We start from the raw sequence: 54540 nt of genomic DNA on the forward strand, positions 1-54540 counted from the left end.
CCTGGGAGGCGTTACCACGCAGAGCGTGGGAACGAGCATGTGCCTGCTGCCGGAAAGATCGTTCCCGCGCTCCGCGTGGGAATGCAGCCCGTGACGCTCCGCGTCACCCCTCAACTGCGGCGGGACGCGGAGCGTCCTGGGAGGCGTTACCACGCAGCGCGTGGGAACGAGCATGTGCCTGCTGCCGGAAAGATCGTTCCCGCGCTCCGCGTGGGAATGCAGCCCAGGACGCTCCGCGTCACCCTTCAGTTGCGACGGGACGCGGAGCGTCCTGGGAGGCGTTACCACGCAGAGCGTGGGAACGAGCAGATCAGAACTCGATGCGTACATCACCCTTCGGCACACTGCAGCACGACAGGATATAGCCTTCGGCTTCGTCCTCTTCGGTAATCCCGCCGTTGTGCTCCATCTCTACTTCGCCGCCCAGCTTCATGACCTTGCACGTACCGCAGATGCCCATGCCGCAGGCCTTGGGGATCAGCAGGCCGAGCTTGGCCGCCGCAGCATGCACCGTTTCCCCCGGCGCCACGCGAATGCTCTTGCCGGACGCGATAAATTCCACTTGATGCAGGTCTGCCAGGTCGATCTCCGGCGCATCCGCCGCTTGCTCGGCCTGCTCCACCGCATCGGCACGGGCTTCGGGCGGTGTCGCGCCAAAGGATTCTTCGTGATAACGCGTCATGTCGAAACCGGCAACTTCCAGCAAACGCTTCACCGCGTTCATGTACGGCGTAGGGCCGCAGCAGAACACTTCGCGCTCCAGGAAGTCCGGCACCATCAGCTCCAGCATCTTGTGATTCAGATAGCCGCGATACCCGGCCCAAGGCTCGCCTAGGCCGTGTTTTTCGCAAATCAGGTGCAGGCTGAAGTTGTCGATCCGCGACGCCATGTGCTCCAGCTCGCGGTGATAGATGATGTCCTTGGGCGAGCGGGCGCTGTGGATAAAGGTCATGTCGACGTTCGCATTGGTGTCGTAGAACCAGCGCGCCATGGACATCACCGGCGTGATCCCAACGCCGCCGCTGAGGTAAAGCACTTTCGGGCTCGGGAAGTCGATGGCATTGAACAGCCCGACCGGCCCGTGCACCGCCAGCTCCTGGCCTTCGTGCAAAGTGTCGTGCAGCCAATTGGAGACACGGCCGCCCGGCACACGCTTGATGGTCACCGAAAAGCTGTAAGGCACCGACGGTGAGCTGGAAATCGTGTACGAACGCATGATCGGCTGGCCTTCGATTTCCAGCTCCAGGGTGACGAATTGCCCTGGCTTGAAAAAGAACAGGATCGGCTGATCGGCCATGAAGCAGAAGGTGCGCACATCCCAGGTTTCCTGGATGACTTTGACGCAGCGGACGATGTGCCGACCATTGGCCCAGGTCTGGGTGGTTACCGGATTCAGGAAATTATTGGACATGTTGTTCTCCACCGCCGACGTCGGCCTTGTGGTGGCGATTCTGCGTAACGCGAGAACCACCCATTTACCTATCTGCGACATTCACATACTTACGGCGACCAGCCCCCAAAGACAGGGGCTTGCGCGTCGGGATCAGATTGGGCCATGTCGCCCATGGATAAGGTTCGACGTTACGCCGGGCCCACACTCGCTCCCAACAAAGACGCGTTCTTTACGCCTTGCACAGCACCAACCGTAGCCACTATTCGCCGGCCACACAGAATGGCCATGAGGACACACACGATGGACGTCACCGCAACCTTAAGCTTGGGCGATCCGCTGGAACCCGCACGCAAGGCCACCGCGCAAATGCTGCAAGAGCGCGAGCGCACTTTTTCGCTGCCGCAGCCGTTCTACTCTGATGAGCGGTTGTTTGATATCGACATGCAGGAGATCTTCCAGAAAGAGTGGTTGATCGCCGGCATGACCTGCGAAATCCCCACCAAGGGCAACTACCTGACCCTGCAAGTGGGCAAGAACCCAATCATCGTGATCCGGGGTGCCGACGGCGTGGTGCATGCGTTCCACAACGTCTGCCGCCACCGTGGCTCGCGCTTGTGCACCAGCGACAAGGGCAAGGTTGCCAAATTGGTGTGCCACTACCACCAGTGGACCTACGAGCTGGACGGCCGCCTGCTGTTCGCCGGCACCGAGATGGGCGCCGATTTCGACATGAAGCAGTACGGCCTCAAACCAGTGAACGTGAAGACCGCTGGCGGCTACATCTTTATCAGCCTGGCCGAAAACCCACCGGCCATCGATGACTTCCTGTCCACGCTCAGCCATTACATGGAGCCCTACGACATGGAGAACACCAAGGTGGCGATCCAGACCACCTTGTTCGAAAAAGCCAACTGGAAGCTGGTGCTGGAAAACAACCGCGAGTGCTACCACTGCAACGCCTCGCACCCGGAACTGCTGAAAACCCTGCTGGAGTGGGACGACGTTACCGACCCGCGCGCCGACCAGGCGTTCAAGGATCACGTAGCCGCGTCCGCCGCCGCTTGGGATGCCGAAAAAATCCCTTACGCCCACGCCAGCTTCGGCCTGCGTAACCGCATCGTGCGCATGCCACTGCTCAAGGGCACTGTGTCGATGACCCTGGACGGCAAGCAGGGCTGCGCCAAACTGATGGGCCGCATCAAGAACCCGGACCTGGGTTCGATGCGCATCCTGCACCTGCCGCACTCCTGGAACCACTGCATGGGCGACCACATCATTGTGTTCACCGTGTGGCCGATCAGCGCCCAGGAAACCATGGTCACCACCAAGTGGATCGTGCATAAGGACGCGGTGGAAGGCGTGGACTACGACGTGGAGCGCATGCGCCAGGTGTGGGATGCCACCAACGACCAGGATCGCCGCCTGGCCGAAGAGAACCAGCGCGGCATCAACTCCACCGCCTACCAGCCAGGCCCTTACTCCAAGACCTATGAGTTTGGCGTGGTGAATTTTGTGGATTGGTACAGCGAGCGGATGCTCAACAACCTGGGCGCGGCGCCAGCGCCTTATCTCAAAGGCGTAGCTGCTCACGAATAACGCTTGTGTGGGAGCGGGCTTGCCCGCGATGGCATTGTGTCTGTCAAAGCCTGTATTGGCTGACAGACCGCTATCGCAGGCAAGCCAGCTCCCACATTTGGGCAGGTTAACTGTTCAAAATTCGATCAGTTCCGATGCAGCCCTTTACCACCCTGCCCTCCAGCCTTTCCCCAACAACTTATCCACAAAGCCACCCACAGCAATTGTGGGCAAGTGCGCCGTGCTCACAAATTAAATCAAGAAAATCCGTGACTTATTTAAACTTGCGGGTTTTATCTTGAGCTGTTCATTTATTGACCAAACCTCCAAGAGCCTTGTTTGGCGTGGCTTGCAGCGGTAAGCGAACACCTTATCCACAGATGCGCCAACAGAATTCGGGGGCAACTTTGTTCGAGTTGTGGAAAAGCCCTTGAAACCCTCATGAATCGGGGATATCCAGCCGTTTAAACGGCGAATATGTGAGATTTGATCAATTATTGACCAACCCCTCGAAAGCCACGTTTTATAAGGCTTGTAGCGGATAGCGAACATCTTATCCACAAAAGCGCCAACAGACTTTGGGGGCAAGTCGAGGCCTCAACCCGGTGAAAACCCGAGCAAAAACCGCGAGTTAGGCTGGTTGTTTTTCGTACAGAGGGCTGCAGAGCTTGATATGCCGGGCTTGTGGACACCCGCGAACAGGTTATCCACAGGCGGATCAACAGGCATTGTGGGTAAGCCCAAGATAAAGCAGGAAAATGTGGAAGCGGGCTTGCCCGCGATTGCAATACGTCAACGGATGCATGGGTTGCTGACCTACCGCTATCGCAGGCAAGCCAGCTACCACAAGGTTTGGTGGTGGTCAGGGTTCAGCGTACGACGCCCTCTTCTACCAGAAGCTTGAGAATCGCTTGCGCGCCCTCTTCAGCGCTCACGCCCTTGAGCACCTGCCCACCGCCGCCACTGGACTTGGCCGTTGCGGCCTTCATACGGTCGGCACCACTCTTGGCCTTGATCACCTTGAGGCGCTTTGGCCGTGGCTTGGCCGGTTGCAACAGTGCGCCTGTGAATAACTCGTCGTGTTCAATCTCAACGTCATGGGCGGCCAGTTCACCCCGTTGCGCCGGGCCGTAGGCGCTCTGACGTGGCTTGGGCGCGGCGTTATCCACAGTGGCGAGAAACGGCAGGCGCACCTTCAAGCGCCGTCGCTGGCCGCGAGGCAGCGCCTGCAGCACCAGGGCTACGCCGGCGTCGATGGACTCCACCTGGGCCAGCCCCACAATCAGCGGCCAGCCCAGTTGCTCGGCCAAGAGGAACGGCAGCATTCCCGAACCTTCGCCGGTTTCTGCCTGGCTCCCGGTCAGTACCACCTGAGCACCGGCGTCGCGCAGATACTCACTGAGCACCGGCAAGGCATCCGAGCCGGCCGGTTGTTCCAGTACCTGCAGTTGCGGCAGGCCCATGCCCAGGTAGCTGCGCAGGGTCGGCTCGCTGACATCACCAGCGTGCAGCACCTGCAACTTATCCCCAGCCAGTTGCAGCCCCAGCTCAACCGCGCGCGCATCCTGCTCGGCGCGGCGTGGACGCCCGGAGGTGGGGTGAGCACCGATGGACACCAGGCTGAATACAGTGTTAGTCATGGTCATATCCTCAGGCTGCATCGCGCTTGGCGCCGTTGCGGTAGGTCTCGACCGCCGCGATCAAGGCGTGCAGTATCGCGGCGCTTTCGCCGATCACCGACAGGTCGGCACGCTTGATCATGTCGCACCCTGGGTCGAGGTTGATCGCCACCACCTTGTCGCAGGCACCGATGCCTTGCAGGTGCTGGATCGCCCCGGAAATGCCCACCGCCACGTACACCCGCGCAGTCACCCAGGTGCCGCTGGCGCCGACCTGGCGATCACGCGCCATGAAGCCATCGTCCACTGCCACCCGCGAGGCGCCTTCAGTAGCGCCCAGGGCCGCGGCGGTCTGGTGGAACAGCGCCCAATCCTTCACGCCGTTGCCACCGGAGAAAATGAACTCTGCCTCGGCCATCGGAATCGCTGCCGGATCGACCGCCACCGCGCCGAGGTCTTCGATACGAGGCAAACTGCGCGCCAGGCTTGTGGATAACTCCACGGGCAAGACTTCGTGGCGGGTCTCGCTGACCGGATCGGCACATTCGGCGGCAGCGAGGATCAGACGGGGCAACGGCCGCGCCAGGTCTTCCTGGCCGGCACCGGCACGGCCGATGCATTCCTCGCCCTTGATCTGCCACACCCGCGTCGCCGGGCGTTCCTTGAGGCTGGCGGCAAAGCGTCGCCCCAGCTCACCACCACCGCTGCGGCTGTCTGGCAGCAACCAGTGCCGCGGGCTGAATTGGTTATCCACAGCGCGCAGGCCCTGCACGCGTTGCTCCGGTGCATAACCCTCGAACTCATGCCCCTCCAGCACCAGCAGACGGTCGACGCCGGCCGTGGCAAACGCGCTTTCCTTGTGTTCACCGAACACCACCGCCAACACCGCGCCGTCATTGCCGGCCAGTTGGCGCGCCAGGCCAAGCAGGTCACGGTCGTGGCTGCTCAGGCGGCCACCGACCATGTCCGGCACCACGTTGATGTAGAACGCCGGGGTCGGCACTTGATGCAGCGGCAATTGCACTTCCACTGCCGCGGTGCGCTTGGCCGCGCCGCCCTGCTGGGCACCGCTGCGGTCGATACGCTTGATGCCGTTGGGCCCGATAAAACCGACACCATGCACGTTTTTGCGAATGATGCCGTTGGGCCCCATCCAGCTGTGTTGCACCGGCTGCATCGCCGCGTGCAACGGGTGCAGGCGGTTACGGGCGATCCATTCGGCCCGGGGGTCGCGGCGGATAATATCGCTCATTAGTGCACCTCCGCAGGTTCACGCTTGACGGGGGCTTTGGCCGGCGCGGCGTCTTCAAGCAACGCGTCGGCTACCAGTTCGGCGATGTCCTTGATCAACGGGCGCGGTTCGACCACGCCTTCAAGCATCGCCGTGCATTGCGGGCAACCCACGGCCACCAGTTCGGCGCCGGTCTCGCGGATGTCGTCCATGCGCATATCGGGGATACGTTGCTTGCCGGGGATGTCGGTGATCGGCGCACCGCCACCGCCACCGCAGCAGCGTGAACGGAAGCCCGAGCGTTGCATTTCCTTGACCTCGATACCCAACGCCTTTAGCACTTGGCGCGGCGCCTCGTATTCACCGTTGTAGCGGCCCAGGTAGCAAGGGTCATGGTAGGTCACGCTGTTGCCTTTGTGCTGGCCCAGATTCAGCGCGCCCTCGCCGATCAGCTCGGCCATGAAGGTGCTGTGGTGCTGCACGCGGTAGTTGCCGTTGAAGGCGCCGTATTCGTTTTTCAGCACATGGAAGCTGTGCGGATCGCAGGTGACGATGCGCTTGAAGCTGTACTTGGCCAGGGTCTGGATATTGCGCGTGGCCAGCAACTGGAATGTCGCTTCGTCACCGAGGCGCCGCGCCACGTCACCGCTGTCGCGTTCTTCCAGGCCGAGCACGGCGAAATCGACCTTGGCGGCCTTGAGCACTTTGACGAAAGCGCGCAGGGTACGCTGGTTACGCATGTCGAAGGCGCCATCGCCGACCCAGAACAGCACATCGCAACTGCCTTTGTCGCTGAGCAACGGCAGGTTCAGGTCTGCCGCCCAGTTCAGGCGCCCACCGGGGGCAAACCCGCCGGGGTTGTCGGTAGCGATCAGGTTTTCCAGGACTTCAGCGCCCTTGTTCGGCGTGGCGCCTTTCTCCAGGGTGAGGTGGCGACGCATGTCGACAATGGCGTCCACGTGCTCGATCATCATCGGGCACTCTTCCACGCAGGCGCGGCAGGTGGTGCACGACCACAGGGTCTCGGCGTCCACCAGGCCGTTGACGATCGGCTGGTGCGGGTTGCCGCCGTGTTCGCCCACCGGTTTGCCGGGGTACGGGCTGCCGGCGAACTTGGCATCGGTGCCACCGGCCAAACCGACCACCATGTCCTGGATGAGTTTTTTCGGGTTCAGTGGCTGGCCGGCGGCAAACGCCGGGCACGCCGCTTCGCACTTGCCGCACTGCACGCAGGCGTCGAAGCCGAGCAGTTGGTTCCAGGTGAAGTCCTTGGGTTTTTCCACGCCCAGTGGCGCGGTTTTATCGCTCAGGTCCAAGGGTTTCAAACCGGTGGAGCGGCCACCGCCAAAGCGTTCGGCGCGACGGTGCCAGGCCAGGTGCAGGGCTCCGGCAAACGCGTGTTTCATCGGCCCACCCCAGGTCATGCCGAAGAACATTTCGGACACGCCCCACAACACGCCCACGCTCAGCAATGCCGCGAGCAGCCAGCCGCCGAAGTCGACGGGCAGAATCCCGGCCACCGGCAAGGTCACCAGGAAGAAGCTCACCGAGAAGGCCATCAGGCTTTTCGGCAGGCGCATCCACGGGCCTTTGGACAGGCGGGCAGGCGGATTGCGGCGGCGCAGGTACATGAAGATCGCGCCGACAAACATCAATGTCGACGCCAGCAGCAGGGCATAACCAAGAATGCGGCTCTGCAGGCCGAAACCGTGCACCACAATCGCCAGCAGCGCCGACAGCACAAAGCCCAGCGCCGTCGCTACGTGGGTGTTGGCGATGTATTTGTCACGGGCGACCACGTGGTGCAGGTCGACCATGTAACGCTTGGGCATGGCCAAGAGGCCACCCAGCAGGTCGACTTTGGATGAGCGGCCACGGCGCCACATGTTCACCCGGCGCAAGGCGCCGAGGACGGCGAGGCCCAGGGCGGCAAAAAGCAGGATGGGAAGAAGGGTATTCAGCATGGTGAAGCTCCCACTAAGATCGTTCCCACGCTCTGCGTGGGCATGCATCCTGTGACGCTCTGCGTCACGACCTTAAAAGCAGACGCGGAGCGTCCAGGGCGGCATTCCCACGCAGAGCGTGGGAACGATCAGGTGCGTCAGAAATCCTTGCACAAGCGCAGGGCGTCATAGATGGCGGCGTGGGTATTGCGCTGGGCCACACAGTCACCAATGCGGAACAGCAAGTACCCCTCGCCCGCCTCGCTCAGGCATGGCTGCGGCTTGATCGCAAACAGCGCTTCAACGTCGATCTGGCCCTTGTTGCGCGAACCTTCCTTGAGCCCGTAGTAAATGGCCTCGTCCGGACGCACGCCGTTCTCCACCACGACCTGGTCGACCACCCGCTCCTCTTTGGCGCCGGTGTATTCGTTCTCCAGCACGGCCACCAGCTTGTCGCCCTCGCGGTAGACCTTTTCCAGCATCATGTCGCCGGTCATGATCACTTCCTTGGGGTACATGCTGCGGTAGTACGTGGGGAACGACGTACCGCCGATTGCCACGCCTGGCTTGATGTCGTCGGTGACGATCTCCACCTGGCTGCCTTTGTCGGCCAGGAAGTCGGCCACCGACATCCCGGTGAATTCACAGATGGTGTCGTACACCAGCACGTTCTTGCCAGGCAGCACCTTGCCGTCGAGCACGTCCCAACTGCTCACTACCAAGCCTTCGGCGGCGCCCCAGTGTTCGTTCTGCTCGATGAACGGGTGCCCGCCCACCGCCAGCACCACCACGTCCGGACGCACGTCCAGGATGGTCTCGGCATCGGCTGCAACACCCAGGCGCAGGTCGACTTTCAAACGCGCCAGCTCCAGTTGATACCAACGGGTGATACCGGCGATCTGGTCACGCTGCGGCGCTTTCGATGCCGTGGTGATTTGCCCGCCGATAAACTCCTTTTTCTCGAACAGCGTCACGTCGTGGCCACGTTCAGCCGCCACGCGCGCGGCTTCCATCCCGGCCGGGCCGGCCCCCACCACAACCACCTTGCGCTTGGGCCCGGTGGACTTCTCGATGATGTGCGGCACGCCCATGTATTCACGGGAGGTCGCAGCGTTCTGGATGCACAACACATCCAGGCCCTGGTACTGGCGGTCGATGCAGTAGTTGGCGCCCACGCACTGCTTGATCTGGTCGATCTGGCCCATCTTGATCTTGGCGATCAGGTGCGGGTCGGCGATGTGCGCACGGGTCATGCCGACCATGTCCACATAGCCGCCTTCCAGAATGCGCGTGGCCTGGTTCGGGTCCTTGATGTTCTGCGCGTGCAGCACCGGAACCTTGACCACTTCCTTGATGCCGGCCGCCAGGTGCAGGAACGGCTCCGGCGGGTAGCTCATGTTCGGGATGACGTTGGCCAGGGTGTTGTGGGTGTCGCAACCCGAGCCCACCACGCCGATGAAATCGAGCATGCCGGTGTCATCGTAGTACTTGGCGATTTGCTTCATGTCCTCGTGGGACAAGCCGTCCGGGTGGAATTCGTCACCGCACAGGCGCATGCCCACACAGAAGTCATCCCCCACTTCGGCACGCACGGCCTTCAACACTTCCAGGCCGAACTTCATGCGGCCCTCGAAGCTGCCGCCCCACTCGTCGGTACGCTTGTTGACCCGCGGGCTCCAGAACTGGTCGATCATGTGCTGGTGCACGGCCGACAATTCCACCCCGTCCAGGCCACCGGCCTTGGCCCGACGCGCAGCCTGGGCGTAGTTGCCGATCACACGCCAGATTTCTTCTGGCTCGATGGTCTTGCAGGTGGCACGGTGCACCGGCTCACGCACGCCGGACGGCGACATCAGGGTCGGCCAGTTGAAGCCGTCCCAACGCGAGCGCCGGCCCATGTGGGTAATCTGGATCATGATCTTGGCGCCATGCTTGTGCATGGCATCGGCCAGATTCTGGAAGTGCGGGATGATGCGGTCGGTGGACAGGTTCACCGACGCCCACCATTCCTGCGGGCTGTCGATGGCCACCACGGAGGAGCCACCGCAGATCGCCAGGCCAATACCGCCCTTGGCTTTCTCTTCGTAGTACTTCACATAGCGGTCGGTGGTCATGCCGCCGTCGGTGGCATACACCTCGGCATGCGCAGTGCTGAGCACCCGGTTGCGGATGGTCAGTTTGCCGATCTGGATCGGCTGGAACATTGCTTCGAAAGCCATGGCACGGTCCTCGGCTTACAACGGTTTGACGGTGAACAAACCATCATCGTGGCCCTCTTCGGAGCCTCCGTAGACTTGTTCGGCGACAGTGCGGATCTTGCTGCCACGCGCTTGAAGGATCTGGTCCATGGCGCCGGCAAACCAGCCGGTGAACATGTAGTCCACTTTGCGTCCGACCTTGCCGTAGACATACACAAAAGCTGAATGCTCAAGCCTGACGCTGGCGGTGCCTTTATCGAGGTCGATGTCCTGGATCTTGAACAGGCCCCAGCCGCGTTGCGACAGGCGCTTCATGTAGTGCTCGAACACCGCGACGCCTTCCAGGCCGTGGCATTCAGCTTCTTTTTCACACCAGTGCCAGGCGGATTTGTAGCCGGCCTTGTAGAGGATCTCGGCGTAGGCGTCGGCCCCCAGTACTTCTTCGATACCCATGTGGTTGTTGACGAAGAAATGACGCGGCACGTACAGCATCGGCAGGGCGTCGGAGGTCCAGACACCGGTTTCGCTGTCGACTTCAATTGGCAATTGCGGGGCGATCTTGGCCATGGAAACTCAACTCCAGAAAATTCGTTTTGATGCCCGCCGCGCGGATGGCGGCGGGTGAAGGATTAAGCGAGCAGTGGCTTATTCGCCCCAGACGTCCTTGAGCACGTTGACCCAGTTCTCGCCCATGATCTTGCGCACCACGCGCTCGCTGTGGCCGCGCTTGAGCAGGGTCTCGGTGAGGTTGGGGAACTCACCCACGGTGCGGATGCCCAGCGGGTTGATGATCTTGCCGAAGCTGGTCAGGCGGCGGGCGTAGCCCTTGTCATGGGTGAGCATTTCGAAGAAATCCTGACCATGGCCCTGGGTGAAGTCGGTGCCGATGCCGATGGCGTCTTCGCCGACGATGTTCATGGTGTATTCGATGGCTTCGGCGTAGTCGTCGATGGTCGAGTCGATGCCCTTGGCCAGGAACGGCGCAAACATGGTCACGCCGACAAAACCGCCATGGTCGGCGATGAACTTCAGCTCTTCATCGGACTTGTTGCGCGGGTGCTCTTTAAGCCCGGACGGTAGGCAGTGGGAGTAGCACACCGGCTTTTTCGATTCGAGGATGACCTCTTCGCTGGTCTTGGAGCCCACGTGGGACAGGTCGCACATAATGCCGACGCGGTTCATCTCGGCGACGATCTCACGCCCGAAACCCGACAGGCCGCCATCACGCTCGTAGCAGCCGGTGCCCACCAGGTTCTGGGTGTTGTAGCACATCTGCACCACCCCCACGCCGAGCTGCTTGAAGATCTCGACATAGCCGAGCTGGTCCTCAAAGGCATGGGCATTCTGGAAGCCGAAGATGATGCCGGTCTTGCCCTGCTCCTTGGCGCGGCGGATGTCGGCGGTGGTTTTCACCGGGATCACCAGGTCGCTGTTCTCACGGATCAGGGTCTGGCTGGCGACAATGTTATTGATCGTGGCCTGGAAGCCTTCCCACACCGACACCGTGCAGTTGGCGGCGGTGAGGCCACCTTTGCGCATGTCTTCGAACAGGTCGCGGTTCCACTTGGCAATAATCAGACCGTCGATAACGATGCTGTCGGCGTGCAACTCGGCTGGGCTCATCAGGCGTCCCCTTATTGGCGATTCATGCGCCGAATCGTCTGCCGGCGCTTTGGGGCCAGCATATGCCCAGGGACCGACGGAGCCGGGTGCAAAAACGACAGGGGAATTGCCGAAAGCGTCAATCCGCGACAAAGCCTGCGAAGACAGGCCCCACGGTCGGCTGTTCTTTGTCTTACGCTTGAGCCAGAATTGCGCATCACGTGATATGAGACGGCGCAATGAAATCGATTTTCCTGGCTTTGGCACTCATCGCAACCACCGCCCACGCGGCCGAAGACACCGACAGCACGCCGTGCGACGGTATCGAGAACGACCAGCAAACCTTGGAATGCGCCACCTACAACAAGACCACCGCCGAGCAATTGCTCAAAGATAACTATCAGGGGTTGCTGGAGCGCATGGGTTCGACCTACGGCAGCGACAAGACCAAACTGGCGGACATTACCGCCCGTCTGAAGGATGCGCAGCAGAAGTGGGAAAAACTGCGCGACGCCGATTGTGCAGTGGACACCTTCCCGGCAGTGACCGGCACCAAGGCCTATGCGATTGCGCACAACGACTGCCTGGCGCGCATGAGTGATGAGCGGTCGGAGTTTCTGGAGTCGATTGGCCAAGAATAGTAACTATATTCCTACAATAGAAGCGTCCCACTGTCGCTTTTCGCTACCTGACGCTGATTTAAGGAATTTTCGGCATGCAATGGCTTCCATCCCCACCCACCGACAATATTTATAAGTTGCTTGCTGTATTTGGTTTATGGCTAATTGCAGGTGCGCTGACACTGGTGTCTATTTTTTCTTATCTGGACTACAGATTCCAAAAAGAAACACGCGAGGAAAGCCACCATTCGCAAACGGAGCAAATGGTAAACGACTTCACCAAACGCATTGAAGCGCTTGAGAAAGGCACACCGGAACTGCATAAAATCGCAGATCTGCCGGATTCATTCAACAACGACGTCACCTTCCTGAAGAACAGCCTCGTTATACAAGAAAGAAAACTTTCTACATACAAAGAACGAGAGAAAGATAACCTCGACACGTTCATGGACTATCTGCTCGTCCACGAAAAAGAGTTTTATATTTTCATAGGTCTGTACGCGACGCTCACGTCACTGTGCACGGTGATAGGTTTTAGCCGCTGGTTTCAGAAAATACAAAAGCCCGGCGAAGTACTGAATGAGCTAGATATTAAAATCAAAGAAGCAAGCTTATTGAAACTTAAGATAGAAATTTCCCAACTTCAACCAATGAGCAAGACAATAGAGCAGCTCTTTGAATTGCATTTCAATAAGCCCTTTCCTGAAGCCTCTCCCTCGCAAAGGACCCGCTCATGACCATCTGCGGCATCGAAATCAAAGGCAGCGAAGCCATCATCGCCGTCGCCTCCCTGGACAACCAGGCGCTGACCCACGTCGCCCTGGCCACCAAGAAAATCGCCCTCGACGATGACGACGAAGCGGCCAACGTAAAAGCTTTCGCCGCCCAGGTGAAGGCGTTCGTTCAAGCCAACGGCATCACGCGCATTGCCATCAAGAAACGCAGTAAAAAAGGCGAGTTCGCCGGTGGCCCGACGACGTTCAAGATCGAAGGGGTGTTTCAGTTGCTGGATGGGGTGGAGGTGACGCTGCTGTCGCCGCAGACCATCAATGCGCAAAACAAGAAGCACAGCTTTGATCTGCCGACGACGTTGAACAAGTATCAGCATGAAGCTTATAAAACAGCCTGCTCAACCCTGATGAAAAAGTAATTACCCATCAGCTTTTGACGCAGTGTTCCAAGCCGTGACCACCGCCTTCGTATTCAGGCGTGTAGTAGTACTTAACGAAAGACACTTTGCCCTCCGGGGTTGACGTCATTTGTGCGACCCCCACGCCGAAGTCTTTCAAGACAGGGTCGGTGTGAGCAAAATAAACGCCCAGCGCGTCCGAAGTCCCGGCGGCCATTCCGTCATAACGGGACTTGTCTTCCAAGGTCAAGGTGAAGGTGTAGGCGGCGTACTTGCCAGTACTTTGCTTGGCGTCGAGTGCCATATCAACAACACCCTTATAGCTGCCTATATGTTTATCCTGGCCGGTACATTCATAGCGCCCGCTGTAGTCGGCTCCGGTGAAAGGTGCAGACGCCTGGGCTGCCCACGCCGGGGTGGTCGCGAACGCGATGACAGTAACTAGTTTTCTAAGCATGCCAACCTCTTCTGGTTAAGTAGTGACTTCCTGGCCTGCGTGCTTCATTTCAAAAGCATTTGGTCAAGAGCCACTTCTAAGACCCATAGGACGTTAGCAGTCCTTGGCTATAAGTCTCCGTTAGCGATGAAAAAAAAGAAACTTCCTACACCTTCCATGATTCCCTTATAAACTGCGCTACATCGGGTTTCACTCGTTAGTCGGTATGCGGGTTTTGTACAGCAGCCAATCCCCGAACGACTTGTCTTCCAGGGCATACCCTCCCCGGCTCGACTTCCATACCAATTCCTTGTCGCGCAGGGCATCGATACAGGCCTGAATGGTCTGGGTCCCGGGCACCACATCGCTGCGCATAACCTCCAATGCCTTGCTGACTGCGGTAATCGTGCTGTCGGTAAACGGCGCAAATGGCTCATTGCTTTGCGAACGCACCACCATCACCTGCAACACCGCACGCTGCGGGATGGTCAGGGCGTTCCAGGCGCTTTCGAACTCGGTCCATACACCCGCGCGCAGCAGTTCTGCGCGACTGTGCAGCAGTTGGCCAAGATTGCTCGCCTCGCCCAGCTCCAATGCGACTTCACCGATGATCGTGCGCAACATCTCGGGACGCCGACCTACCAGCTCAAACGCCTCATCAATGTCAGCCGCGTTGAATTGGTTGTTCTTGGCCAGGTGCGCGTTGAGGTGCACGGTGTAGGCCTGGGTGAACGCTTTGCCCAGCAGCGGAAACGGCGTGATGCTGGAACCGAAGAATGGCTGGCTTTTACCCAATACCAAATGGGCGAGTTTGTCGCGATTGGAGCCGGTAAACACCAGGCGCAAACCGCTGCCCTCCTCGTCACGGCCTTGGTTGAGCTGATCCCGGGCAGCCTTCAACGCGAACATCGCATTGATACCTGACTCGGTGGTTAATGCGTGCTGTGCTTCGTCAATCACCAGTACAACGGGTTTTTCTGCAGCCCTATGGAGCAATTCCAACGCTTGGGTCAGCGTCGCACCGACCGGCAATCGTGGCTTGGTAAAGTCCCAGGAAAGCGTACGCAGAAAGCTTAGTTTCTCGATGCCAATGCTCTTTGCCAGTTTGCGAATGCCCTTTTCAAACGGCACCAACGCCCCCGCAATGGCACCTGCGATCAGCTCGGCGGGGTCTTTTTCCTTGTCGGCCCACAGGTCGACATACACCGCCAGCCAGCCCCGCAGCTGACATTCCGGAATCAGGTCTTCGCGCAAAAAAGTGCTTTTGCCCGTGCGTCGGGGCGCCGCGAGAAACAGGCCGGAGGTGAAATCCTGAATACCGGCCCCCACCAGGCCATCGGCAATACTGCTTGCCAGGGTGGGGCGGCGAAACACAAAGCCGCTGTGCTTGGACATGGTTTTATACTCAATTATGGAAAGGACTATAAATTATAGCGAGGAGTATAATTGACTATAATTGTCCGTCAAACCACCTCCCGCCGCCGATCCTCCCGCGGGCATTTGGCAAACCTTGCGCGATAGCTCCTGGTGAAATACGACGGTGACTCAAACCCGCACGCAATACTCACTTCCAGTACGCTCATGTCGCTCTGGCGCAGCAGTTTGCGGGCTTTTTCCAGGCGCAGGCCCAGGTAGAAATTGCTCGGCGTATCGTTCAGGTGCAGGCGAAACAGCCGCTCCAGTTGGCGTCGGGTGACCTTGATCGTTTCGGCCAGGGCCAAGGTGCTCAGGGGCGGTTCGGTGTGCTGTTCCATTTCGCCGATCACGTGCACCAGTTTCTTGTTATTGATGCCGTAGCGCGTGGCGATCTGCATGCGCTGGTGGTCCTTGCGGGGGCGGATGCGGCCAAGTACGAATTGCTCGGAAACCTGGATCGCCAGCTCCGGGCCGTGGGCCTGAGCGATGAGATCGAGCATCAAGTCGATGGACGCGGTGCCGCCGGCACAGGTGATGCGGCGCCGGTCGATTTCGAACAGTTCCTGGGTCACGCTCAGGTGCGGATAGGCCTCCTTGAAGGCGTCGATGGCTTCCCAGTGCAAGGTCAGGCGGTGGCCGTCAAGCAGGCCCGCCTCGGCCAGCACGCAGGCGCCGGTGTCGATGGCACCGAGGGTCACACCCTCATGGTCGAGGCGGCGCAGCCAATGCTCCAGGGCGGGCGTGGCGAACTGCAGGGGTTCGAAGCCGGCCACCACCAGTAAGGTAGCGCCTTTTTTCAACGGTTCCAGCGCGGCATCGGCGTTGACCGACATGCCGTTGCTCGCCAGTACCGCGCCGCCATCGGCACTCAAGATGTGCCAGCGGTACAGCTCGCCGCGAAAGCGATTGGCCACGCGTAACGGTTCCAGCGCGGAGATAAAACCGAGGGCCGAGAACCCCGGCATCAGCAAGAAATAGACATCCTGGGACATGGTGGCGCTCTCGTCGTACGGGCAGCGTGCTCACTGTGATACGCCAGTTCAACCGGCCATTCAAGAGCCCAGGTCGCTGCAGTGCAAGAGTGGGTCGCCGCCGTGCGCTTTGCGGGGCGCCAAGCTGCGTAACGTGATCCCACGGCGCACAAAGACGCCGGCTCCCACAATAACGACTGCCGAGGGCTCCACCCATGAACCGACTGATCAGCCGCTGCGTACTTGCACTCAGCGCCAGCGCCATTTTGAGCACTAACGCCCTGGCAGCGGATGCCGCTTCATGCCAGAACGTACGCATGGGCGTGGTCAACTGGACCGACGTCATCGCCACCAGCGCCATGGCCCAGGTGCTGCTCGATGGCCTCGGCTACAAGACCAAACAAACCAGCGCCTCGCAGCAAATCATCTTTGCCGGCATCCGCGACCAGCGCCTGGACCTGTTTCTGGGTTACTGGAACCCGCTGATGACCCAGACCATCACGCCGTTCGTCGACGCCAAGCAAGTCAAGGTCCTCGAAAAACCCAGCCTGGAAGACGCCCGCGCCACCCTGGCGGTGCCGACTTATCTGGCCGACAAGGGCCTGAAAACCTTTGCCGACATTGCCAGGTTCGAGAAAGAGCTGGGCGGCAAGATTTATGGCATCGAGCCGGGCTCGGGGGCCAATACGCAGATCAAGGCGATGATCGCCAACAACCAGTTCGGCCTGGGCAAGTTCCAGTTGGTGGAGTCCAGCGAAGCCGGCATGTTGGCGGCCGTAGACCGTGCCGTGCGCCGCAAGGAAGCCGTGGTGTTCTTTGGTTGGGCACCGCACCCGATGAACGTCAATGTGGCGATGACTTACCTCACCGGCAGCGAAGACGCCCTGGGCCCGAACGAAGGCATGGCCACCGTGTGGACCGTGACCGCGCCGGCCTACGCCGAGCAGTGCCCCAACGTGCATAAGCTGCTGACCAACCTGACGTTCACCGCCGCCGACGAAAGCCGCATGATGCAACCGCTGCTGGACCACAAGGATGCCATCGAATCCGCCAAGCAGTGGCTCAAGGATCACCCGCAAGACCAGGCGCGCTGGCTGGAGGGTGTCACCACCTTCGACGGCAAACCGGCTGCCGCCAACCTGCAATTGACCACGAAATAACCCATCCAGATCACCGCTTCGCAACCCCTGAAAGTTGCGAACGGCGCCCTGCGCCTTGAAATCACCCGCCTGTAAGGAACCGCCCCATGAACCACGACGTCATCATCACCTGCGCACTCACCGGTGCTGGCGACACGACCGCCAGAAGCCCCCACGTGCCGGTCACTCCCAAGCAAATCGCCGCCGCTGCCGTGGAGGCCGCCAAGGCCGGCGCCACGGTCGTGCATTGCCACGTACGCGACCCCGAGACCGGCAAGTTCAGTCGCGACGTCGCGCTGTACCGCGAAGTGATGGAGCGCATCCGCGAGGCCGACATCGACATCATCGTCAACCTCACCGCCGGCATGGGTGGCGACCTGGAGATCGGTGGCGGCGAGAATCCCATGGAGTTCGGGCCCAATACCGACCTGGTGGGCCCGCTGACCCGCCTGGCCCACGTCGAAGAACTGCTGCCGGAAATCTGCACCCTGGACTGCGGCACGCTGAACTTCGGCGATGGCGACACCATTTACGTGTCCACCCCGGCGCAGCTGCGTGCCGGCGCCAAACGTATCCAGGAACTGGGCGTAAAGGCCGAGCTGGAAATTTTCGACACCGGCCACCTGTGGTTCGCCAAGCAGATGATCAAGGAAGGGCTGCTGGATAACCCGCTGTTCCAACTGTGCCTGGGCATTCCCTGGGGGGCACCGGCCGACACCACCACCATGAAAGCCATGGTCGATAACCTGCCCGCCGACGCGGTGTGGGCCGGCTTCGGCATTGGCCGCATGCAAATGCCAATGGCCGCGCAGGCGGTGCTGCTGGGCGGCAACGTACGGGTGGGCCTGGAAGACAACCTGTGGCTGGACAAAGGCGTGCTCGCCACCAATGGGCAGTTGGTGGAGCGCGCCAGTGAAATTCTCAGCCGGTTAGGCGCGAGGGTCCTGACCCCAGCCGAAGGCCGCATCAAGATGGGCCTGACCCAACGCGGCTAACACAGACACCACCACTCCTGTGGGAGCCGGGCTTGCCCGCGATGAGGCCAGTAAATCTGCCACATCTTTGTAGCCTGCAATGCCGCCATCGCGGGCAAGCCCGGCTCCCACAAAGGATCATCGAACACTTTAGGAATATGCCATGCGCTTTATCACCGAAATCAAAACCTTCGCCGCGTTGGGCAGCGGTGTCATCGGCAGCGGCTGGGTGTCCCGTGCCCTTGCCCATGGTCTGGATGTGGTGGCCTGGGACCCCGCGCCCGGCGCCGAGGCGGCCTTGCGCAAACGCGTCGCCAACGCCTGGCCCGCCCTTGAACAACAGGGCCTGGCGGCAGGTGCCTCCCAGGACCGCCTGCGCTTTGTCACTACCATCGAAGACTGCGTAAAAGACGCCGACTTCATCCAGGAAAGCGCCCCGGAACGCCTGGAGCTGAAGCTGCAATTGCACCGCCAGATCAGCGCCGCGGCCAAGCCGAACGCATTGATCGGCTCCAGCACCTCAGGGCTATTGCCCAGCGAATTCTATGAAAGCTCTACCCACCCGGAACGCTGCGTGGTCGGCCACCCCTTCAACCCGGTCTACCTGTTGCCACTGGTAGAAGTGGTGGGCGGCAAAAACACCGCGCCAGAGGCAATCCAGGCGGCGATCTCGGTGTATGAATCCCTGGGCATGCGTCCTTTGCATGTGCGCAAGGAAGTGCCGGGGTTTATTGCCGACCGCCTACTGGAAGCGCTGTGGCGTGAGGCGCTGCACCTGGTCAATGACGGGGTGGCGACCACCGGCGAAATCGACGACGCCATTCGTTTTGGTGCCGGGTTGCGCTGGTCGTTCATGGGCACTTTCCTCACTTACACACTGGCGGGCGGCGATGCCGGCATGCGCCACTTCATGGCACAGTTCGGCCCGGCGTTGCAGCTGCCGTGGACTTATCTACCGGCGCCTGAATTGACTGAAAAGCTGATTGATGATGTGGTCGATGGCACCGCTGAGCAGTTGGGTAACCACAGCATCTCGGCGCTGGAGCGCTATCGTGATGACTGCCTGCTGGCGGTGCTGGAAGCCGTAAAAACAACCAAGGCCAAGCACGGCATGAACTTCGCCGAATAACCCTGTGGGAGCTGGCTTGCCTGCGATGGCGGTGTTGGCCTCACCATTGCTATCGCAGGCCGGCCAGCACATTTGACCGCACACTGAATTGGATTCATGCCATGCCCGCACTGACCACCTACACCACGAAAATCCTGCCCGACTGGGTCGACTACAACGGCCATCTGCGTGACGCGTTCTATCTGCTGATCTTCAGCTACGCCACCGATGCGCTGATGGACGCGCTGGGGCTGGACAGCGAAAACCGCGAAGCCAGTGGCCACTCGCTGTTCACCCTGGAGCTGCACCTGAACTACCTGCATGAGGTCAAGCTCGGGGCCGAGGTTGAGGTGCATACCCAACTGATCGCCCATGACGCCAAGCGCCTGCACCTTTATCACAGCCTGCACCGGGTGGGAGACGACGAGGAACTGGCCGGCAATGAACAGATGCTGTTGCACGTCGACCTGGCCGGGCCGCAGGCCACGCTGTTCACCGAGGCCACGCTGCAACGGCTTGCCGCGATCGGCGCTGCCCAGGCCGAGCTGCCAAGGCCTGCCCTGCTTGGCCGTGTCATCGGTTTACCGGCAAAAAAAGCCCCGAGCCAGCCGTGACTGGATCGGGGCAGAGGGGCCTTGTGTGAGCTGTGCATCTGGAGGGTGACCAAACCGTCAAGCTGCGTGCCTGGGTTCAGTGTGCCTATTAACCGTATTGCCAAGTGACCCGAAAACGACCTGTTCATAGCCATCCAAGCCATCGCTCGATTCTGCTCTTGCCCACCCAGCAAGGGCCTACCAGAATCCAGGTCAATCCCTGTTCCCTACACCAGGATAAACGTCATGATGCACGCGGATTTGATTGATCAGGATGACCTGCTGAGCCAACTGCGCTCACTGGGTTTTGAAGTGTCCAGCGGCGCCAGCGCCGAGCAGGCGTGTGAATGTGCAGTGCGCGGTTTGAGCGAAGCGCGGGCCAAGGCGCTCAAGGGAATGGTGGAGCAAATGTACACCGGCAAGGCGACCATTTTGCCGGCCGTGCGCCAGGCGATCGACAAGCAGTTGTTGCCGGCGCTGATGCAATTCAAACAGAACTCCGGCGCCTGAAAATACCGCTATCGCAGGCAAGCCAGCTCCCACAGGAGAACGCATTCCAAGGTGGCAGCTGGCTTGCCTGCGATGCAGACGACTCGGTTTAGAGCCTTACACTGGCAAACGTCGACTCGTTCCTGGCCTGGCTCAACGCCGACATCGGCCCCGACAACGGTGACAACACCAGTGCCGGCGGAATCGGCATCATCGCCACTTGCTGGGTGGTGTTGGAGCCTACGCGTTCATCCCGCGGCGGAATGCCGAAGTATTCGCGGTAGCACTTGGAAAAGTGCGGCGTAGACACAAACCCGCACACCGACGCGACCTCGATGATCGACATGGGGGTCTGCTTGAGCAGTTGCCGCGCACGAATCAGGCGCAGCTTGAGGTAGTAGCGCGACGGCGAGCAGTGCAGGTATTTCTGGAACAGCCGCTCCAACTGCCGGCGCGACACGGCGACATACACCGCCAGTTCGTCCAGGTCGATTGGCTCTTCGAGGTTGGCTTCCATCAGCGCGACGATTTCCTGCAGCTTCGGCTGGTTGGTGCCAAGCATGTGCTTGAGCGGCACACGCTGGTGATCCTGTTCGTTGCGGATGCGTTCGTACACGAACATCTCGGAGATGGCGGCCGACAATTCACGGCCGTGGTCGCGGCTGATCAGGTGCAACATCATGTCCAGGGGCGCGGTACCACCGGAGCTGGTGAAGCGGTTGCGGTCGAGGGTGAACAGGCGCGTGCTCATGGCCACCCGCGGGAAGGCTTCCTGCATCGACGCCAGGCATTCCCAGTGCACGCTGCAATCAAAGCCGTCGAGCAAGCCGGCGCAGGCCAGGGCCCAGCTGCCGGTGCACACTGCGCCGAGGCGACGAGACTGGCGTGCCTGGCTTTGCAGCCACGACACATGTTCACGGGTGACGGTGCGCTGGATACCCACGCCGCCACACACGATGACCGTGTCCAGCACGGGTGCTTTGTGCATGGAGGCATCGGGTGTGATTTGCAGGCCATCGCTGGCCCACACCTGGTTGCCGTCGACACTCAGGGTTGTCCAGCGATACAGCTCGCGGCCGGACAGCTGGTTGGCCATGCGCAGTGGCTCCACGGCTGACGCCAGGGAAATCAGCGTGAAATTGTCCAGCAGCAAAAAGCCGATGGATTGAGGCGCACGGTTCTGGGGTTGGGCCCCGGAGTTGGTCGACGTCATCGCGGTATCTCCTCACATCACACAAAGCGGGTGGCGGCCTCAGGCGAGGCTCTTGTTATTGCGCTCGTCCTGAAAAGGAGAGGCTTTGTAATTGATAGAGCAAATGCCATGCCTAAAATTGAATGGCTATTCAAGAACTCCTGAAAACGACCTGTTTATGCGTCTATATGAGCCCACGCGTGAAGTGCGGGATATGACGCATAACGGGCGGGGTTCAAGGGGGGTGAGCAGATCGGTAGCACTTGTGGGAAGGCGCTTTGCGGGCGTAGGAGGAGTCTGTCACCCAAAGCACATCAGGCGTGTGATCGTGTAGGAATTCGTTCGGAAGCTACTTATCTATTTGCGACGCGCTAAAAGGTGGCGATTTTGGCTGGGGTGTTCACTTTGTGAGCAATGATGCTCCTCTGTTCAGCTCGTTCCCACGCTCTGCGTGGGCATGCATCCTGTGACGCTCTGCGTCACCCATGGGCGGAGCGTCCGGGGCGGCATTCCCACGCGGAGCGTGGGAACGATCATGTCACTGACTCAACATTCAACCGCACTCACCGCCAACCCACCGCGTGATGTCTCTTTGTACTTGTCATGCATATCGGCCCCGGTATCACGCATGGTGCGGATCACCCGGTCCAACGAGATGAAGTGCTGGCCATCGCCCCGCAACGCCATTTGCGCCGCGTTGATCGCCTTCACCGCCGCAATTGCATTGCGCTCGATACACGGCACTTGCACCAGGCCGCCCACCGGGTCGCAGGTCAGGCCGAGGTTGTGTTCCAAGCCGATTTCGGCAGCGTTGCACAGTTGCTCCGGCGTGGCACCAAGGATCTCCGCCAGCCCGGCTGCGGCCATGGCACACGCGGAACCGACCTCGCCCTGGCAACCGACTTCGGCACCGGAGATCGAGGCGTTCTTTTTACACAGGATGCCCACCGCCGCCGCGCCCAACAGGTAGTCAACCACGTTGGCTTCGGTGACTTCTTCACTGAACTTCATGAAGTAGTGCAACACCGCCGGGATGATTCCCGCCGCGCCGTTGGTGGGCGCCGTGACCATGCGCCCACCGGCGGCGTTTTCTTCGTTGACCGCCAGGGCGAACAGGTTGACCCATTCCATGGCGCTCAAGGTCGAGCCGATCACATTGGGCTTGTTCAGCTCCTGCAAGCTGCGGTGCAACTTGGCAGCGCGACGGCGCACGTTCAAGCCGCCGGGCAGGATGCCTTCGTGCTTGAGGCCCTGCTCCACGCAATCTTGCATGGCGCGCCAGAGCTTCATCAGGCCGCTGCGGATTTCTTCTTCGCTGCGCCAGGTTTTTTCATTCGCCAGCATCAGTTCGGCAACGCGCAGGTTGTGGGTCTTGCACAACTGCAACAGCTCCACGGCACTGGAAAAGTCATAAGGCAGCTCGGTGCGGTCCATGTCCGCCACACCGCTTTGGGCCTGGGCTTCATCCACCACAAAACCGCCGCCCACCGAGTAATAGGTGTCGCGGTGCAACTCGCCGTTTTCGCCAAACACCACCAGGGTCATGGCATTGGGATGGAACGGCAGGTTCTCATCGAGCAGGCGCATATCCCGCGCCCATACAAAGGGCACCGGCAAACGCCCGTCCAGCAGCAGCGTGTCGGTTTCGCGCAGGGTGTGGATACGGGCGCCGATTTGCGTGGGGTCGATTGCGTCTGGCCACTCGCCCATCAGGCCCATGATGGTGGCGGTGTCGCTGCCGTGGCCGATGCCGGTGGCCGACAACGAGCCGTACAGTTGCACTTCGACACGCTGCACCTGTTCCAGCCACCCACGCTCACGCAACCCTTGAACGAACAACGCCGCGGCGCGCATGGGCCCCACGGTGTGGGAACTCGAAGGCCCGATGCCGATCTTGAACAGGTCGAAAACGCTGATAGCCATTAACGTGGAACTCCTCGATAAGCACGGGCCGGGCTTGAACGAGGTGCTACGCTCAGATCGCCCAGATGGCGGCATCATCAAGCTTTTATTCGTCATCACGGCGTCTCACACCGACGCACTCATGCTCACCAGCGGCGCTCGCGTGCGAACGCCAGTTTTGGCCGTTTTTTGCGGTGCAGAAGGGTAAAAACAGCAGTTTTACCTTCGGAAAAACCTGTAAGCGACGTCATCGGTACTGGATGCGACCCTCCCTGTACTGGATACGACGCCCCCTGTAGGCGTCAGATTTTCACTGGTACATGATCAGTCTCGACTCGTTTGCAAGGCACCGCGCCAGAGCTGTTGTCGCACGCTCCAACCGCAACACTTATAAAGCGCGGCGAATGCCGCCAGAAAAGACACAGGAGTCTACCCACATGAAAGGTTCACCCTCGTTGTTGTTGGCCGCCATGCTGAGTCTGCCAGTCGTGGCACACGCCGCAGAACCGGAACAGTGCAAGACCGTCAACTTCTCCGATGTCGGCTGGACCGACATCACCGTCACCACCGCGACCACCAGCGAGATCCTCAAGGGCCTGGGCTACAAGCCGCGCACCACGATGATTTCGGTACCTGTGACTTACAAGTCCCTGGCCGACGGCAAGAACATGGACATTTTCCTCGGCAACTGGATGCCGACCATGGAAAACGACATCAAGCAGTACCGTGATGCCGGCACCGTGGAAACCGTGCGCGCCAACCTGGAGAACGCCAAGTACACCCTGGCGGTCCCAGAGGCGCTGTATGAGAAGGGCCTGAAAGACTTCGCCGACATCGCCAAATTCAAGGATGAGCTGGGCGGCAAGATCTACGGCATCGAGCCGGGCAACGATGGCAATCGCACCATCCAGACGCTGATCGACAAAGATGCCTTCGGCCTGAAAACCGCCGGTTTCAAGGTGGTCGAATCCAGCGAAGCCGGCATGCTCTCCCAGGTCGAACGCGCCTCCAAGCGCAACCAGGCCATCGTGTTTCTCGGCTGGGAACCACACCCGATGAACACCCGCTTCAAGATGAAGTACCTGACCGGTGGTGACGACTCGTTCGGCCCCAACTACGGCCAGGCCACCATCTACACCAACACCCGCAAAGGCTACACCCAGGAATGCAGCAACGTTGGCCAGTTGCTGAAAAACCTGGTGTTCACGCTCGACATGGAAAGCACCCTGATGGGTAACGTCCTGGACGACAAGATGAAGGCCGATGCTGCCGCCAAGGCCTGGCTGCAGAAGAACCCGCAAGTGCTCGACACCTGGCTCGCCGGTGTCACCACCGTTGATGGCAAACCAGGGCTCGATGCCGTTAAAGCTTACCTCGCCAAATAGCACCCGCTGACCCCAGGCCGGTGCGCTGGCCTGGGATGTTTTCCCCTTCGCATGTGGACATTCACTACCATGCTGACTGAACAGAAAATCCCACTAGGCCAGTACATCGCTGCCTTCGTCGACTGGTTGACCCAACACGGTGCCAACTACTTCGACGCAATCGCATCGACACTGGAAACGATGATCCACGGCGTGACGTTTGCGCTGACCTGGTTCAATCCACTGGCATTGATCGGTCTGATTGCGCTGCTGGCTCACTTTATTCAACGTAAATGGGGACTGACTGTTTTTGTCATCGCCTCCTTCCTGCTGATCCTCAACCTGGGGTACTGGCAGGAAACCATGGAAACCCTCGCGCAGGTGCTGTTCGCCACCCTGGTCTGCGTGGTCATCGGTGTGCCGCTGGGCATTGTTGCCGCGCATAAGCCGATGTTCTACACCATGATGCGGCCGGTACTCGATCTGATGCAGACCGTGCCGACCTTCGTCTACCTCATCCCTACCCTGACCCTCTTCGGGCTGGGTGTGGTGCCTGGGCTGATTTCCACGGTGGTGTTCGCGATTGCCGCGCCGATCCGCCTGACCTACCTGGGTATCCGCGATGTGCCGCAAGAGCTGATGGACGCCGGCAAGGCCTTTGGCTGCTCGCGCCGCCAGTTGCTCTCACGCATTGAACTGCCCCACGCCATGCCGAGCATCGCCGCCGGCATTACCCAATGCATCATGCTGTCGCTGTCGATGGTGGTGATCGCCGCCCTGGTAGGCGCCGACGGCCTCGGCAAGCCAGTGGTCAACGCACTCAACACTGCCGATATTGCGCTGGGCTTTGAAGCGGGCCTGGCCATTGTGTTGCTCGCCATCATGCTCGACCGTATCTGCAAACAACCCGACGCTAAAGTAGGGGGTGATGCATGAGCATTATCCGATTCGACAAAGTCGACGTTATCTTTTCCAAAGACCCACGCGAAGCGCTCAAGCTGCTGGACCAGGGCATGAGCCGTAACGAAATCCTGAAGAAGACCGGGCAGATCGTCGGCGTCGAGAACGCCAGCCTGGATATCGAGAAAGGCGAGATCTGTGTGCTGATGGGCCTCTCGGGCTCAGGCAAATCCAGTTTGCTGCGCTGCATCAACGGCCTCAATACCGTCAGCCGTGGCCAGCTGTTTGTGGAGCATGAAGGGCGTCAGATCGACATCGCCTCCTGCACCCCCGCCGAGCTGAAAATGATGCGCACCAAACGCATCGCCATGGTGTTCCAGAAGTTTGCCCTGATGCCTTGGCTGACGGTGCGCGAGAACATCAGCTTCGGCCTGGAGATGCAGGGCCGCCCAGAGAAAGAACGACGCACACTGGTGGACGAGAAACTCGAACTGGTGGGCCTGAGCCAATGGCGCAACAAGAAGCCCGACGAGTTGTCCGGTGGCATGCAGCAACGCGTCGGCCTGGCTCGCGCCCTGGCGATGGACGCCGATATCCTGCTGATGGACGAACCCTTTTCGGCCCTCGACCCGCTGATCCGCCAAGGCTTGCAAGATGAGCTACTGGAACTGCAACGCAAATTGAGCAAGACCATCGTGTTCGTCAGCCACGACCTGGATGAAGCACTCAAGCTCGGCAGCCGTATCGCGATCATGAAAGACGGCAAGATCATCCAGTACAGCGTGCCGGAAGAGATCGTGCTGAACCCGGCGGACGACTATGTGCGCACCTTCGTCGCCCATACCAACCCGTTGAACGTGCTGTGCGGGCGCAGCCTGATGCGCACCCTGGATAACTGCACGCGTGTGAATGGTTCGGTATGCCTTGATCCGGGTGGCGACTCTTGGCTGGACCTGGCTGAAGGCAACACCATCCAGGGCGCACGCCAGAATGGCGTGACGATGAACCTGCAGAATTGGGCGCCAGGGCAAGCCGTGGAAGGATTGGGCCGCGTACCGACGCTGGTGGACTCGAACATCGGCATGCGCGATGCGTTGCAGATTCGCTACCAGACAGGCAACAAGCTGGTGCTGCATGACAACAACAAGGTGGTAGGGATTTTGGGAGACAGTGAGCTCTACCACGCCCTGCTGGGCAAAAACCTGGGTTAAGGCAACCCTGGATCGTTCCCACGCTCTGCGTGGGAATGCACCCTGTGACGCTCCGCGTCACGACTTCAAGAGCGGGACGCGGAGCGTCCATGGCGGTGTTCCCACGCAGAGCGTGGGAACGATCATGTCAGGGAAGACACCACCAGGCTTCAACTATCAGCTATAGACCCGGCCAAGGAGCTGCCGATGGCTTTCAAACTGATCGAGCACATCCCGGGTGATCTGCTCCTGGGTGAAGCCCATCAGGTCATACTCCTGCGGCCCGTTGTGCAGGTACACCTCGGCACGATAGTAACGGGTGCGCTCTTCTTCAGGCAGGTCAGCCGGTGCCGCCGAGTAGCCATCCAGGCTCACTTCGTAGACAAACGGGTTGCCCTCGTCCATCTCGATCCGCACGCCGATGCAGCGCTTGGATTTGCCCAGCAGGGTCTGCACTTCCAGGCCCTGATCACGCAACGCACTCGCGGCTTCTTCCAACGCCGGCGTTACGTGCTTGTCCATAAAGCGCTGCACGGTGGCCTGGCTCGGTTGCAGGTCCAGCGCCGTCAAGCGCTCGCTGAAACCACGACGCCCGCGTTCAGCCAATTGCGCTTGCTCCTGTTCGGTGGCCACGTCCTGGCGCATGGCCTTGTGCAAACCGAACATAAAGAACACCAGCACCACAGAGAACGGCAGCCCCGCCAGCACCACCATGGTTTGCATGGCTTCGAAGTTGCCGGCAAACAGCAGACCGATGGTCACCAGGGTGATCACCGCCGACCAGAAGATACGCAACCAGTGCGGCGCATCTTCATCCACATTGCCGCCTTTGCAGGAAAGGTTGGCCATCATCACCGCGCCGGAATCCGCAGGCGTCAGGAACAGCACGAAGCCCACGAAGATCGACACGCCGATCACCACTTTCGACGCCGGGTAATGCTCAAGCAGTTGGTAGATGGCCATGGACGGTTGCTCCAGCGCCGTCTTGCCCAACTCCACCGCCCCGTGGTTCAGCACCAGGTCCAGGGCCGAGTTGCCGAAGATCGACAGCCACGCCAGGGTAAAGCCCAGCGGGATCAGCAATACGCCAGCCACCAGTTCGCGCACGGTGCGACCACGGGAAATACGCGCGATGAACATGCCCACAAATGGCGCCCAGGAAATCCACCAAGCCCAGTAGAACAAGGTCCACAGGCCCATCCAGCGTTCGGTCTTGGCACCGTCGCCTTCGTACACATACAGGTCGAAGGTTTTCAGCACGATACCGTTGAGGTAATCACCGGTGTTCTGCACCAGGCCATTGAGCAGGTGCAAGGTAGGGCCGAACAACAGCACGAAGATCAGCAAACCGCTGAACAGCACGATGTTGAGGTTGGACAGACGACGAATACCGTTTTCCACACCCGACACGGCGGCAATGGTCGCCACGGTGCTCATCACGATGATCACGATCAGCAAATTGGTATTGCTGTGCTCCATGCCGAACAGGTTTTCCAGCCCCGACGACACTTGCATCGAGCCGATCCCCAGGTTGGTCACCAGGCCCAGCAGGGTCACGAACATGCCGAAACCGTCTACCGCATGGCCAGCCGCGCCCTTCACCCAACGCTCGCCCACCAGCGGGTACAGCGCCGAACGCAGGGCCAGCGGTTGGTTGTGGCGGTACGCAAAGTACGCCACGGCCAGGCCGACCAGCGCATAGATCGCCCAGCCGTGCAGGCCCCAGTGCAGGAAGGTCAGCTGCAGCGCCTGGCGTGCCGCGCCATTGCTGGCGGCAGCGCCTTCGGGCGGGTTGAAGTAATGGTCCAACGGCTCGGACGCACCGAAATACAACAGCGAGATGCCGATACCCGACGAGAACAACATGCCGGCCCAGGCGCCGTAGCTGAAGTCTGGGGTATCGTCCTTCGCACCCAGCTTAAGTTTCCCATAGGACGAAAACGCCAGGCCGACCACAAACACCAGGTAGGCGGCGATGACCACCATGTAGTACCAGCCAAAGCTTTTCGACAGCCAGGCCTGGGCTACGCCGAGCATGCGCCCGGCCTCCTGCGGGGCGACGATCAGAATGGCGGTCAACAATAAAATCAGCGCGGTGGAGGTGTAGAACACCCAACCGTTGACCCGGACCTTTTCCGGTGGGGTCTTTATAAGAGAGGCAGAACTCATGGCGCAGATGCTCCAGGCAGTGCGAGAGAGAAACACAAGGCAACGGTTATCCCGGGACATCGATTTTTCGGCAGTCGACGGACGGGTGTTATAAAGACACCCCAAAATTCTTGAGCCCGCCTAAGCGGTGATCAGGCTCTGAAGTGGCCTGTTTCAAGGGTTTTCGCAGGTGTCGAAGGTTGCAGCTCGCAGGTAGGAAACATCTGTAGGCAGCGACCATTTGTCGCAGATCTTATTCTTTGTTGATTGAACGTTCAATCAAAACAAAATAGACTGGCCCTCAAGCCGACGGACGTGGATCGCCCATCGGCAGGCCTAAGGAGAGGTGCTACATGCCCAAGGTCGGTATGCAACCCATACGCCGCCAGCAGTTGATCGAAGCCACGTTGACGGCCATCGATCGGGTCGGGATGGGAGATGCCAGCATTGCGCTGATCGCCCGTCTGGCCGGCGTCTCGAACGGCATCATCAGCCACTACTTTCAGGACAAGAACGGCCTGATCGCAGCAACGATGCGCTACCTGATGAATGCGCTGATCGAGAACGTGCAAGAGCGCAGGCGTGCCTTGAAGGATGACAGCCCACGGGCGCACCTTCAGGTGATCATCGAAGGCAACTTCGACGCCAGCCAGGTCAACGGCCCGGCAATGAAAACCTGGCTGGCCTTCTGGGCCACCAGCATGCACCACCCGTCATTGCACAGGTTGCAGCGGATCAACGATCACCGTCTGTATTCCAACCTGTGTTGCCAGTTCCGCCGTGCGATGCCGTTACCCGAGGCACGCAGCGCAGCCCGCGGGCTGGCGGCTTTGATCGACGGTTTGTGGTTGCGCGGCGCCCTGTCGGGAGACGCTTTCGACACGGAGCAGGCGCAACGGATCGCTTACGAATACATGGATTTCCAATTGGCCAAGCAGGTGAGTTAGAGCCCTTATAAATGCTCAACCCCTGAACGTCCGCCGCTCAGTATTGCCACACCCCCATGGCCCACTGTTCGGCGGGTAACGCCAACCACTTATGCACTTGCGAGGACTTTATGGCCCGTTTCGACCTGCAAAAACTCTACATTGACGGCGGCTACAGCGACGCTGGCAGCGATGCCACCTTCGAAGCCATCAACCCGGCTAACGGTGAAGTTCTCGCCCAAGTGCAACGCGCCACCAAAGACGACGTTGAACGTGCCGTGGTCAGCGCTGAAAAAGGCCAGAAAATCTGGGCCGCCATGACCGCCATGGAGCGTTCGCGCATCCTGCGCCGTGCCGTGGACATCCTGCGCGAGCGCAACGATGAACTGGCCGCCCTGGAAACCCTGGACACCGGTAAAGCCTTCTCCGAAACCAAGTACGTCGACATCGTCACCGGCGCTGACGTGCTGGAATACTACGCCGGCCTGGTACCTGCCATCGAAGGCGAGCAGATCCCACTGCGCGACACCTCGTTTGTCTACACCCGCCGCGAGCCGCTGGGCGTGGTTGCCGGTATCGGCGCGTGGAACTACCCGATCCAGATCGCCCTGTGGAAATCCGCACCGGCCCTGGCTGCCGGTAACGCGATGATCTTCAAGCCAAGCGAAGTCACCTCGCTGACCACCCTGAAACTGGCCGAGATCTACACCGAGGCTGGCGTTCCAGCGGGCGTGTTCAACGTACTGACCGGCAGCGGCCGTGAAGTCGGCACCTGGCTGACCGAGCACCCGCGCATTGAGAAAGTCTCCTTCACCGGCGGCACCGACACCGGCAAGAAAGTCATGGCCAGCGCGTCGAGCTCCTCGCTCAAGGACGTGACCATGGAGCTGGGCGGCAAGTCCCCGCTGATCATTTTCGACGACGCCGACCTCGACCGCGCCGCCGACACCGCCATGATGGCCAACTTCTACAGCTCCGGTCAGGTCTGCACCAACGGCACCCGCGTGTTCGTGCCCAAGCACCTGCAAGCCGCGTTCGAAGCCAAGATCGTCGAGCGTGTGGCGCGTATTCGCATCGGCAACCCGGAAGACGAAAACACCAACTTCGGCCCGCTGGTCAGCTTCGCCCACATGGAAAGCGTGCTGGGCTACATCGCCAAAGGCAAAGAGCAAGGCGCCCGCCTGCTGTGCGGCGGCGACCGCCTGACCGAGGGTGACTTCGCCAAAGGCGCCTTCGTGGCCCCGACCGTGTTCACCGACTGCACCGATGACATGGTGATCGTGCGTGAAGAAATCTTCGGCCCGGTGATGAGCATCCTCACCTACGAGACCGAAGAAGAAGTGATCCGCCGTGCCAACGACACCGACTTCGGCCTGGCCGCTGGCCTGGTGACCAAGGACCTGAACCGCGCCCACCGCGTGATTCATCAGTTGGAAGCCGGTATCTGCTGGATCAACGCCTGGGGCGAGTCCGACGCGAAGATGCCGGTTGGCGGCTACAAGCAGTCGGGTGTGGGCCGTGAGAACGGGATCAGCTCGCTGAACAACTTCACGCGTATCAAATCGGTACAGGTTGAGTTGGGCGATTACGCCTCGGTGTTCTAACACCTTATGGGCCTGGAATGCTCCTCTGTGGCGAGGGAGCTTGCTCCCGCTGGGCTGCGAAGCAGCCCCATTCCAGACCCAGTAGTTCTTTCAGACAGAACTCGAGCGCTGATTTTGCGACTGCTGCGCAGTCGAACGGGAGCAAGCTCCCTCGCCACAAAAGCAGCCTGAACCCATTTTACGAGGGTACATTCATGTCCCAAGAATACGATTACATCATTGTGGGTGCCGGCTCTGCCGGTAACACCCTGGCGACCCGTCTGACCGAAGACGAAGGCGTCACTGTTTTGCTGCTGGAGGCCGGTGGCCCGGACTACCGCCTCGACTTCCGCACCCAGATGCCAGCCGCCCTGGCTTTCCCGCTGCAAGGCCGCCGCTACAACTGGGCCTACGAAACCGATCCAGAGCCACACATGGACGGCCGCCGGATGGAATGCGGGCGCGGCAAGGGCCTGGGTGGTTCTTCCCTGATCAACGGCATGTGCTACATCCGCGGCAACGCCATGGACTACGACAACTGGTCGAAGCTGCCGGGCCTGGAAGACTGGACCTACCTGGACTGCCTGCCGTATTTCCGCAAAGCCGAAACCCGCGACATCGGCCCCAACGATTGGCACGGTGGCGACGGCCCGGTCAGCGTGACCACGCCGAAAGCGGGCAACAACCCGCTGTTCCACGCCATGGTTGAAGCGGGCGTACAGGCCGGTTACCCACGTACCGAAGATTTGAACGGCTACCAGCAAGAAGGCTTCGGCCCGATGGACCGTACTGTCACGCCGAACGGCCGTCGCGCCAGCACCGCACGCGGCTACCTGGACACGGCTAAAAAGCGCTCGACCCTGACCATCGTCACCCATGCCCTCACCGACAAAGTCTTGTTCGAAGGCAAGCGTGCGGTCGGCGTGCGTTACCTGATCGGCGCTGCCGAAGAACGCGTTGAAGCCCGTGCGCGCAAAGAAGTGCTGGTGTGCAGTGGCGCAATCGCTTCGCCGCAACTGCTGCAACGCTCCGGTGTCGGCCCGGCCAAACTGCTGGAAAGCCTCGACATCCCGGTGGTTCACGACCTACCTGGCGTGGGTGAAAACCTGCAGGACCACCTTGAGCTGTACCTGCAATACGCGTGCACCCAGCCAGTGTCGCTGTACCCCTCGCTGCTCTGGTACAACCAGCCGGCCATTGGTGCCGAATGGCTGTTCAACGGCACCGGCATCGGCGCCAGCAACCAGTTCGAAGCGGGCGGTTTTATCCGTACCCGTGAAGAGTTCGAGTGGCCAAACATCCAGTACCACTTCCTGCCGGTGGCGATTAACTACAACGGCAGCAACGGTGTGAAAGAGCACGGTTTCCAGGCGCACATGGGCTCCATGCGTTCGCCAAGCCGTGGCCGTATCCAGCTGAAGTCGAAGAACCCACGGGACTACCCGAGCATCCTCTTCAACTACATGGCCACCGAGCAGGACTGGCAGGAGTTCCGCGATGGCATCCGCCTGACCCGTGAAATCATGCAGCAGCCGGCACTGGACCCGTACCGTGGCCGCGAAATCAGCCCCGGCATTGAAGTGCAAACCGATGAACAGTTGGACAAGTTCATCCGCGAGCACGCCGAGACCGCGTTCCACCCGTCCTGCTCGTGCAAGATGGGCACCGACGAGATGGCCGTAGTCGATGGCGAAGGCCGCGTGCATGGCATGCAGGGCTTGCGTGTGGTCGATGCCTCGATCATGCCGATCATCACCACCGGCAACCTGAACGCGCCAACGATCATGATCGCCGAGAAAATCGCCGACAAGATCCGTGGCCGCAAGCCACTGCCGCGCAGCACCGCTGACTACTACGTAGCAGGCGATGCGCCGGTGCGTGGCAAGCCTATGCGTGAAGTAGGGCCATTGGCGCAGTAACCGAAACACCCCAGTGATTGATCGTTCCCACTCCGCGTGGGAACGCATCCTGTGATGCTCTGCGTCACGCCCTTCAAGAGCGGACGCAGAGCGTCCAGGGTGGCATTCCCACGCAGAGCGTGGGAACGATCACACAACAAAACCTCCCTTGATCAGCTCCCCGCCCAGGCCTACTCTGTTCGCCTGCCCGCGCCGAGCCGCCCACAAGGAAGGCCCCATGTTCGAACACCACGCCACGCTCAAGAAACACTTCGGTGCCCTGCGCACCACCGCCGAATTTTTCTCCCTGCGCTACGTGCGCGAATCCGGTCAGTACCTGTCAGTACGCAAGAACGTCGCCGAGCCGCCTCACCTGGGCCATGACGAAGGCGCCATGCTTACCGTGCGTCTCAACGGCGTGGAAGCCTACGCCGCGACCAACGACATTTCCCTTGCCGGCCTGCAAGCCGCCCTTGAGCGCGCTGAACAGCAAGCCCGGTTGATCAAGCCTCACGCCCTGCTCGACCTGCACCAGCAGCCAGTGTCCAGCGACGTCGCCGACTACCTGTCGCCCGACCTCGACCAGCCCTTCCCATCCCTGAGCGACTGCTACCAATTGCTCGGCGATGAGTCCGCCGCCGTGCCCAAGGATGAGCGCCTGGTGAGCTGGGAGGTCAGCCTGGGGACCACGCGGGTTGAACAGATCTATCTCAACAGCGCTGGCGCGCAATTGCGTCAGGCCCAGCGCTTTGTCTTTCCGGGCCTGAGTGTGACCGCCTTCGACGGCAACGACAGCCAGACCCGTACCCTGGGCGGTACCAACTTCGGCCAGCAAGGCAGTGCCGGGGTGATCCAGCGTTTTGGCCTGGTGGGCGCCGCCCGCAAGGTGGCCGACGAAGCCCTGCAATTGCTGCTCGCACCGAATACGCCCCACGGCCCGCGTGACCTGCTGCTGATGCCCGACCAAATGATCCTGCAGATCCACGAGTCGATCGGCCATCCGCTGGAGCTGGATCGCATCCTTGGTGACGAGCGCAATTACGCCGGCACCAGTTTTGTGAAAGCCAGCGACTTCGGCCACCTGCAATATGGCTCACCGCTGCTCAACGTCACCTTCGACCCGGACATCCCCGAACAGCTTGCCAGCTACGCTCATGACGACGACGGCACGCCTGCCAGCAAGCAATTTCTGATTCGCGAAGGCCTGCTGCTCAAGCCCTTGGGCGGGGCCTTATCGCAATTTCGCGCCAACCTGCCAGGCGTCGCCAACAGCCGCGCCTGCAGCTGGAACCGTGCGCCCATCGACCGCATGGCCAACCTGAATATCGAACCTGGGGATAAAAGCCTCGCGCAATTGGTGGGCGGCATTGAGAGCGGCATCCTGATGTCGACCAACCGTTCGTGGTCCATCGACGATGCGCGCAACAAGTTCCAGTTCGGCTGCGAGTGGGGCCAGTTGATCGAAAACGGCGAACTCAAGGGCGTGGTGAAGAACCCCAACTACCGGGCGATTTCCGCGCAGTTCTGGCGCAAGCTCAGCGCGGTAGGCGACGCCAGCACCTTCAAGGTCTTGGGCACGCCGAACTGCGGCAAGGGCGAACCCAACCAGGTGATCCGTGTCGGCCATGCGTCGCCGGCCTGTGTATTCAGCAATGTCGATGTATTTGGGGGAGATGCCTGATGAACCACTTCAAGGCTTTGGTGGATTGGCTCAAGCAGGCGGTCACCGATCAAGAACAATTTCATCTCGGCTACGCGGATGAGGCGTCCGAGTTCGTGCGCTTCAACCACGCGCAGGTACGCCAGGCCGGCCAGGTACAGCAGGCCAGCCTGAACTTCAAGCTGATCAACGATGGGCGCCACGCCGACCTGGGTATCACCCTGTCCGGCGAGGCGCAGTTGGATCGCCAGCGCCTGGCGAATGGCCTGCAACAACTGCGCGAGACCTTGCCGCTGTTGCCGCCTGACCCGTACCTGCTGCTGAATCCCGACGCCTGGCACAGCCATAACGAACAGCTGCGCCCGCTGCCGGAACTGGCCCAAGTGCTGGACGACATCAGCCAGGCCGCCGATGGCGTGGACCTGGTTGGCTTCTACGCCGCCGGCCCGATCAGCCGTGGTTTCGCCAGCTCATCGGGGGCGTTCGGCTGGCACCGGGCTAACAGCTTCAATTTCGACTTCAGCCTGTTCCACGCCAATGGCGAAGCGGTAAAAGCCAGCTACGCCGGGCACACCTGGAACAGCGCCGAATTCGCCGCCCGTTTCCAACAGGCCCGTGAGCAACTGGCGTTTCTCGGTCGTCCGCTGCACAACCTGGCGCCAGGCCAGTACCGCGCCTACCTGGCGCCGGCAGCGCTGGAAGAAATCATCAGCATCATCACCTGGGGTGGTTTTTCGGCCCAGGCCATCGCGAGCAAAGGCAGTTCGTTGCAACGCCTGTACGCGGGTGATCAGTCATTGAGCCCGCTGGTGACGGTGGATGAGCAGATCAGCGGCTCCCTGAGCCAGGCGTTTTCCACTGAAGGCTACCCGCGTGAGGATGTCACCCTGATCAACGCAGGCAAAGCCGAGGGCCAGTTGGTCAACTCGCGCAGCGCCGCCGAATACGGCTTGAACACCAACGGCGCCAGCAGCGACGAGTCGCCCAGCGCCCTGCAAATGGCGGCCGGCAGCCTGGCCCAGGCCGATATTCTCAAGCAGTTGGGCACCGGTCTGTATATCAGCAACCTCTGGTACCTGAACTACTCCGACCTGCCGGCAGCGCGCCTGACCGGCATGACGCGCTTTGCGACCTTCTGGGTGGAAAACGGCGAGATCAAGGCGCCGGTCAGCACCATGCGCTTTGATGACAGTGTCTATCAGTTGCTCGGTTCGCAATTGGAAGCGCTGACCGCTGATCGGGAGCTGCTGTTGTCGGCCAGTACCTATGACCAGCGCAACACCGCTTCCAACCTGTCGCCAGGCGCTTTGGTAAACCGTTTGACGCTGACTTTATAAACTGTAGGAGCGAGCTTGCTCGCGAAGAACGTACAGACACCGCGGGCTGGCTGTCAGCGCTGCGTTATCGTTGTCGTTTTTCGCGAGCAAGCTCGCTCCTACAGTTCAATAACCTGCGCTGCGACGAAACTTCTATCCCGCCTACTTTGGCCGTTCGGCATGTTGTCGCTCTGCTTATTCCTCGTTATAACGGTTAATGGCTTCTCGCCACCCCTGCCCACGAGAGCATAACCTTGCCCGGGAAAGGCAAGCTGGAGCGTTGACATGAACCATGGAAGTTTCGTCATAGAAAAACTGTACAAGCACTACAACGTTCACGTAGAGCAACTGGGTAACGACCCGCATAGAAAAACCGTACTGATGGTCAATGGCGCGTTGTCCACCACGCGCTCCTTTGCCCGCACCAGCAAATGCCTGGCCGAGCACTTCAATGTGCTGCTGTTCGACTTGCCATTCTCTGGCTTGTCACGCGAGCACAACACCGAACTCGACCTGGTCACCAAGGACGACGAGGTGCAAATCCTGCGTGCCTTGGTAGCACGCTTTGCGGTCAACCATCTGGTGTCGGCCTCATGGGGCGGCATCTCCACGCTGTTGACCCTGGCGCACAACCCGCCCTCCATCGAAAGCTCGGTGGTGATGGCCCTGGCGCCCAACCTCAACCAGGCGATGCTGGAATATGTCGAGCGCGTGCGTGTGCTGATCGAGGCCGATGACAAGTCGGCGGTCGGCCATCTGCTCAACGAAACGGTTGGCAAATACCTGTCGCCGCGCCTCAAGCGCAATAACCATCGACACCTGTCGACCATGGCCACCACCGAATACCGCCAGGCGCGCTTTCATATCCATCAGGTGCTGGGCTTGGGCGATGGCAACTACTTGCCGGCGCTGCGGCAGATTGAAACACCGGTGCACTTTCTCAACGGCGCGCTGGACGAATACACGCCGGCCGACGAAGCCCAGCTGTTCAAACACTACGTAGGCCGCAGCAGCTTTGCGGTGGCCGAACACACCGGCCATCTGCTGGACCTGGAGTCCCGCGAAGCCGCGCTGGCAGTGCATCGGGCGTTGCTGGATTTCCTGGTGGGCGAGCATGTGACATTGTCAGATATAGACGAACCGCCAGTGGGAAAAGCGGCGACGGATGGCGCATAATCGCCAACACATAGCCTGCTAATTAAAAGGGATCCCATGCCGAATCGTGCCCCTCTCGATGCCAAGACCGCCCGCTGGCTCCCCTGGGTGGTAGCGATTGCCTTCTTCATGCAGTCGCTGGACGGGACGATTCTCAACACCGCGCTACCGGCCATGGCGCAGGACCTCGCGGAAAACCCGCTGCGCATGCAAGGCGTGGTGATCGCCTACATGCTCACCGTTGCCTTGCTGATTCCGGCGTCGGGCTGGATCGCTGACCGCTTTGGCACCAAGAAGATTTTCTTTGGTGCGATCATGCTGTTCAGCATCGGGTCGCTGCTGTGTGCGCTGTCCAGTAGCTTGAGCATGCTGGTGGGCGCACGGGTGATCCAGGGCCTGGGCGGTGCGCTGATGCTGCCGGTCGGACGGCTGGTGGTACTGCGGGCTTATCCGCGCTCCGAGTTGGTGCGGATCATGGGCTTCATCACCATTCCCGGCCTGCTTGGCCCCTTGCTTGGCCCGACAATGGGCGGCTGGATGGTGCAATACCTGACCTGGCACTGGATCTTCCTGATCAACCTGCCGGTGGGCATGATCGGCTGCTACGCCGTGTGGAAATTCATCCCCGACCTGCGCGGCAGCGAGCGCACGCGCTTCGACGGCCTGGGCTTTCTGCTGTTCGGCGCGGCGATGGTGCTGATCACCATCGCCATGGAAGGCCTGGGCGAACTGCACCTGCCGCATCTGCGCGTGATATTGCTGCTGTTCGGCGGGTTCGCCTGCCTGGCGGCGTACTGGCTGCGCGCCGGGCATATCGATAACCCGCTGTTCTCGCCGGTGCTGTTCAAGACGCGCACCTTTGCCGTGGGGATTCTGGGCAATCTGTTTGCGCGCCTGGGCAGCGGCGCATTGCCGTTCCTGGTACCGCTGCTGCTGCAGGTGGCGCTGGGCTATTCGCCGTCGGAAGCCGGCATGAGCATGTTGCCACTGGCGGCGGCGGCGATGTTCGCCAAGTCCATCGCACGTCCGCTTATCGAGCGCCTCGGCTACCGCATCGTCCTGACCGGCAACACCCTGGCCCTGGGCCTGATGCTGGCGAGCATGGGCCTGGTCAGCGAACAAACGCCCTACCCGCTGCTGTTGGCCATGCTGGCGGTACTGGGGGCCATCAACTCCCTGCAATTTACCGCCATGAACACCGTCACCCTGATCGACCTCGACGACGCCCAGGCCAGCAGCGGCAACAGCTTGCTGTCGGTAGTGGCGCAGTTGTCCCTGAGCCTGGGCGTGGCCTGTGCCGGTGCATTGCTCGGCGGCTTTACCGCCGAAGCCGGCAATGACGGGGTCAATACCGTGCTGGGCGCCTTCCAACTGACCTTCCTCACAGTGGGCCTCATGGCGATGCTGGCGGCGGCGATCTTCCTGCAGCTGTCGCCCAAGGACGGCAAACGGGTGGTCAGCCGCGAGCACGATATCGAGCACTAACGGGCGTCTCGTCGAGAACTTGCGGGGAAAATCCCACGAGGCTGGTACACTGCGCGACATTTTGTTTTGCAGAGCCAGTCCCGTGACTACCATCGCCACCGCTTTTAATACTTTGCCCCTGTCCGCCGCCATGCTGGCTAACCTCGACTCGCTGGGTTACGTCGAGATGACGCAGATCCAGGCGCAAAGCTTGCCGGTGATCCTCAAAGGGCTGGACCTCATTGCCCAGGCCAAGACCGGCAGCGGCAAGACTGCCGCATTCGGCATCGGCCTGCTGAACCCGATCAACCCGCGCTACTTCGGGTGCCAGGCGCTGGTGATGTGCCCGACCCGCGAACTGGCCGACCAGGTAGCCAAGGAAATCCGTCGCCTGGCCCGTGCCGAAGACAACATCAAGGTGCTGACCCTGTGCGGCGGCGTGTCCCTCGGCCCACAGATTGCCTCCCTGGAGCACGGCGCCCACGTCATCGTCGGCACCCCGGGCCGCATCCAGCAGCACCTGCGTAAAGGTTCACTGGTGCTGGACGGCTTGAACACCCTGATCCTCGACGAAGCCGACCGCATGCTCGACATGGGCTTCTACGACGCCATCGAAGACATCATCAGCAAGACCCCACCGCGCCGCCAGACCCTGCTGTTCTCGGCCACTTACCCGGTGAGCATCAAGCAACTGGCCTCCAAGTTCATGCGTGCGCCTCAGCAAGTGAAAGCCGAAGCGTTCCACTCCGACGACCAGATCGAACAACGCTTCTACGAGATCTCCCCGGAAGAGCGCATGGACGCCGTGACCAAGGTGCTGGCGCACTTCCGCCCTGCCTCCTGCGTGGCGTTCTGCTTTACCAAGCAGCAAGTGCAGGAAACCGTCGACCACCTGATCTCCAAAGGCATTTCCGCCGTTGGCCTGCATGGTGACCTGGAACAGCGCGACCGTGACCAGGTACTGGCGATGTTTGCCAACCGCAGCACCTCGGTGCTGGTGGCCACCGACGTCGCCGCCCGAGGACTGGACATCGACGCCCTGGACATGGTGATCAACGTCGAACTGGCCCGCGACTCGGAAATTCACATCCACCGTGTAGGCCGTACCGGCCGTGCCGGTGAGACCGGCATCGCCATCAGCCTGGTGGCGCCGTCCGAAGCCCACCGCGCCCAGGCCATCGAGCAACTGCAGAAGTCGCCGCTGAACTGGGACCAACTGGACAATCTCAAGCCGCAAAGCGGTGGCCCGTTGCTGCCGCAGATGAGCACCCTGTGCATCGCCGCCGGGCGTAAAGACAAGGTTCGCCCAGGCGACATCCTAGGTGCATTGACCGGTGAAGCCGGCATTCCGGGTGCCCAGGTCGGCAAGATCGCTATCTTTGACTTCCAGGCTTTCGTGGCCGTGGAACGCGGCATCGCCAAGCAGGCGTTGCAGCGTTTGAATGACGGCAAGATCAAAGGTCGTTCGCTGCGCGTGCGTATCCTGTAACAACATAGTGACTGCAAGGACCGAATCACTGTGGGAGCTGGCTTGCCTGCGATAGCGACGGTGAATCCACTACCGCCATCGCAGGCAAGCCAGCTCCCACAGTGTTGATTGCATTTCAAATCAATAGTTTTGTGAGGACATGGCTGTGCGCTCGACCGAAGTTGTGATCATTGGCGCCGGCGCCGCAGGCTTGATGTGCGCGCTGACCGCCGCCGGGCGTGGGCGTAAGGTGATGTTGATCGACCACGCCAACAAGGCCGGCAAGAAAATCCTGATGTCCGGTGGCGGCCGCTGCAACTTCACCAACATGTACACCGAGCCGGCCAACTTCCTCTCGCACAACGCGCACTTCTGCAAATCCGCCCTGGCCCGCTATACCCAGTGGGATTTCATCGGGCTGGTGGCCAAGCACGGCGTGCCGTACCACGAGAAGAAACTCGGCCAGCTGTTCTGCGACAACAAGTCCAGCGACATCCTCGGCATGCTGCTCGACGAGTGCATCCAGACCGGCGTGAGCCTGCACCTGGACACTTCCATCGAGGCAATCGCCAAGCTCGAAAGCGGCTATCAACTGCAAACCACCCTGGGTGAGCTGCGCTGTGAATCCCTGGTGATCGCCACTGGCGGCTTGTCGATCCCGACGCTGGGCGCCACCGGTTTCGGCTACCAAGTGGCCAGGCAATTCGGCCATGAACTGCTGCCGACCCGCGCCGGGCTGGTGCCGTTCACCATCACCGACCAGCTCAAGGAGTTGTGCGGCGAGTTGTCCGGCACCTCGGTCGACTGCCTGGTGAGCTGCAACGGCCAGAGCTTTCGCGAGAATATCCTGTTCACCCATCGAGGCCTGAGCGGGCCGGCGATTTTGCAGATTTCCTCGTATTGGCACTCCGGCGACACGGTAGAAATCAACCTGCTGCCCGACCACGACGCCCATGCCTGGCTGCAACAGCAACAGGCCGAACACCCCAACAGCGAATTGAAAACCCTGTTGGGTGAGATCTTCACCAAGAAGATGGCCAACCTGCTGGCCCAAAGCTGGTTCGAATCCAAGCCTATGAAGCAGTACACCCACGCTGAAATTGCCGATATCGCGCAAAAGCTGGGGAGCTGGCAACTGGTACCGGCCGGCACCGAGGGTTATCGCACCGCCGAGGTAACATTGGGCGGGGTGGATACGCGGGAAGTGTCCTCCAAGACCATGGAATCGCTGAAAAGCCCCGGCCTGTACTTTATCGGCGAAGTGCTGGACGTGACCGGCCACCTGGGCGGGTTCAACTTCCAGTGGGCGTGGGCCTCGGGCTACGCGGCCGCGCAATACGCCTGACGTGCACCTTGAGATGCAATCCCCTGTGGGAGCTGGCTTGCCTGCGATAGCGGCAGTGAATCCCACATCGTTATCGCAGGCATGCCCGCTCCCACATTGGTTTTGCAGTGATACTGAAAATTTTGCTGTCCGATGTGATCGCTACGCTTGCCGTGGCGTCATTACTGGCTCAATTTAGCGACAACGTCCCGGAAGACTCCAGACTTCATGTCATCGACCTCGTTCAAGCAGTCCATGCGGCGCCTGTGGGCGCTGGATAAATTCAGCTACAGCGTACGGGTGTTCATCGCCCTCACCGGCAGCATGGCGTTGTGTTGGTACCAGGATGAAATGACGCTGCTGATCCCGCTCTTCCTGGGGATTATCGCCAGCGCCCTGGCCGAGACCGATGACAGCTGGCAAGGCCGCCTCAACGCGCTGGCGGTGACACTGGTGTGTTTCAGCATTGCCGCGCTGTCGGTGGAGCTGCTGTTCCCTTACCCCTGGATATTTGCCATCGCCCTGGCCCTGGCCAGTTTCGGCCTGACCATGCTCGGCGCACTGGGCGAACGCTATGGCGCGATTGCTTCGGCCACCTTGATTCTGTCGGTCTACACCATGATCGGCGTGGACCAGCGCGGTGGCGCCGTCACGGATTTCTGGCATGAGCCGCTGCTGCTGGTGGCCGGTGCCGCCTGGTACGGCGTGTTGTCCGTGCTGTGGCAGGCGCTGTTTTCCAACCAGCCGGTGCAGCAGAGCCTGGCGCGATTGTTCCGCGAGCTGGGGCGTTACCTCAAGCTCAAGTCATCGTTGTTCGAACCGATCCGGCAGCTGGACGTGGAAGCGCGGCGCCTGGAGTTAGCCCAGCAAAATGGCCGGGTAGTGGCTGCGCTGAATGCTGCGAAGGAAATTATCCTGCACCGCGTCGGCAATGGGCGACCGGGCTCGAAGGTCAGCCGCTACCTGAAACTGTACTTCCTGGCCCAGGACATCCACGAGCGCGCCAGTTCCTCCCACTACCCCTACAACGACCTCACTGAAGCCTTCTTCCATAGCGATGTGCTGTTTCGCTGCCAGCGCTTGCTGCGCCAGCAAGGCAAGGCCTGCCAGACCCTGGCCGAGTCGATCCAACTGCGCCAACCGTTCATCTATGACGACAGCTTTGCCCAGGCCCTGGGCGACCTCAACGCGTCCCTGGAGCACCTGCGCATCCAGAGCAACCCGGCCTGGCGCGGCCTGCTGCGTTCATTGCGCGCCTTGGCGGCCAACCTGTCCACACTCGACCGCCTGCTTGGCGATGCCAGCAACCCCGATGCCCTGGCGGACGCCACCGACAGTAACCTGCTGGACCGCGCCCCGCGCAACCTCAAGGAAATGTGGACACGCCTGCGCACCCAACTCACACCCACCTCGCTGCTGTTTCGCCATGCCCTTCGCCTGTCCCTGGCGTTGACCGTCGGCTACGCCACCCTGCACGCTATCCACGCGTCCCAGGGTTACTGGATCATCCTCACCACCCTGTTCGTCTGCCAACCGAGCTACGGCGCCACCCGGCGCAAGCTCGGCCAGCGGATTATCGGCACCGCCATCGGCCTCACCGTGGCCTGGGCGCTGTTCGATCTGTTCCCCAACCCGGTGGTGCAGTCGATGTTCGCTATCGCCGCCGGCCTGGTGTTCTTTATCAACCGCACCACCCGCTACACCCTGGCGACGGCTGCGATCACCCTGATGGTGCTGTTCTGCTTCAACCAGGTGGGTGATGGCTACGGGCTGTTCCTGCCACGCCTGTTCGATACCTTGCTCGGCAGCCTGATCGCTGGCCTGGCGGTATTCCTGTTCCTGCCGGACTGGCAAGGCCGGCGCTTGAACAAAGTGCTGGCCAACACCCTGACCTGCAACAGCATCTACCTGCGCCAGATCATGCAGCAATACGCCGCCGGCAAGAGCGACGACCTGGCTTACCGCCTGGCCCGCCGCAACGCCCACAACGCCGACGCCGCGCTGTCCACCACCCTGGCGAATATGCTGATGGAGCCGGGGCACTTTCGTAAGGAAGCCGACGTGGGTTTTCGGTTCCTGGTGCTGTCTCACACCTTGCTCAGCTATTTGTCGGGGTTGGGTGCGCACCGCGATACTCAGTTACCGGCCGACGTGCGCGAGCACTTGATCGAAGGCGCGGGCAACAGCCTGGCGGCGAGCATCGATGAGATTGCCACGGGCCTGGCCAACAAACAGTCGATTGCGATCCAGAGTGATGCCGAGGAAGGGTTGGCGGCAGAGCTGGAGCAAATGCCCGATGAGATCGATGAGGCGCAGCGGTTGGTGCAGACGCAGTTGGCGTTGATCTGCCGGCAGTTGGGGCCGTTGCGTACGTTGGCGGCGCATCTGATCAAGGATACCGGTGCGGCTTAGACCGCTATCGCAGGCAAGCCAGCTCCCACATTTGACCGAGTTCCAACATAAGAATGCGGGCAAAATGTGGGAGCCGGACTTGCCCGCTATGAGGCCCACAAGCACGCTACATCCCATGCGCCTTCATCAAGCGCGCATAACTGCCATCAGCCTTCATCCTGGCAATCTCCCGATCAAAGCTGGCGACAATCTGCGCGTGCTCGGGGTTCTTCAAACTGACCAGAATGTGCAGGCTGTTCTCGCTCAACGGCTTGCCCACAAACGCCACCGCATTGCGCACCCGCGGCGACTCCCGAGCCAGGTAATAACGCGCTACGTATTCGTCCTCCAGCGTCAACCGCACACGCCGCGCAGCGAGCATGCGCACCGCCATGGCGAAGTTGTGCACGGGTACTTTCTGTAGCTGGGAGTCTTGATCGAACGCCGCCGAGTAAGCGTAACCGCGTACCACGGCGATGGTCTCGTCGTGCAGTCGGGCCAGGCTGTGATAAACAATGTCATCGTCGCTGCGCTTGAGAAAGCGCACACGGTTAAGCAGGTACTCAGCAGAAAACTGGCCAAACTGCGTGCGGGCTTCGTCGTACCAGGCGTTGATCAGCACATCGTAGCGCCCATCGCCCACGCCCTTGAGCGCACGGGCCCAGGGCACCTGCTCAAAGTCACTGGCGTACCCCGCACGGGCCAGGGCCGTGCTGACGATATCCGTGGCCAAACCGCCATTGATCAAGGTGGCATCGGTGAAGGGCGGCCAGCCATCCGCCACCAGACGCAGACGCTGTGCCAGCACCGGCTGGGCCAGCAGCAGCACTGCGATCAAAGCAACGGCACGAGTCAATCTCGGCATGCTCAAAGTCCTTGGCGGGCAGGCGGTGGCCTGATAACAGTAGCTCATCAATGAGCCTGCATTGCAGATTACACAAAGCAGCCAGCAGCGCACGCACTCAATGATGGCAAATTGACGCCATTCACACATTTGCCAATTTTAGACAGCAGCGCCCGCCGCGCTTACTATCCAGGCACGTCTTTACAAGAGCACACATCATGACGGTTGATTGGATTTGCAAACATCACGACGACTTGGGCAAGGACCAGCTGTATGCCGTCCTGCGCTTGCGCAGCGAGGTATTCGTCGTCGAGCAGAAATGCGCGTATCAGGACATCGACGGGCAGGACCTGGCGGGTGACACCCATCACCTGATGGCCTGGCAAGATAATGAGCTATTGGCTTACCTGCGCCTGCTGGACCCGGAGTCCCAGGGCGGCGATGTGGTAATTGGTCGCGTCATCGTTTCGCCAGCGGCACGGGGCACCGGGCTGGGGCATCACATGATGGAGGAGGCGCTTGAGCGCATTGAGGATATCTGGCCGCAAACGCCGATTTTTCTCTCGGCCCAGGCGCATTTGCAGGGGTATTACGGGCGATATGGGTTTGTGGTGGCGGGTGAGGAATACCTGGAAGATGATATTCCACATATTGGTATGCGGCGCATCTGAGGGCGCCATCGCAGGCAAGCCAGCTCCCACATTGGACTGTGGGAGCCGGGCTTGCCCGCGATAGCGTCAGTCCTGCCTAAGCCGACCTTCAGGGATAGCCCAACACCTGCTTGATCGACGCCAGATTAGCCTCGATCCACCCCAGATCAATCGCCCCCCAGTCCCGAATCCGATAGCGCCCGGCATGGTGACGCGCACCGTCCTCCTGCTCGAACTCACACACAATATCCAGGTCGGCCAACGCCGCAATGGTGTCCTGGGCGGTACGCCGAGGCATACCGGTGGCCTCGGTCAGCGCCGGGACGCTGCTGGCCAGTTGGCTGTCGATCAAGTACGCCACGTACAGGCGGCGGTAGAAGCTGCTTTTGGTCTTGCTCACATCCATGGTCAGTCGCCTTGGGGTTAGGGCTTACCCTGCAAATCGCGCCAGGTGAGGTACACACGCAGGTCGAATTCCACCTGATGGTAGCCCGGCATCATGTATTGGCAGAGTTTATAGAACGCCTTGTTGTGGTCCGATTCCTTGAAGTGCGCCAGCTCGTGCACCACGATCATGCGCAGAAACTCCGGGGCCGCCTCCTTGAACAGCGAAGCGATGCGGATCTCTTTCTTGGATTTGAGATTACCGCCCTGCACCCGGGAAATCGTGGTGTGTAAACCCAAGGCACGATGGGTCAGGTCCAGGCGGTTGTCGAACAGCACTTTGTCGATAGACGGCGCGTTGCGCAGGTGCTCCTGCTTCAAGGCCAGGGCATAGGCGTACAGGGCCTTGTCGCTCTGCACCGCATGGCGTTCGGGGTAACGCTGGTCCAGGTAAGCCCCCAACTGGTCCTTGGCGATCAGTTGGCGCACTTGCTCCTGGAGCGCGGCGGGGTATGCCTGGAGGTATTTCAACGCGGTCATGGGCTCTGCAACGCAATTGGGACGGGCGCCAGTGTAGCGAATTCAAAGCGCGCGAGGGTACGACCAGCCGGCAACGTCCTCGGCCATCAACGGCAGCGCAGCCCACGGCCCCTGGATATGGGCGCAGCCATTGGCCTTGAGCCACTGGGTTTGCTCAAGGGTCTCCACGCCTTCGGCGATCACCAGCACACCAAAATGCTCACACAGTTGGATGATGCTGCGCGCCATCGCCGCATCCCGCACCGAGCCAGGCAGGCGGGCCACCAGTTGAGGGTCGAGCTTGAGGGTGTCGAACGCCAAGTCGCGCAAATGGGCCAGGGAGCACTGGCCGCAGCCAAAATCGTCCAGGGCAATCCGCACCCCTATCCGGCGCAGTAACTGGAGTTGCTTGGTGGACTCGGCGAGATTGCTCATCAAGCAGTCTTCGCCGATTTCCACCTCCAGTTGTCGCGCCTGTAACCCATGTCGCTCCAGCATCTGCTGCAGTTGGTTGGCCAGGTTGGGCATGTTGAACTGGCTGCTGCTCAGGCTCACGCTCAACACCAGTTCGGGGTCGAAGGTGGCTTGCCAGGCCTGGCGCTGGGCGGCGACTTGCTGGTAGATCCAGGCACTCAACTGGTTGATCAACCGCGCCTCTTCCAGCAGTGGCAAGAACAGGCCCGGCGGCACATCGCCGACGCTGGGATGCTGCCAGCGCAACAGCGCTTCGACGCCGCGCAAACGCCCGTCTTCCAGAGAGACCTGAGGCTGGTACACCAAGGTGAAATCCTTGTTGGCGATGGCGGTACGTACACTGTCTTCCAGCATCAACCGCGAGCGGGCGCGGCCGTTCATTTCCTGGTCGTAGTAACGATACTGCTGACGGCCGGCGCGCTTGGCTTCGTACATGGCAATGTCCGCGGCCCGTAGCAGGCCGCTCAAGTCCGAGCCGCAATCCGGGAACGTCGCGATGCCAATACTGACCCCAAGCATCACCTCCAGACCATCGACCTGCTGGCACACCGATACCCGCTCGATGAGCTTTTCCGCGATCTTCGCGGCCTGCTCGGGAAACTCCAGCTCCAGCAACGCGGTGAATTCATCCCCACCCATGCGCCCGAGAATGTCGTAGGAACGCAGGCATGCTTGCATCTGCTCCGAAACCCAACGCAGCACGCGATCCCCGGCGTCATGGCCCAACGTATCGTTGACCCGCTTGAAGCCATCCAGGTCCAGGTACAGCAATACCAGCGCCTGCTCGCTACGTTCGCTGCGCAGCAACGTATTCTCCATCGCCTGATGGAAACCGCGCCGGTTCAGCAGCCCGGTCAGCGGGTCGGTCACGGCCTGGAATTCCAGTTGCTGATGCAGGTGACGCACTTCAGACATGTCCAGCACCGTCACCACCATTGCCTTCTGCTCCGCAGGCAAAGGCGCGCAGGACAACGCTACCGGCACTTGCTGGCCCCGACCGGTGCGCAAAATGGCATCGTGTTGGCGCCACGTCTCGCCCCGGCGATATGCCTCGTACATGGGAAAGCCCAACCAGGCTGGCACATGGGGCTTTTGCAGGAAACTGAGGAAACTTTCGCCCTGCAACTCAGCCATCGTTGCATTCAACAGCCGGGAAATGGCCGGGTTGGCATACTCGATCACACTGTTTTCGCTCACCACCAGAATGCCCTCGGCGGCGTTATCCAGCACCGAGGCATTAAAAGCGCGGGCCAATTCCAGGTCATGGCTCAGGCGCTGCAAGGCACGGCGATTGCGCTGGTGCTCGAGCAAGGCCTGCACCTTGGGCTTGAGGATGTGCGGGTCAAAGGGCTTGAACAGGTAGTCGATCGCACCACTGGCGTAGCCTTCCAGCACCGCGTCGGGCGAATGGGCGGTGGCCGTCAGAAAGATAATCGGCGTCATGCGCGTACGCTGGCTGCCACGCATCAGGCGCGCCACCTCGAAACCGTCCATGCCCGGCATGCGCACGTCCAGCAGCACCAGGTCGACCTCGTGGGCCAGCAGTAACTCCAAGGCTTCCAGGCCAGACGCGGCGGTTATCACCCGCCAGTCGTCACGCTGCAACAGCGCACGCATGCTGACGAGGTTTTCCGGGTAGTCATCGACCACCAACAGAACCGAAATTGCATCGTCGTGTTGTGGAGCGCCATCCATGCTACGTCTCTTCCTTAGGGAGCTGCACCGGTCACTTTTGCTACCAAGGCCGGATAAACACTGAGGGCTCACTCTAGCCGCGCGGCCAAAAAAGCAGAAGTGACGTGGGTGCCCTCATTGTGCCAAAGGCCAGGAAGCCGACTAACGGTAAGGCCCTGTAGCCCGCGGTTCACGGGCGACATGGCTTTTTGACATTTAGCTGACGCCAATAAATTGCCAGCAATTGTTTAACAATCTCACCAGCACGGCCTATAAAGAACCTGGAAGGCCCTTTGGGCCAATGCCTACACCCTCTGTAAAAAGGCCAACACCATGATCGACCTTTCCACCTGGAACCTGAGCATTCCGGTCGGCTCCCCACCCACGACCATTGAAACGCCAAGGCTGCTGAGCGGCTTCAACGATCAATACTTCCAGGCCGAAGGCAGCGACGTGCAGTTCTGGACACCTGTGACGGGCTCGCGCACCGAAAACGCCATCTACCCACGCAGCGAACTGCGCGAAACCTACGCCGACGGCCGCCTGCGTAACTGGACCTACCCCGAGGCCGACAACTTCCTGCGCGCCACCCTCACCGTCAACCAGGTGCCCTCCTCCGGCAAGATCGTGATCGGCCAGATCCATGCCTACGACAGCCAGAAACCGCTGATCAAGCTGGAGTACCAATTCAAGGAGAAAACCCAGACCGGCAACATCGTCGCCAAAGTGCGCATGCGCCCGGACGAGGCCGAAAGCCAGGTGATCATCGTCGCCTCCAATGTGCCACTGCAGAAGAGCTTCACCTACGTGATCAACCTCAACAAAGCCGGGCTGCTGAGCGTGTATGCCGCTGACAGTGAGTGGAATGAACGGATTGGCGCGGCATGGGGCGACAAGCCGTTGTACTTCAAGGCGGGGGTGTATGTGCAGGACAATACGGGCGACACCAATGAGGGTGCGCGGGTGACGTTTGCGAAATTGGATATTGATCACGAGTGAATCGTCCCGTGAGACACAGGATTTTTCCCAGATAAACCCAAAGTCTTAAACACACCGTTGCACCCTGTGGGAGCCGGGCTTGCCCGCGATGGCGGCGTATCAGCCAATATCCTCGGCGCCTGACACACTGCCATCGCGGGCAAGCCCGGCTCCCACATTGACCGTGCGTCGGCTAAAGGTCCGGTGTGGGTGCTACAGCACCGTTGCGACAAGCCAAAGAACGCCGTGGTTTCGGCGCTTCATCTGCAAGTTGATTAAATGGTGTCCATAAAAAAGCCCGCATCGCTGCGGGCTTTTATTAACACTTGAGGCTTAGTTCACCTTAGCGTTCAACTCACCTTTCAAATACCGCTGGTACATCGCTTCCAACGAGATCGGCTTGATCTTCGAAGCATTACCCGCAGTACCAAAGGCTTCATAACGCGCAATACACACATCACGCATCGCCGTCACAGTGGCGCCGAAGAATTTACGTGGGTCGAACTCGCTCGGGTTGGTGGCCATCAGGCGACGCATCGCACCGGTGGATGCCAGGCGCAGGTCGGTGTCGATGTTGACCTTGCGCACGCCGTACTTGATGCCTTCGACAATTTCTTCAACCGGTACGCCGTAGGTTTCTTTGATGTCGCCGCCGTACTGGTTGATGATCGCCAGCCACTCTTGCGGTACCGAGGAAGAACCGTGCATCACCAGGTGGGTGTTGGGGATGCGCTTGTGGATTTCCTTGATGCGGTCGATGGCCAACACGTCGCCGGTAGGTGGCTTGGTGAACTTGTAGGCGCCGTGGCTGGTGCCGATGGCGATGGCCAGGGCGTCGACCTGGGTCTTCTTGACGAAATCGGCGGCTTCTTCCGGGTCGGTCAGCATCTGGCTATGGTCCAGCACGCCTTCGGCGCCGATGCCGTCTTCTTCGCCGGCCATGCCAGTTTCAAGCGAACCCAGGCAGCCCAGCTCGCCTTCAACCGAAACGCCGCAGGCGTGCGCCATGGCCACGGTTTGTTGGGTGACGCGTACGTTGTACTCGTAGTCGGTTGGGGTCTTGCCGTCTTCGCCGAGGGAACCGTCCATCATCACCGAGCTGAAGCCCAGTTGGATCGAGCGCTGGCACACGTCAGGGCTGGTGCCGTGGTCCTGGTGCATGCACACCGGGATGTGCGGGAATTCTTCGATGGCGGCGAGGATCAGGTGACGCAGGAACGGGGCGCCAGCGTATTTGCGCGCACCGGCCGAAGCCTGGACGATCACAGGGGAGTCGGTCTTGTCAGCGGCCTCCATGATGGCGCGCATCTGCTCAAGGTTGTTGACGTTAAAGGCTGGGACGCCGTAGCCGAACTCGGCTGCGTGGTCCAGCATTTGACGCATGCTGATAAGTGCCATTGTGTTGTCTCTCCCGGTCGAGGGTCGTTAATCGTGCAAGCCTGCCGTAGCGGCGGCTGCTATTCAAGTTATTGCAGATCAAGGGGTTGAGCTTGAGCTGCTGAATCGTTATTGCTGGTGTGGCTTAGCGCTAGTGCCACTGTGAAGCAGGTCAATGTGGGAGCTGGCTTGCCTGCGATGGCGGAGAACCAGTCGATATTGGCTTTGCTGACCCACCGCAATCGCAGGCAAGCCAGCTCCCACATTTTGATCTCATTGGACTTCAGATCGTATTCTCAGTTGGCTTTGCAGCCGCGCCCAATCAAATCATCCGTCGCTACCCAGTAAACCAGGCCTTCCTCACCTTTGGTGTGAAACGCCAACTGGCCGTCGCTGTACAGCACGCCCGAAGCGGCTACCTCTTGCTTGAGCCGATAAACCTGGTCCGAACCGCCGAGGCGAACATCCACTTCGGAGCGGGCCTGGTTGGCAAAGCGCCAGTTGACCTCGGCTTTGCTGTCGCAGGTCCAGGTGGTCCATTTGTCGGCTGGCTCTGCCTTGTCGAACAGGTTCATGCTGCTGCAGCCGGCCAACAGGGCCAGGGCTGCCAGGGCGAAAACGCCTTTCATTGCCAATCCTCGCAGGGCGACCTGGGGCCACCGTTGCTATCGGTTAGTGGATCAGACCCGTCATGGGCAACCCTGTTCCTGACCGTTGGGCGCGGAGTCGTATTTCTCCAGCCGTTCGTTGCCGATGCGCTTGTTGATCACCGGCATGGTCTCGGCTTGCCAGTCAGCCTGGTAACAGCTTTTTCTCAACGGTGCCTTGGCGTTATCCGCCTCCGGCGCCGCGCTGGGTGTGCTGCCGCAGCCGGCCAACAGGCCCGCTGCGATCACCAGTGCCAACGACTTGATCATGGGAACGCTCCTTTTCCTGATCACGCGAGCCTTAACCTTTGGCTCGGGTTTCCAGCACTTCCACGGCTGGCAACACCTTGCCCTCGACGAACTCGAGGAAAGCGCCGCCACCGGTAGAAATGTAGGAGATCTGATCAGCCACACCATATTTATCGATAGCCGCCAGGGTATCGCCACCGCCAGCGATGGAGAACGCCGAGCTTTCAGCGATCGCTTTAGCCAGCACTTTGGTGCCGTTGCCAAATTGCTCGAACTCGAATACGCCCACCGGGCCATTCCACAGGATAGTCTGGGATGCCTTGAGCAGCTCGGCGAAGTTGGCCGCCGTTTGTGGGCCGATGTCCAGGATCATGTCGTCGTCGGCCACGTCAGCGATAAGCTTGACGGTCGCCGCGGCGCTTTCCGCGAATTCCTTGGCAACCACCACGTCCACCGGCAACGGCACGCTGACCTTTGCGGCGATGGCGCGGGCGGTGTCGAGCAGGTCTGGCTCGTACAGGGACTTGCCCACCGGGTGGCCGGCAGCGGCCAGGAAGGTATTGGCAATGCCGCCGCCGACGATCAGTTGGTTGCAGATCTGGCTCAGGCTGTTGAGCACGTCCAGTTTGGTGGATACCTTGGAGCCGGCAACAATGGCCGCCATCGGTTGGGCCGGAGCGCCCAGGGCCTTGCCCAGCGCATCCAGCTCGGCAGCCAACAACGGGCCCGCCGCGGCGACCTTGGCGAACTTGGCCACGCCGTGGGTCGAACCTTCGGCGCGGTGGGCGGTGCCGAACGCGTCCATCACAAACACGTCGCACAGGGCGGCGTATTGCTGGGCCAGTTCGTCGCTGTTCTTTTTCTCGCCCTTGTTGAAGCGCACGTTTTCGAACAACACGATATCGCCGGCTTTCACGTCCACGCCGCCCAGGTAGTCTGCGACCAATGGCACGTCACGGCCCAGGGCCTTGCTCAGGTACTCGGCGACCGGCTTGAGGCTGTTTTCGGCGGAGAACTCACCTTCGGTCGGGCGACCCAGGTGGGAGCAGACCATCACGGCCGCGCCTTTTTCCAGGGCCAGCTTGATGGTCGGCAGCGAGGCCAGGATTCGCGCATCGCTGGTGACAACACCGTCCTTGACGGGGACGTTGAGGTCTTCGCGGATCAGTACGCGCTTACCTTGCAGATCGAGGTCGGTCATCTTCAACACGGTCATGGGTCGCAGTTCCTGAATTACTGTTGAGGTTGTTTAGAAGCGATGTGCAGATAGTGTTCGGCAACATCCAGCATGCGGTTGGCAAAGCCCCATTCGTTGTCGAACCAGGCCAGGATGTTCACCAGCCTGGGGCCGGAAACGCGGGTCTGGCTGGCATCGACAATCGCCGAATGCGGGTCATGGTTGAAATCGCAACTGGCGTGGGGCAACTCGGTGTAGGCCAACAGACCTTTGAGCGGGCCGCTGGTGGCGGCGTCGCGCAGGATTCGGTTGACCTCGGCCGCGTCAGTGTCACTGACGGTTTGCATGGTGATATCCAGGCAAGACACATTCACCGTCGGCACCCGTACGGCTTTGGCCTGGATTCGCCCGGCAAGTTCCGGCAGCAGTCGCTCGATGCCGCGCGCCAGGCCGGTGGACACCGGAATCACTGACTGAAACGCCGAACGCGTGCGGCGCAGGTCTTCGTGGTGATAGGCGTCGATGACCGGCTGGTCGTTCATCGCCGAGTGAATCGTGGTGATCGACACGTAATCCAGGCCGATCGCCTGGTCCAGCAGGCGTAACAACGGCACGCTGCAGTTGGTGGTACACGACGCGTTGGACACCAGCAGCTCATCGCCGGTCAGGCAATCCTGGTTGATGCCGTAGACGATGGTGGCGTCGACATCCGCCTCGCTGGCCATCGGCTGGGAAAACAGCACACGCGGTGCGCCGGCGTCGAGAAAACGCTGGCCATCGGCACGGGTGTGATAGACACCGGAGCATTCCAGCACCAGGTCGACGCCCAGTGCTTTCCAGTCGATGCCTTCGGGGGTGGCACTGCGCAACACTTGCACGCAGTTGCCATTGATATGCAGACAATCGCCTTCAACCCGCACTTCGCCAGGGAAGCGGCCGTGGGTGGAGTCAAAGCGTGTCAGGTATTCGATGCTGGCCATGTCGGCCAAATCATTGATCGCGACAATTTCAAACCCGGCCGCCGCCCCTCGCTCGAACAGAGCACGCAAGACGCAACGACCAATGCGGCCGTAGCCGTTGAGTGCAACTTTGTAGGGACGCGGTTGGGGCATGGGGTTCTCGATCAAGGTTAGTTCAGTGATGAATGTACTGGCGCCATCGCGGGGCACCCCCCCCCCCCAGGGGGCCCGGGTGACCAAGGGGGGGCGGGGTGGCCCCCGCTGGGGCCCCGTAACCCCACACCCAAATGA

General features: G+C 60.7%; 46 protein-coding genes. 24 read left to right on the forward strand and 22 right to left on the reverse strand.

Annotation, left to right across the window (positions count from 1 at the left end; genetic code table 11):
• Window positions 1-310 precede the first annotated feature (310 nt).
• Window positions 311-1411, reverse strand: coding sequence for a glycine-betaine demethylase subunit GbcB (gene gbcB, locus ACP7CZ_RS12690; protein ID WP_014720237.1), 1101 nt, complete (start codon window positions 1409-1411; stop codon window positions 311-313).
• Window positions 1412-1693: 282 nt separating this feature from the next.
• On the opposite strand from gbcB, the gene gbcA reads away from it, so the two are divergent.
• Entirely contained in the window at window positions 1694-2989 is a 1296-nt protein-coding gene (gene gbcA / locus ACP7CZ_RS12695; RefSeq protein WP_057702201.1) for a glycine-betaine demethylase subunit GbcA, read from the forward strand.
• Window positions 2990-3837: 848 nt separating this feature from the next.
• Here the strand turns inward: gbcA and ACP7CZ_RS12700 are convergent.
• The 6 genes from ACP7CZ_RS12700 to ACP7CZ_RS12725 form a co-directional block, all read right to left on the reverse strand.
• Window positions 3838-4608, reverse strand: coding sequence for an electron transfer flavoprotein subunit beta (locus ACP7CZ_RS12700; protein WP_054898204.1), 771 nt, complete (start codon window positions 4606-4608; stop codon window positions 3838-3840).
• A 10-nt stretch (window positions 4609-4618) separates the two neighbouring features.
• Window positions 4619-5839, reverse strand: a complete 1221-nt coding sequence (locus ACP7CZ_RS12705; protein WP_054898202.1) for an electron transfer flavoprotein subunit alpha/FixB family protein — start codon at window positions 5837-5839, stop codon at window positions 4619-4621.
• On the reverse strand, window positions 5839-7782 hold the full coding sequence (dgcB, locus tag ACP7CZ_RS12710) for a dimethylglycine demethylation protein DgcB (protein WP_294138242.1): 1944 nt from the start codon (window positions 7780-7782) through the stop codon (window positions 5839-5841). Before dgcB ends, ACP7CZ_RS12705 begins: the two co-directional genes overlap by 1 nt.
• A gap of 137 nt (window positions 7783-7919) precedes the next feature.
• Window positions 7920-9980, reverse strand: a complete 2061-nt coding sequence (gene dgcA, locus ACP7CZ_RS12715; RefSeq protein WP_003194876.1) for a dimethylglycine demethylation protein DgcA — start codon at window positions 9978-9980, stop codon at window positions 7920-7922.
• Between the two features lie 15 nt (window positions 9981-9995).
• Window positions 9996-10526 carry a 4-vinyl reductase gene (locus ACP7CZ_RS12720; RefSeq protein ID WP_294138238.1) on the reverse strand — a complete coding sequence of 177 codons (531 nt, stop codon included), beginning with the start codon at window positions 10524-10526 and terminating at the stop codon, window positions 9996-9998.
• 78 nt (window positions 10527-10604) lie between these two features.
• Window positions 10605-11582, reverse strand: a complete 978-nt coding sequence (locus ACP7CZ_RS12725; protein ID WP_032879065.1) for a dipeptidase — start codon at window positions 11580-11582, stop codon at window positions 10605-10607.
• A gap of 218 nt (window positions 11583-11800) precedes the next feature.
• On the opposite strand from ACP7CZ_RS12725, the gene ACP7CZ_RS12730 reads away from it, so the two are divergent.
• From ACP7CZ_RS12730 to ACP7CZ_RS12740, 3 genes are all read left to right on the forward strand, one after another.
• On the forward strand, window positions 11801-12202 hold the full coding sequence (locus tag ACP7CZ_RS12730; RefSeq protein ID WP_014720247.1) for a lysozyme inhibitor LprI family protein: 402 nt from the start codon (window positions 11801-11803) through the stop codon (window positions 12200-12202).
• A gap of 74 nt (window positions 12203-12276) precedes the next feature.
• Window positions 12277-12918, forward strand: a complete 642-nt coding sequence (locus ACP7CZ_RS12735) for a hypothetical protein (RefSeq protein ID WP_060763971.1) — start codon at window positions 12277-12279, stop codon at window positions 12916-12918.
• A complete protein-coding gene (locus ACP7CZ_RS12740) occupies window positions 12915-13331 on the forward strand; it encodes a DUF3010 family protein (RefSeq protein ID WP_034128883.1) in 417 nt (138 codons plus the stop codon). Before ACP7CZ_RS12735 ends, ACP7CZ_RS12740 begins: the two co-directional genes overlap by 4 nt.
• A 7-nt stretch (window positions 13332-13338) precedes the next feature.
• On the opposite strand, the gene ACP7CZ_RS12745 is transcribed toward ACP7CZ_RS12740, so the two are convergent.
• From ACP7CZ_RS12745 to ACP7CZ_RS12755, 3 genes are all read right to left on the reverse strand, one after another.
• Complete coding sequence (locus ACP7CZ_RS12745) at window positions 13339-13767, reverse strand: hypothetical protein (protein WP_072445575.1); 429 nt, start codon at window positions 13765-13767, stop codon at window positions 13339-13341.
• A gap of 189 nt (window positions 13768-13956) precedes the next feature.
• Window positions 13957-15141 (reverse strand): AAA family ATPase, encoded by a 1185-nt coding sequence (locus ACP7CZ_RS12750; protein ID WP_294138220.1) that lies wholly within the window; start codon window positions 15139-15141, stop codon window positions 13957-13959.
• A gap of 68 nt (window positions 15142-15209) precedes the next feature.
• Complete coding sequence (locus tag ACP7CZ_RS12755) at window positions 15210-16154, reverse strand: GlxA family transcriptional regulator (RefSeq protein ID WP_054898194.1); 945 nt, start codon at window positions 16152-16154, stop codon at window positions 15210-15212.
• Between the two features lie 194 nt (window positions 16155-16348).
• Here ACP7CZ_RS12755 and ACP7CZ_RS12760 point away from each other — a divergent pair, with 194 nt between their 5' ends.
• The 5 genes from ACP7CZ_RS12760 to ACP7CZ_RS12780 all read left to right on the forward strand — a co-directional run bounded on the left by ACP7CZ_RS12760 (window position 16349) and on the right by ACP7CZ_RS12780 (window position 20457).
• Window positions 16349-17293, forward strand: coding sequence for a choline ABC transporter substrate-binding protein (locus ACP7CZ_RS12760; RefSeq protein ID WP_054922376.1), 945 nt, complete (start codon window positions 16349-16351; stop codon window positions 17291-17293).
• 86 nt (window positions 17294-17379) lie between these two features.
• Window positions 17380-18267 (forward strand): 3-keto-5-aminohexanoate cleavage protein, encoded by an 888-nt coding sequence (locus tag ACP7CZ_RS12765; protein WP_034128888.1) that lies wholly within the window; start codon window positions 17380-17382, stop codon window positions 18265-18267.
• A gap of 142 nt (window positions 18268-18409) precedes the next feature.
• Window positions 18410-19375, forward strand: coding sequence for an L-carnitine dehydrogenase (locus tag ACP7CZ_RS12770; protein WP_089041455.1), 966 nt, complete (start codon window positions 18410-18412; stop codon window positions 19373-19375).
• 101 nt (window positions 19376-19476) lie between these two features.
• Window positions 19477-19968, forward strand: coding sequence for a thioesterase family protein (locus tag ACP7CZ_RS12775; RefSeq protein ID WP_054922373.1), 492 nt, complete (start codon window positions 19477-19479; stop codon window positions 19966-19968).
• A gap of 225 nt (window positions 19969-20193) precedes the next feature.
• Window positions 20194-20457 carry a hypothetical protein gene (locus tag ACP7CZ_RS12780; protein WP_034128891.1) on the forward strand — a complete coding sequence of 88 codons (264 nt, stop codon included), beginning with the start codon at window positions 20194-20196 and terminating at the stop codon, window positions 20455-20457.
• A gap of 88 nt (window positions 20458-20545) precedes the next feature.
• Here ACP7CZ_RS12780 and ACP7CZ_RS12785 read toward each other — a convergent pair whose 3' ends face one another.
• Together ACP7CZ_RS12785 and ACP7CZ_RS12790 are read right to left on the reverse strand one after the other, a co-directional pair.
• Window positions 20546-21649, reverse strand: a complete 1104-nt coding sequence (locus tag ACP7CZ_RS12785) for a GlxA family transcriptional regulator (protein WP_003194907.1) — start codon at window positions 21647-21649, stop codon at window positions 20546-20548.
• Between the two features lie 525 nt (window positions 21650-22174).
• Window positions 22175-23551: an L-serine ammonia-lyase gene (locus ACP7CZ_RS12790; RefSeq protein ID WP_014720257.1), complete on the reverse strand. Its 1377-nt coding sequence runs from the start codon at window positions 23549-23551 to the stop codon at window positions 22175-22177.
• Between the two features lie 416 nt (window positions 23552-23967).
• Here ACP7CZ_RS12790 and ACP7CZ_RS12795 point away from each other — a divergent pair, with 416 nt between their 5' ends.
• The 3 genes from ACP7CZ_RS12795 to choV all read left to right on the forward strand — a co-directional run bounded on the left by ACP7CZ_RS12795 (window position 23968) and on the right by choV (window position 27005).
• Window positions 23968-24915: a choline ABC transporter substrate-binding protein gene (locus ACP7CZ_RS12795; RefSeq protein WP_034128893.1), complete on the forward strand. Its 948-nt coding sequence runs from the start codon at window positions 23968-23970 to the stop codon at window positions 24913-24915.
• 69 nt (window positions 24916-24984) lie between these two features.
• Window positions 24985-25830: a choline ABC transporter permease subunit gene (gene choW / locus ACP7CZ_RS12800; protein WP_003194913.1), complete on the forward strand. Its 846-nt coding sequence runs from the start codon at window positions 24985-24987 to the stop codon at window positions 25828-25830.
• Complete coding sequence (gene choV / locus ACP7CZ_RS12805) at window positions 25827-27005, forward strand: choline ABC transporter ATP-binding protein (protein ID WP_054922367.1); 1179 nt, start codon at window positions 25827-25829, stop codon at window positions 27003-27005. Before choW ends, choV begins: the two co-directional genes overlap by 4 nt.
• Window positions 27006-27161: 156 nt before the next feature.
• Here the strand turns inward: choV and ACP7CZ_RS12810 are convergent, their stop codons facing one another.
• Window positions 27162-29096: a BCCT family transporter gene (locus ACP7CZ_RS12810; protein ID WP_230633881.1), complete on the reverse strand. Its 1935-nt coding sequence runs from the start codon at window positions 29094-29096 to the stop codon at window positions 27162-27164.
• Window positions 29097-29485: 389 nt separating this feature from the next.
• Between ACP7CZ_RS12810 and betI the strand changes: the two genes are divergently transcribed.
• The 10 genes from betI (at window position 29486) to yccS (ending at window position 44338) form a co-directional block, all read left to right on the forward strand.
• The gene (gene betI / locus ACP7CZ_RS12815; RefSeq protein ID WP_054898188.1) at window positions 29486-30079 is read left to right on the forward strand and encodes a transcriptional regulator BetI; all 594 of its coding nucleotides are present in this window, start codon (window positions 29486-29488) and stop codon (window positions 30077-30079) included.
• Between the two features lie 110 nt (window positions 30080-30189).
• Window positions 30190-31662 (forward strand): betaine-aldehyde dehydrogenase, encoded by a 1473-nt coding sequence (betB, locus tag ACP7CZ_RS12820; RefSeq protein WP_014720261.1) that lies wholly within the window; start codon window positions 30190-30192, stop codon window positions 31660-31662.
• 194 nt (window positions 31663-31856) lie between these two features.
• On the forward strand, window positions 31857-33560 hold the full coding sequence (betA, locus tag ACP7CZ_RS12825) for a choline dehydrogenase (RefSeq protein WP_054898187.1): 1704 nt from the start codon (window positions 31857-31859) through the stop codon (window positions 33558-33560).
• 217 nt (window positions 33561-33777) lie between these two features.
• A complete protein-coding gene (locus ACP7CZ_RS12830; protein WP_054922362.1) occupies window positions 33778-35220 on the forward strand; it encodes a TldD/PmbA family protein in 1443 nt (480 codons plus the stop codon).
• On the forward strand, window positions 35220-36536 hold the full coding sequence (locus ACP7CZ_RS12835) for a TldD/PmbA family protein (protein WP_294138208.1): 1317 nt from the start codon (window positions 35220-35222) through the stop codon (window positions 36534-36536). The genes ACP7CZ_RS12830 and ACP7CZ_RS12835 overlap by 1 nt, the downstream gene beginning before the upstream one ends.
• A 264-nt stretch (window positions 36537-36800) precedes the next feature.
• Complete coding sequence (locus ACP7CZ_RS12840; RefSeq protein WP_034128899.1) at window positions 36801-37691, forward strand: alpha/beta fold hydrolase; 891 nt, start codon at window positions 36801-36803, stop codon at window positions 37689-37691.
• A 36-nt stretch (window positions 37692-37727) separates the two neighbouring features.
• On the forward strand, window positions 37728-39155 hold the full coding sequence (mdtD, locus tag ACP7CZ_RS12845; RefSeq protein ID WP_034128900.1) for a multidrug transporter subunit MdtD: 1428 nt from the start codon (window positions 37728-37730) through the stop codon (window positions 39153-39155).
• A gap of 130 nt (window positions 39156-39285) precedes the next feature.
• Entirely contained in the window at window positions 39286-40623 is a 1338-nt protein-coding gene (gene dbpA, locus ACP7CZ_RS12850) for an ATP-dependent RNA helicase DbpA (protein WP_256220343.1), read from the forward strand.
• Between the two features lie 145 nt (window positions 40624-40768).
• Complete coding sequence (locus ACP7CZ_RS12855; protein ID WP_034129071.1) at window positions 40769-41947, forward strand: NAD(P)/FAD-dependent oxidoreductase; 1179 nt, start codon at window positions 40769-40771, stop codon at window positions 41945-41947.
• A gap of 207 nt (window positions 41948-42154) precedes the next feature.
• Entirely contained in the window at window positions 42155-44338 is a 2184-nt protein-coding gene (yccS, locus tag ACP7CZ_RS12860) for a YccS family putative transporter (protein ID WP_181124718.1), read from the forward strand.
• Between the two features lie 106 nt (window positions 44339-44444).
• Here the strand turns inward: yccS and ACP7CZ_RS12865 are convergent, their stop codons facing one another.
• The gene (locus ACP7CZ_RS12865) at window positions 44445-45182 is read right to left on the reverse strand and encodes a substrate-binding periplasmic protein (protein ID WP_034128902.1); all 738 of its coding nucleotides are present in this window, start codon (window positions 45180-45182) and stop codon (window positions 44445-44447) included.
• Window positions 45183-45379: 197 nt separating this feature from the next.
• Between ACP7CZ_RS12865 and ACP7CZ_RS12870 the strand changes: the two genes are divergently transcribed.
• On the forward strand, window positions 45380-45832 hold the full coding sequence (locus ACP7CZ_RS12870) for a GNAT family N-acetyltransferase (RefSeq protein ID WP_054898182.1): 453 nt from the start codon (window positions 45380-45382) through the stop codon (window positions 45830-45832).
• A gap of 88 nt (window positions 45833-45920) precedes the next feature.
• Here the strand turns inward: ACP7CZ_RS12870 and ACP7CZ_RS12875 are convergent, their stop codons facing one another.
• From ACP7CZ_RS12875 to ACP7CZ_RS12885, 3 genes are read right to left on the reverse strand one after another with little or no spacing between them, the layout of a single operon-like run.
• Complete coding sequence (locus ACP7CZ_RS12875; protein WP_294138206.1) at window positions 45921-46217, reverse strand: winged helix-turn-helix domain-containing protein; 297 nt, start codon at window positions 46215-46217, stop codon at window positions 45921-45923.
• Window positions 46218-46234: 17 nt separating this feature from the next.
• Complete coding sequence (locus ACP7CZ_RS12880) at window positions 46235-46735, reverse strand: M48 metallopeptidase family protein (protein WP_034128904.1); 501 nt, start codon at window positions 46733-46735, stop codon at window positions 46235-46237.
• Window positions 46736-46777: 42 nt separating this feature from the next.
• Window positions 46778-48883 (reverse strand): putative bifunctional diguanylate cyclase/phosphodiesterase, encoded by a 2106-nt coding sequence (locus ACP7CZ_RS12885; RefSeq protein ID WP_054898181.1) that lies wholly within the window; start codon window positions 48881-48883, stop codon window positions 46778-46780.
• 312 nt (window positions 48884-49195) lie between these two features.
• On the opposite strand from ACP7CZ_RS12885, the gene ACP7CZ_RS12890 reads away from it, so the two are divergent.
• Window positions 49196-49861, forward strand: coding sequence for a polysaccharide lyase family 7 protein (locus tag ACP7CZ_RS12890; protein ID WP_003194947.1), 666 nt, complete (start codon window positions 49196-49198; stop codon window positions 49859-49861).
• 312 nt (window positions 49862-50173) lie between these two features.
• Here the strand turns inward: ACP7CZ_RS12890 and fba are convergent, their stop codons facing one another.
• The 5 genes from fba to epd all read right to left on the reverse strand — a co-directional run bounded on the left by fba (window position 50174) and on the right by epd (window position 54402).
• Window positions 50174-51238 carry a class II fructose-bisphosphate aldolase gene (fba, locus tag ACP7CZ_RS12895; protein ID WP_003177554.1) on the reverse strand — a complete coding sequence of 355 codons (1065 nt, stop codon included), beginning with the start codon at window positions 51236-51238 and terminating at the stop codon, window positions 50174-50176.
• A 275-nt stretch (window positions 51239-51513) separates the two neighbouring features.
• On the reverse strand, window positions 51514-51846 hold the full coding sequence (locus ACP7CZ_RS12900; protein ID WP_054898180.1) for an MliC family protein: 333 nt from the start codon (window positions 51844-51846) through the stop codon (window positions 51514-51516).
• A 60-nt stretch (window positions 51847-51906) separates the two neighbouring features.
• Window positions 51907-52134 carry a hypothetical protein gene (locus ACP7CZ_RS12905; RefSeq protein WP_003194953.1) on the reverse strand — a complete coding sequence of 76 codons (228 nt, stop codon included), beginning with the start codon at window positions 52132-52134 and terminating at the stop codon, window positions 51907-51909.
• 31 nt (window positions 52135-52165) lie between these two features.
• Window positions 52166-53329 (reverse strand): phosphoglycerate kinase, encoded by a 1164-nt coding sequence (locus tag ACP7CZ_RS12910; protein WP_054898179.1) that lies wholly within the window; start codon window positions 53327-53329, stop codon window positions 52166-52168.
• Window positions 53330-53346: 17 nt separating this feature from the next.
• Complete coding sequence (gene epd / locus ACP7CZ_RS12915; protein ID WP_003194958.1) at window positions 53347-54402, reverse strand: erythrose-4-phosphate dehydrogenase; 1056 nt, start codon at window positions 54400-54402, stop codon at window positions 53347-53349.
• Window positions 54403-54540: the final 138 nt, after the last annotated feature.

The organism is Pseudomonas sp. DWP2-2 (genome assembly GCF_049897065.1).
Lineage (GTDB): Bacteria > Pseudomonadota > Gammaproteobacteria > Pseudomonadales > Pseudomonadaceae > Aquipseudomonas > Aquipseudomonas paracarnis.

Bases quoted from the DNA above. Each gene is read 5' to 3' on its own strand.
- gbcB (WP_014720237.1), bottom strand. From the start codon at position 1,411: ATGTCCAATAATTTCCTGAATCCGGTAACCACCCAGACCTGGGCCAAT.
- gbcA (WP_057702201.1), top strand. From the start codon at position 1,694: ATGGACGTCACCGCAACCTTAAGCTTGGGCGATCCGCTGGAACCCGCA.
- ACP7CZ_RS12700 (WP_054898204.1), bottom strand. From the start codon at position 4,608: ATGACTAACACTGTATTCAGCCTGGTGTCCATCGGTGCTCACCCCACC.
- ACP7CZ_RS12705 (WP_054898202.1), bottom strand. From the start codon at position 5,839: ATGAGCGATATTATCCGCCGCGACCCCCGGGCCGAATGGATCGCCCGT.
- dgcB (WP_294138242.1), bottom strand. From the start codon at position 7,782: ATGCTGAATACCCTTCTTCCCATCCTGCTTTTTGCCGCCCTGGGCCTC.
- dgcA (WP_003194876.1), bottom strand. From the start codon at position 9,980: ATGGCTTTCGAAGCAATGTTCCAGCCGATCCAGATCGGCAAACTGACC.
- ACP7CZ_RS12720 (WP_294138238.1), bottom strand. From the start codon at position 10,526: ATGGCCAAGATCGCCCCGCAATTGCCAATTGAAGTCGACAGCGAAACC.
- ACP7CZ_RS12725 (WP_032879065.1), bottom strand. From the start codon at position 11,582: ATGAGCCCAGCCGAGTTGCACGCCGACAGCATCGTTATCGACGGTCTG.
- ACP7CZ_RS12730 (WP_014720247.1), top strand. From the start codon at position 11,801: ATGAAATCGATTTTCCTGGCTTTGGCACTCATCGCAACCACCGCCCAC.
- ACP7CZ_RS12735 (WP_060763971.1), top strand. From the start codon at position 12,277: ATGCAATGGCTTCCATCCCCACCCACCGACAATATTTATAAGTTGCTT.
- ACP7CZ_RS12740 (WP_034128883.1), top strand. From the start codon at position 12,915: ATGACCATCTGCGGCATCGAAATCAAAGGCAGCGAAGCCATCATCGCC.
- ACP7CZ_RS12745 (WP_072445575.1), bottom strand. From the start codon at position 13,767: ATGCTTAGAAAACTAGTTACTGTCATCGCGTTCGCGACCACCCCGGCG.
- ACP7CZ_RS12750 (WP_294138220.1), bottom strand. From the start codon at position 15,141: ATGTCCAAGCACAGCGGCTTTGTGTTTCGCCGCCCCACCCTGGCAAGC.
- ACP7CZ_RS12755 (WP_054898194.1), bottom strand. From the start codon at position 16,154: ATGTCCCAGGATGTCTATTTCTTGCTGATGCCGGGGTTCTCGGCCCTC.
- ACP7CZ_RS12760 (WP_054922376.1), top strand. From the start codon at position 16,349: ATGAACCGACTGATCAGCCGCTGCGTACTTGCACTCAGCGCCAGCGCC.
- ACP7CZ_RS12765 (WP_034128888.1), top strand. From the start codon at position 17,380: ATGAACCACGACGTCATCATCACCTGCGCACTCACCGGTGCTGGCGAC.
- ACP7CZ_RS12770 (WP_089041455.1), top strand. From the start codon at position 18,410: ATGCGCTTTATCACCGAAATCAAAACCTTCGCCGCGTTGGGCAGCGGT.
- ACP7CZ_RS12775 (WP_054922373.1), top strand. From the start codon at position 19,477: ATGCCCGCACTGACCACCTACACCACGAAAATCCTGCCCGACTGGGTC.
- ACP7CZ_RS12780 (WP_034128891.1), top strand. From the start codon at position 20,194: ATGATGCACGCGGATTTGATTGATCAGGATGACCTGCTGAGCCAACTG.
- ACP7CZ_RS12785 (WP_003194907.1), bottom strand. From the start codon at position 21,649: ATGACGTCGACCAACTCCGGGGCCCAACCCCAGAACCGTGCGCCTCAA.
- ACP7CZ_RS12790 (WP_014720257.1), bottom strand. From the start codon at position 23,551: ATGGCTATCAGCGTTTTCGACCTGTTCAAGATCGGCATCGGGCCTTCG.
- ACP7CZ_RS12795 (WP_034128893.1), top strand. From the start codon at position 23,968: ATGAAAGGTTCACCCTCGTTGTTGTTGGCCGCCATGCTGAGTCTGCCA.
- choW (WP_003194913.1), top strand. From the start codon at position 24,985: ATGCTGACTGAACAGAAAATCCCACTAGGCCAGTACATCGCTGCCTTC.
- choV (WP_054922367.1), top strand. From the start codon at position 25,827: ATGAGCATTATCCGATTCGACAAAGTCGACGTTATCTTTTCCAAAGAC.
- betI (WP_054898188.1), top strand. From the start codon at position 29,486: ATGCCCAAGGTCGGTATGCAACCCATACGCCGCCAGCAGTTGATCGAA.
- betB (WP_014720261.1), top strand. From the start codon at position 30,190: ATGGCCCGTTTCGACCTGCAAAAACTCTACATTGACGGCGGCTACAGC.
- betA (WP_054898187.1), top strand. From the start codon at position 31,857: ATGTCCCAAGAATACGATTACATCATTGTGGGTGCCGGCTCTGCCGGT.
- ACP7CZ_RS12830 (WP_054922362.1), top strand. From the start codon at position 33,778: ATGTTCGAACACCACGCCACGCTCAAGAAACACTTCGGTGCCCTGCGC.
- ACP7CZ_RS12835 (WP_294138208.1), top strand. From the start codon at position 35,220: ATGAACCACTTCAAGGCTTTGGTGGATTGGCTCAAGCAGGCGGTCACC.
- ACP7CZ_RS12840 (WP_034128899.1), top strand. From the start codon at position 36,801: ATGAACCATGGAAGTTTCGTCATAGAAAAACTGTACAAGCACTACAAC.
- mdtD (WP_034128900.1), top strand. From the start codon at position 37,728: ATGCCGAATCGTGCCCCTCTCGATGCCAAGACCGCCCGCTGGCTCCCC.
- dbpA (WP_256220343.1), top strand. From the start codon at position 39,286: ATGCTGGCTAACCTCGACTCGCTGGGTTACGTCGAGATGACGCAGATC.
- yccS (WP_181124718.1), top strand. From the start codon at position 42,155: ATGTCATCGACCTCGTTCAAGCAGTCCATGCGGCGCCTGTGGGCGCTG.
- ACP7CZ_RS12865 (WP_034128902.1), bottom strand. From the start codon at position 45,182: ATGCCGAGATTGACTCGTGCCGTTGCTTTGATCGCAGTGCTGCTGCTG.
- ACP7CZ_RS12870 (WP_054898182.1), top strand. From the start codon at position 45,380: ATGACGGTTGATTGGATTTGCAAACATCACGACGACTTGGGCAAGGAC.
- ACP7CZ_RS12875 (WP_294138206.1), bottom strand. From the start codon at position 46,217: ATGGATGTGAGCAAGACCAAAAGCAGCTTCTACCGCCGCCTGTACGTG.
- ACP7CZ_RS12880 (WP_034128904.1), bottom strand. From the start codon at position 46,735: ATGACCGCGTTGAAATACCTCCAGGCATACCCCGCCGCGCTCCAGGAG.
- ACP7CZ_RS12885 (WP_054898181.1), bottom strand. From the start codon at position 48,883: ATGGATGGCGCTCCACAACACGACGATGCAATTTCGGTTCTGTTGGTG.
- ACP7CZ_RS12890 (WP_003194947.1), top strand. From the start codon at position 49,196: ATGATCGACCTTTCCACCTGGAACCTGAGCATTCCGGTCGGCTCCCCA.
- fba (WP_003177554.1), bottom strand. From the start codon at position 51,238: ATGGCACTTATCAGCATGCGTCAAATGCTGGACCACGCAGCCGAGTTC.
- ACP7CZ_RS12900 (WP_054898180.1), bottom strand. From the start codon at position 51,846: ATGAAAGGCGTTTTCGCCCTGGCAGCCCTGGCCCTGTTGGCCGGCTGC.
- ACP7CZ_RS12905 (WP_003194953.1), bottom strand. From the start codon at position 52,134: ATGATCAAGTCGTTGGCACTGGTGATCGCAGCGGGCCTGTTGGCCGGC.
- ACP7CZ_RS12910 (WP_054898179.1), bottom strand. From the start codon at position 53,329: ATGACCGTGTTGAAGATGACCGACCTCGATCTGCAAGGTAAGCGCGTA.
- epd (WP_003194958.1), bottom strand. From the start codon at position 54,402: ATGCCCCAACCGCGTCCCTACAAAGTTGCACTCAACGGCTACGGCCGC.